Origin of the sequence: Pseudomonas sp. QC2, assembly GCF_002859085.1 — a bacterium.
GTDB lineage: Bacteria > Pseudomonadota > Gammaproteobacteria > Pseudomonadales > Pseudomonadaceae > Aquipseudomonas > Aquipseudomonas petroselini.
On record NZ_PKKS01000021.1, the window covers coordinates 1 to 57,671 of the forward strand.

Sequence of the window (57,671 nt, forward strand, 5' to 3'; positions counted from 1 at the left end):
CTATGTCTCGCGCTACAACATCAGCAGGCCTCACAGCTATAACGACTACAGGTCGCCGGTCGTGAAGGAAAGGTTGGCGGCGTGAACCGTAATCGGTGTCCAAGATTACTTGACCAGTTCAGCTTGCCCCCGATGGCGGTGTGTCAGTCGATTCATCTGGTGACTGATTCAGCGCCATCGGGGCATCGGTATCTACACCACTCTGGGTACGGCGCTGGACCTGTGGCGAGGGCGCTTGCTCCCGCTGGCGGCCTGACAGCCGACCACCATCTAACGGTTAGGCCGCGATCCAAATGTGGGAGGGGGCTTGCCCCCGATAGCGGTGTGTCAGTCGATTCATCAGGTGACTGATTCAGCGCCATCGGGGCCTCGGTATCTACACAATTCTGGGTATGGCGCTGGATCTGTGGCGAGGGAGCTTGCTCCCGCCGGCGGCCTTGCAGACGACCAGGATGTTGGATCAGACCGGGTACATATCCGTTATTTAGGTAACGGCTGCTATGGGTTCCGCCCTTACGGCGGCTCACTTTTGAAGAGCGCAAAAGTAAGCAAAACGCGCTTGCCCCAACACTCGGCACCTCGCTCACGCTCGGTGTACCCGTAATCCGACAGGGATTTTGGGGGCCGCCGCCACGCGCCATCCATGGCGCGGGGCGGCTAAACCGGCATCCCTGCCGGTTTACCCCCAAATCCCTGTCGAATTCCGGCCAGCGTGTTTGACGGGGCGCCTGAGATCAAGATCAAGATCAAGAGCGGCTCGCTTCGCATCGTGGTTACTGTGGTTGCTAAAACGTTGTGTCGATGCTTGTGTTGGCATGGCTGCAACGGTCGTCATCTCATTTGCATTCGCCGCCACCGTCGATTTTGGAAAAAGCAGTTAGCCGTACGGGCCGGTGCCGGTCCGGTCGACCAGGCGGATGCTGTTACGGCCAGCCCGCTTGGATTCATACAGCGTGGTATCGCCTTGTTCAATCAGCGCCGTCAGGCTCGGCGGTGGTTGATCAAACAGGTTGGCGCCGATGCTCAGGGTGACCGGCGCCGGCGTGGCGAAGGTCTGCGCGGCCAGTTGGTGAAACTGGTCGCGCAGGCTGCTGCCCAGCGTGACAATCTGCTCGGTGGAGGCCGGGTTCAACAGGATCACGAACTCATCGCCGCCGAGGCGTGCGGCCAGCGCACCTCGGGGCACCACGCCGCGGATCATTTCACTCAACGCGATCAGCAAGCGGTCGCCGGCGATATGGCCGTGGAGGTCGTTGACCGATTTGAAGTTGTCGATATCGATCAGCAGCAACGCACCCGGTTGCGCCGGCGACACCTGGGCCAGCAGGCGTGGGGCGCGCAGGTCGAGGGCGCGGCGGTTGTACAGGGCGGTGAGGGGGTCGCGGGCAGCGAGGCGGGCGATCTGTTGTTCGCGTCGGTAGCGTTCGGAGCCGGTCATCGACAGGGCAATCAGCATGATCGCCATGGCGCCTTCCACCAGGGAGACCTGGATGATTTCGCCCTTGAACGCGGCAAGGTCGATCAGGGTGCCGGGGATCAGTACCGACAGGGCCTTGGCCACATAGAAGGTGCCATGGATCAGCAGCACATAACGCAATTGCACCGCGCCGATGCTCAACGATTTGCCATGGGGGCGCAGCAAAAAGCTGGCGCGCAAGGTCGGCAGCGCCACCAGCAGCGACTGCACCCCCAGCATGGCTTTGGACCACGGCAGGTCGGCCGGCAGCATCAGCATGCCGAACCAGACCGCCAGCATCAGCAGCCATAGGCGTGACAGGCGCACCTGGGTGAACCGCGCCACGCCGAGCAAAAACAGAAAGTGCGCGCTCACCAGTAGGCCGTTGGCGAACCAGATGCCGATCATCACAAAGCCATTGATGCGCAGCAGCGCAAGCGTGGACCCGATGCTGATGGTCGCGAAACCGGCGCTCCAGTACAGCAGCGAAGGTTCACGCACACTGCGCCATTCAACGGCCAGGTACAGGGCGGCAGCGGCTGCCAGGGCAACGGTGAGTGCCAAAATCGTAGGAGGGTCGAGCGTCATGTGCTGCCGGGTCTGCCAGGGTTGCGTTGAAAACCGCGATTGTAAGCCTTCGCGAGCGGTTTTCGGAGCCTTACTGGCGAACGGCTATCAGCCCGCGGAGGTCGGCGCACGTAGGTCAGTTCACGCAGGTCAGTACAGAGGCACCGTTGCGCGGAACACCGTACCAGACGCCAGGCTCGACTCGACTTCAATCAACCCTTGGTGGGACGCCACAATTTCAGAAGCGATGAACAAGCCCAACCCGAGGCCTTCCGTGGGGCCGTGTTCAATCACCGCGCGTTGGGAAAAGCGCCCCATGGGGTTGAAGATAAATGGCAAAACGTCCACCGGGATGGGGTTGCCGCGATTGTGCACCGCGAACACCAACGTCTCTGCCGACGCCGACAATTGCACCTTGATCGGTGAACGCGCATCACCGTGTTGCACTGCATTGCTGATGATGTTGGAAAACACTTGCTCCATGCGCGGGCCATCGAAGGCGCCAGTGGCCTGGGTTGTCGCTTCGAACAGGATGTGTGAGTCAGGGTGAAACGCGCGGATTTCGTCGACGATCCGTTCACAGATCGGTGCCAGGTCGACGGCCGTGCGTTTGACCGGAATGCCGGGGCCCATCTGGCAGCGCGTCAAATCCAGCAGGTCGCCAACGATCTGGCTGGCGCGTTGGACACTGGTGTAAATCTGCGTAGCCACGCGGGTATTGCGCTCGCCCAAGGCCGGCGAACGCCTGAGCATGTCGGCGCCCAGCAGAATCGCGCCCAGCGGCGTGCGCAGGTCGTGACCGAGAATGCCCAGGAAGACATTGCGCGACGCTTCTACCGCGCGCGAGTAGCTGGCGATGGATTCCGCCAGCGCCTGGTCGATGGCCTCATGAAAGCGGTTCATGTCGTCGACTTGCAGCGCCGTGCCGTGTTTGATCTGGTCAAGCCACTGGCTGAGTACGCTGGTGCGCAACGCACGGTACTCAGACACCATCTGGTCGATGGAGAACCCCGCCATCAAGCGGGTTACCGCATGCGTTTCAGCGGGGCTCTCGGTGTCATTCTGCGGTGCCAGCCCCTGAGCCTTTTCGGTTTGTTCCTGCACCGTCTGGCTGGTGCGCAGGTCGAGTACGATGGCGTGCAGCATCTGTTCGGCGTGATCACGCAGGCCTGCACGGTCGAGGTCGGCGCCTGGGGTCTGGATGGTGCGTGCAAAGTCTTCCCAGGCCTGAAGAATCGGTTCGAGGTTTGCAAGAATGAAGTCTGGCAGGCGCATGCGGGGGTTCCTTGGAGGGGCGGCGAGCAGAAATGCGCGGGAAGCTGCCAAACAAGGATTTAAGCACGGATTGGCTTGCGGCATGCTGCGCAGGCGTCCCTGCCTGCGTCAGTCATGCGGATAAGTGCGGTCAAATGCCTTTGGTAGACGGCAGCAAGACGGTCAGGATGCCCACCAGTGGCAGGAACGAGCACAGTTTGTAGACGTACTCGATACCGTGTGTGTCAGCGAGCAAACCGAGCAGCGCCGCGCCAATCCCGCTGAAACCGAACATCAGGCCGAAAAAGATCCCGGCGATCATGCCCACATTGCCCGGCACCAGTTCCTGGGCAAAGACCACGATGGCCGAGAAGGCCGAGGCGATGATAAAACCGATCACGACGCTCAATACCGCCGTCCAGAACAGGTCGACGTAGGGCAGCGCCAGGGTGAACGGCGCTGCACCAAGGATGGAGAACCAGATGACTTTCTTACGGCCGATCTTGTCGCCGATGGGGCCGCCCGCGAAGGTGCCGACCGCCACTGCGCCCAGGAACAGGAACAGGTACATCTGGGAGCTGGAGACCGACAGCTGGAATTTTTCGATCAGGTAGAACGTGAAGTAGCTGGTCAGGCTGGTCATGTACCAGTACTTGGAAAACACCAGCACGGCCAGTACGACCAGGGCGAAGGTCACGCGGCCTTTGGACAAACCATGGGTGGCTTTGCCGCCTTGCTTGAGCTTGAACAGGTTGAGGTGGTTGCGGTACCAGCGGCTCAAGCCGTACAGCACCAGGATCGCGAACACGGCAAACAGCCCGAACCAGGCGATATGGCCTTGGCCGTAGGGAATGATGATCGCCGCCGCCAGCAACGGGCCCAGCGCGCTGCCGGTGTTGCCGCCGACCTGGAAGGTCGATTGGGCCAGGCCGTAGCGACCGCCGGAGGCCAGGCGCGCGACACGCGAAGTTTCCGGGTGGAAGGTCGACGAGCCGACGCCGACCAGGCCGGCCGCCAGCAGGATCGCCGGGAAGTTGCCGACAAACGCCAGCATCAGGATGCCGATCAAGGTGCACACCATGCCCGCCGGCAGTAGCCACGGTTTGGGGTGGCGGTCGGTGTGGTAGCCGATCCAGGGTTGCAGCAGCGAGGCGGTGAGCTGGAAGGTCAGGGTGATCAGGCCCACTTGGGTGAACGACAGCCCGTAGTTGGCCTTGAGCATCGGGTAGATCGACGGCAGCACGGCCTGGATCAGGTCATTGATCAAATGCGCCAAGGCGCAGGCGCCGAGGATACGCATGACCAAGGGGCTGGCTTGGGGTGCAGTGGTTGCAGCGGCGGGTGACGCGGTGAGGGTCGACATGCAGGCATTCCATACAAGGCAGCTAATCAGAGGCGGCGACTTCTTAAGGTCGCCATCCATTACAAAATGATTCGGCGTTTATGCTAGATTCGTCATGAATGCCTGTCTCGCGTAATTCGGGCGGCAACCATCGCAAAAAGGGCGAAATGATCAAACCGCTGAATGAATTTCTCCAGGAAATCAACGAAGGCGCCTGGGCGGTCATCAGTTCCGCCACGGATTACCCGGAAAATTGGGTGATCCCCGACCACAGCCACGAAAAACATCAACTGCTCTACGCCATCGAAGGGGTGATGGTGGTGTACTCGGCGTTGAACCAGTGGACGGTACCGCCCAATCGCGGGATCTGGATGCCCAGCGGGCAGGTGCATTCGTTGCGCTGTGTCGGCACCCTGAAAATGCGCAGCGTGTTTGTGCGCCCGGACCGGTTCCCGAACATGCCCGGCGAGCCGAAGACGGTCAGCATCTCGCCGCTGCTGAGCGAGCTGATCAAGGCGTCGGTGAGTTTGAAACCGCCGTACGCCGAGGACTCGCGGGAGGCGCGGATCATGCACCTGATCCTCGACGAACTCGCCATCCTGCCGGCGCTGCCACTGGCGTTGCCCCAGCCCGCCGACCCGCGTATCAAGCAGATCTGCCTTGCGTTACAGGACGATCCGGGGGACGCCTCCACCGTGGCGGATTGGAGCGCGCGCCTGAACCTGGACCAGACCACCATCCAGCGCCTGTTCCGCAAGGCAACCGGCATGACCTTCGGCCAGTGGCGTCAGCAGGCGCGGCTGCTGCTGGCGCTGGAGCGCATTGCGGTGGGCGAGAAGGTGATCGATATCGCCCTGGAACTGGGCTATGAAAGCCCGAGCGCGTTTACCAGCATGTTCAAGAAACAGTTTGGCAAGACGCCGAGCCAGTTTTTCCGGTAATCACTGCACGGTGCCGGCGTGCACGTCGAGCAAGCTGTTGAGCGCCTCGATATCCAATGGCCGACTGAGGAAATAGCCTTGGCCCTCTTCACAGGCCACGGCCTTGAGCAGCGCCAGATGCTCGGCGGTTTCAATGCCTTCGGCCGTGACTGTCAGTGCCAGGGCGCGGCCCAGCCCGACAATCGCCTGGATAATTGCCTTGTCATCGTCACTTTCCTCCAGTCGGGTGAGGAAGCTGCGGTCTATTTTCAAACCATCGAACGGGAAGTCGCGCAGATAGCTCAGGGACGAGTAGCCGGTGCCGAAGTCATCCATGGCAATGCGTACGCCCAATTGCTTGAGCGTGCGCATCACCTCAAGCGCCCCGGTGGCATCTTCAAGCATGACGCTTTCGGTGATTTCCAGTTCTACGCGCGCGGGATCAATGCCTGAGCTCTTCAGCGCTTGCTGCGTACGCTCCACCAGGTTGCCACGCTTGAACTCCGTGGGTGACAGGTTGACGGACACAAAAAGCGGCTCCGGCCACTGCGCGGCACACACGCAAGCGGTCTCCAGTACCCAATCGCTCAGCGCCAGGATCAACCCGGACTCTTCGGCAATCGGAATGAAGGTGTCCGGCGCGATCAGGCCGCGTACCGGGTGCTGCCAGCGCACCAGCGCTTCGGCGCCGACCATTTGCCCGTCGGCGATGCGATAGCGGGGTTGGAAGTGCAGGCGCAGTTCGGCATGTTTGATCGCATACCGAAGGTCGCTTTCCAGACGCCGACGTTCGATGATCCGCGCGTTCATGTCGCCGGAATAGAACCGCCAGGTATTGCGCCCGGCGGCTTTCGCCTCGTACAGCGCAATGTCGGCGTAGCGCAGCAGTTCCGCGGCTTCGCGGGCATCGTTGGGCGCGATGGCAATCCCGATACTGGCGCTGATGAACACCTCTTGCTCGTCAATTCTGATCGTGCGTTCGATGGATTCGATCAACCGCTTACACAGGGTTTCGACTTCGTCCTGAGTGCCTGCATCGGTCAGGATCAGCACAAATTCATCGCCGCCGACACGGGCGACCAGATCACCATGGCGCACGCAGTCCGCCAGGCGCGCAGACACTTCGTTGAGCACCCGGTCACCGGCCGCGTGCCCCAGCAGGTCATTGACCGGCTTGAACCGATCCAGGTCCAGGCTGAGCATCACCAGGGGCTGTTCGGTGGAGGGCAGGGCTTTGAGTTTGCCGTCGAGGAACGCTTGCAGGCGGGTGCGGTTGGGCAGCCCGGTCAGGGCGTCATGCTGGGACAAGAACTCGATGCGCCGACGGGCTTCGACTTCTTCCGTCACGTCGGTGGCCGTCCCGCGAAACCCGCCGCACGGCATCTCTCGCGCCGACAGCCGAGTGGTGCGTTCCTGTCCTGCTGCATCGACGTAGCGACACTGCACGCTGATATCCGGGCGTCGTCCGGGTGCGCTGAGCCACTGGGAAAGCAGGCCCGACTCGGTCTCCAGCAAGTCGTTCATCGTCGCCCCGATCCACGCATAGCGGGTCAACCCGGTGACGCCTTCGAAGCGTTCCGACAGGTAAGTGAAGCGCCAACCGGCGTCGATTTCCCACACCCAGTCGGAGCTGGCCTCCACCACATCGCGAAAGCGTGCTTCGCTGGTGGCCAGGGCATTCTGGCTGTTCTGCAGCGACGAATGGCTCGCATCCAGGGCGAGCGCGGCGGCGGTGGTGCGGCGCGAAATGGCCCAGGTCATCAGGCACACCAGCAACGCGGCCAGGCCCAGCAGCGGCAGACCGACCCCCATAAGCCGCAAACCGGGCCGGGCCGGCTCCCAGTGCAGGCTGCCGGCGGTACCGTTGTCGCCGAGGGGAAAGAGCAACGTTTTGCCGATTTCATCGGGGCTGGCAATGTGCAGTTTGTTCACGCCGAACTCATCGCCGATCACGGCCAGTTTGGCGCTGTTGAGGATGTCGATGAAGATCAGCACCGAGGCCGGCCGGCCATCGGCCCGCACCGTGGGGTCGGTGCCGGGAGTGATGGCGGCGGCCGCCACCAGCGCGGGGCTGCCGTGCACGTTGATAAAGGTGGTGATCGGTGTTTCGCTGTCGGCACCCGCACGGGCCTGGTCGAGAATCCCGGCAATGGGCTGGCCCAGCCATTGCGTGAGGTCGATATCCAGCAGCTTGCCGTCGACGACCGCGTACACCGTGCGATCGGCGTCGTTGACCACAAACAGGCCTTGAAAACCGAAATCATCAAACAACGTGGCGCCGAGATTGCCCCGCATGTAAGCCCAGTCATTGTCGACTTTAACGTGCAAGTGCTTGTAGGCATCGCTCCAAAAGGCGTAGTCCTTGACGGTCACCCGTAAGGTTTTCTCCAGCGATTGCACGGCTTTACGGGTATAGAAGGCGCTTTCAACCTGCTCGGAACGGTCCAGTTCGTGGGCGAGGTAAACCAGCGAGTAGGCTGCGGCAGCAAATACCACGGCCAACAAGCCCATGAACCGGAACAGCGAGGTGCGCGCCAGTGAAAGGCTGGTGCGGTCGGAAAGCGAGCGGACGATAGGAGCGAGAGAGTTCGGCATTGTTTCCCGCAGAGCGTCGCTGCAAGTCAGGGGTATGACGTGTTATCGGCGGCCGGGGCAAAACGTTGAGAGCGTTGCAGCGGATCAGGGCTCACGCTGGAGCGCGGTGCGTCCCCTGGCTTTGGGCTTCACCGGCAGGCTATGCACCTACAACATCGCCAAGGAAGCCGTACGCGCACTCACACGCTCGGCGGCGCGAGAATGGGGAGTGGACAACATCACGGTCAACAACCTGTTGCCGGTGGCCGACACCTGGGGCGATGCGTATGACGCCCCGGCGCCGACCAATGTGCTGGGGCGTTACGGCTCGCCTGAAGATGACATTGCGCCGGTGGTGCTGTTCCTGGCCAGCCAGGACGCGCAATTCATTACCGGCTACAGCCTCACACCGGATGGCGGGCAAATCATCGACAGTGCGCGGTAACCGCTGGCGCGAGCCGCGAGCCACGCCAACACGGCTGCCGCACCCAGCACCGCCGCACTCAACTGGAAGGTAGCCTGGTAACCGCTCCAGTCAAACACGAGGCCGCCAACGATAGCGCCCGATGCTATCGCCAGCTGGATGATCGCGACCATCAAGCCACCCCCTGCCTCGGCATCGTCGGGCAGGGTTGTCGACAGCCAGGTCCACCAGCCCACCGGCGCGGCGGTGGCGACCAGGCCCCAGAGCCCCAGCAACAACGTGGTCATCACCATGGAGCTGCCGACCTTGACCAGCGCCAGAGCAATCCCCGCCATCACCAACGGGATGATGATCAGCGTCAGGAACACGCTCTTTTTCAGCAAACGCTCGATCACGAGCGTCCCCACCAGTCCGGCCAGGCCCAGCACCAACAATATGAGCGACAACCGGGAAACACTGACCTGGGTGACAGCCTCCAGAAACGGTCGCAGGTAAGTGAACAGCATGAACTGGCCCATGAAAAACACGCTGACCGCCAGCATGCCCAAGGCCACCGGCTTGCGCTTCATCAAGCCCAACAGGCGGCCGTTTTTTGCCGCCCCCTGCGCTTTGATCGACGGCAGACTGAGCATCAGCCAGGCCGCCGCCAGCACTGCAACGGGGACGACGCAAAAGAACGCCCCGCGCCAGCCGATCAAGCCGCCGACGAAGCTGCCCAACGGTGCCGCGATCACCGTTGCCAGTGCGTTGCCGCCATTGACGATAGCCAATGCCCGCGGCACCTGGGCTGCGGGCACCAGGCGCATGGCGGTGGCGGCCGACAGTGACCAGAAGCCGCCGATGGCCACGCCGATCAACGCGCGGCCCAGCATGAACACGGAGTAATTGGGTGCGAATGCCACCACCGTGCCAGAAATGATCATCAGCAGGGTCAAGGACAGCAGCAAGCGCTTGCGTTCAACCCGCGCCGCCACGGCCGCAATCACCAGGCTGGTGAGCAGGGCAAACAGCCCTGATACCGAAATGCCCTGTCCGGCCTGGCCCTCGGTGATATGCAGGTCGGTCGCCAGCGGCGTCAACAGGCTCACGGGCAGGAACTCGGAGGCCACCAGGGCAAATGCCGCCAGTGACATTGCGAGTACGGCGCCCCAGTTTTTTGGCTCGGCGGTCGTCACTTCAGGTACTTCCTGAAAAAGCCGGCGAGCGTGTCGAACGGGATCAGGTCGACCCGGTCGTACAAGTCCACATGCCCGGCGTCGGGGATGATCACCAGTTCCTTAGGCTCGGCAGCACGCTGGTAGGCGTCCTCGCTGAATTCGCGGGAGTGCGCATTGGCGCCGGCAATCAGCAAGAGCGGACGCGGAGAAAGGGTCTCGATGTCATTGAACGGGTAGAAGTTCATGAACTTCACGTTGCTGCTCAGCGTCGGCCGGGTGGTGGTGTGTGGCGAGGCGCCGGTGGGGGTGAACTCACCGCGCGATGTGCGATAGAAATCGTAGAACTCATCGCCAACCGCATCGCCGGTCAGGGCGTTCGGTGTGCCGCCGGTGTAGACGGTGTCGCCCCCCTGGAATTCCACATAGCGCTGGTTGGCCGCTTGCAGCAGTACCTGTCGGCGTTGCGCCAAGGTCACGCCATGTTTGAGGCCATTGCGAGTGGCGGCGCCCATGTCATACATGCTCACCGTGGCGATGGCCTTGAGGCGTGGGTCGATCTTCGCGGCAGCGATGGCGAAGCTGCCACTGCCGCAGATACCGATCACGCCAATGCGCTCGCGGTCGACGATTGGCTGGGTGCCAAGGTAATCCACGGCGGCGCTGAAGGCTTCGCTGTAGAGCTCGGGCAACACCGCATTGCGTGGTGTGCCGGCACTTTCTCCCCAGAATGGGAGATCCAGGGACAACGTTACAAAACCCCGTTCTGCCATTTTGGTCGCATAGAGGTTCGCGCTCTGTTCTTTGACGGCACCCATCGGGTGGCCAACGATAATCGCAGCATTTCTGGAGGTGGGGGCAAGGTCCTTGGGCACAAACAGGTTGCCCGCGACCGCCATGCCGTATTGATTGTTGAAGGTGACCTTTTCGACACTGACCTTGTCGCTTGTGTAGAAGTTGTTGGCACCGTTGGACATATCGGCTCCCAGTGAAGTGGTACAGGTCACCAGCAAACCCAGGGTGAGCAGGAGGTTTTTCATCGGATGATCCTTGAGGGGGTGGGTGCGCACATTTTCCCGGGGGCGGTCAGGGTTCTGTAGTGCGTTTGACTGGATTACTTGCCTGATCCTCTGAGTTCTGCGGTTTGCCGGGACGCCACGGACCGCTCGGGGTAAAGTCCGATGACGAGAGAAAAAGAGCCTGTCATGACTATCAATGAAACGCCCCTGGACGCGCTGATCCAGGCTATTGGATCGCGGGTGCAGGCTCCGGGCGACTACCCCATGCCGATTCCTGGTCTTGGCTTCTACCGGCGTGAACAGCCCGCAAGCCCCGTGGTGTGCATGGTCGAGCCGTGCATCGTGCTGGTTGCCCAAGGTGCAAAACAGCTGTGGGCGGGGGGGGAGGGTTATCCATACGATACTTCGCGCTTCCTGGTGACCTCACTGGACATTCCCGCCAATTCCGAAGTGCTGGTGGCCAGCCCCGAAAGACCTTGCCTTGGGCTCACCTTCAAGTTGGATTTGCGCATATTGGCCGAGCTGATCGCTCAGAGTGAGCTGCCGCCGGCGCGGGAGCGGCCGGTGCTGAAGGGGGTGGGCATCGGTACGGTGACCCAGGGCATGCTGGCGTCTTTCGCGCGTCTGGTGGCGCTGCTGGATGAACCCGAAGCAATTGCGGTGCTGGCACCGTTGATCCAGCGCGAGATTCACTATCGTCTACTGAAAAGCGACCAGGCGAGCCGATTGCGTCAGATCTGTTCCGTCGACGGACAGGGCTATCGGATTGCCAAAGCGATTGATTGGCTGAAGCTCAATTACGACGCGGCATTGCGCGTCGATGAGTTGGCGGCGCGCGTGCAAATGAGTGCGGCAACCTTTCATCATCACTTTCGCCAGCTGACGGCGATGAGCCCGTTGCAGTATCAGAAGTGGCTGCGCCTGAATGAGGCGCGGCGCTTGATGTTGAACGAGCACCAGGACGTGTCCAGTGCCGCGTTCAAAGTGGGCTATGAAAGCCCGTCACAGTTCAGCCGCGAGTACAGCCGCTTGTTCGGCATGCCGCCTAAGCGCGATGTGGCGGCACTGCGTGGCAAAGCGACTGTCAGTGATCAGCCGCCTTCAGGTTAGCGTAGAAAATACAACCGATCAGCCGCGCGAACAGGCTGAGGGTTTCCGGCAGGTTGGGGTCTTCAAACAGCATCGCCCTGGAATCCAGCGCGCACAGCGCACCGAACAGGCGGCCGTCAGGCAGGAAGATCGGCGCACCGGCGTAGCTTTCAATGGCGAATTGCTTGACCACCGGGCGAGTGGCAAAGCGGCCGTTCTGGCTGATCTGCGGGATGAACAGCGTCTGAGGGTTGATAAAGAACTCACTGCACAGCGTGGTTTCGAGGTCGAGCACGTCGTCGACCTGGATGCCCATTTCGGCGGTGTCGTGTACGGAGCAGACCACCCATTCCTGGTCGGTGAATTTGGCGAGGCCGGCAAAGCGCATGCCGGTCAGGCGGGTGACCAGTTGCAGGATGCTGGTGCTGGCTTCTATTTCGGCGATGGCAGCGCGCTCATCGGCGCTGAGCAGGGACTGTGCTGAGGTGACGCTAGGAATCATAGGTGAACACTCCAATTGCGTGGTGGTCCTGGCCCACCACGCACGTTGAGGGCTTAGTTAATCCGTGGATGCTGCTGCACAAGGTTGTTGCGCTTGGCTTCCAATTCGGCGATCTCGGCATCGATGTCTTCGATCTTCTGCTCGATATTGTCGTGATGTTCCTGCAGCAGCTCCTTGGCTTCTTCCATGTCCGAAGCGGCCGGCGCTGCGCCGCGCAACGGTTTGTTGGCGGTTTCCTTCATGGTCAGGCCAGTGACCAGTCCAACGACCGCAAACACCATCAGGTAGTAGGCGGGCATGTACAGGTCGTTGGTGCTTTCCACCAGCCAGGCCACGGCAGTCGGGGTTACGCCTGCGATCAACACCGACACGTTGAACGCACTGGCCAATGCACTGTAGCGCAGGTGCGTGGGGAACATCGCCGGGAGTGTCGAGGCCATCACCCCAATAAAGAAGTTGAGGATCACCGCCAGGATCAGCAAACCGGCGAAGATCAGCCCGATCTTGCCGCTGGTGATCAGCATAAATGCAGGGATCGACAGGAACAGCAGGCCGATGCTGCCGGCGATGATGAACGGCTTGCGACCGATCTTATCGCTGACAAAACCGATGAACGGCTGCACGAACAGCATCCCGACCATGATCGCGATGATGATCAGCACGCCGCTGTTTTCTTTGTAATGCAGGTTATGCGACAGGTAGCTCGGCATGTAGGTGAGCAGCATGTAGTACGTCACGTTGGTGGCCGCGACGATGCCGATGCAGGTCAGCAGGCTGCGCCAGTGCTGGGTCGCGACTTCCTTGAACGACACTTTGGGACCGTGTGTCAGGCCTTCGCGGTCGCCTTGCTCGAGTTTGTCCATGTGCTGTTGGAACGCCGGGGTTTCTTCCAGCGCGTGACGCAGGTACAGGCCGATGATGCCCAGGGGCAGGGCGAGGAAGAACGGCAGGCGCCAGCCCCACGCTTCGAACTCGGCTTCACCCAACACGGTGGAAATCAGTACAACCACACCGGCGCCGAGCACGAAACCGGCGATGGAGCCGAAGTCCAGCCAGCTGCCCAGGAAACCGCGCTTGCGGTCCGGGGCGTATTCGGCGACGAAGATCGACGCGCCGGTGTATTCACCGCCGACCGAGAAGCCCTGGGCCATTTTGCACAGCAATAGCAGGATCGGCGCCCAGATGCCGATGGAGGCATAGCCGGGAATCAAGCCGATGGCAAAGGTGCTCAGGGACATGATCACAATGGTGGCGGCGAGTACTTTTTGCCGCCCGTATTTATCGCCCAGTGCGCCGAAGAACAGACCGCCCAGCGGGCGAATCAGGAAGGGCACCGAAAAGGTACCCAATGCAGCGATCATTTGTACGCTGGGCGAGGCGTCCGGGAAGAACACCTTGCCGAGCACATAGGCGACAAACCCGTAGACGCCGAAGTCGAACCATTCCATGGCGTTACCCAAGGCGGCAGCGGTGATTGCCTTGCGCACCTTGGCGTCGTCAACGATGGTGATGTCTTTCAAACCGATGGGTTTGACGCTTTTCTTACGTAATTTCATGCGGGGGCACTCTAAAGCAGAACAGGGGAGGTGCCATCGCAGCGATGGCACCGCTCTGTCAGTTCAGATACAAGCGGACATGAAATAATTCACCCGTATTTGCGTTTTTTTGCAGATGCATTGAACTTTGTGAATTTTACAGAGAGTTATCCGAATGCTCGCCAGCCCCGCGCGTCTCACCTACCGTCAGCCACTCCCCAGCGACCTGCAGCCATTGTTCGCGATCTTCGGCGACCCTCGGACCCACCTGTTCAACCCCGCCGGCCCCCTGACGTGCCTGGCCGATGCGCAACGCCTGCTCGACGGCTGGCTCGAGCAGTGGGCCAGCGAGGGCTATGGCTGGTGGGCGATTGCGCGCCACGCAGCGCCGGAGGACATCATCGGCTTTGGCGGTATCGCGCCTCTCAATTACCTGACGCAAAGGCGCATCAACCTGGGTTACCGCTTTGCCGAGCAAGCCTGGGGCCAGGGCTATGCCACCGAAGTGGGGCGCGATGCCCTCAAGTTGGCATTTGAAACCCTGGCGTTACCCGAGGTATTTGGCCTGGTCCGGCCCGACCATGCGGCGTCCATCCGGGTGCTGGAGAAGCTTGGCATGCAGCCTTTCGGCCTGCTTGATGATGTACCCGGCAAGCCGCCCAGCCGGGTATTCAGGATTTGTCATCCTACAACTGCTCAAAGCTGACACTTTTCACAGCCGCGCAAGACCTCATATAACCCTAATCTTTCAGATTGACAGGGGATAGGGACCTCGATATAAAAGCCACAGTTGTACGACGACATATGACGTTACATATGTCCTACCTAACAAAAATAAAAAGTGATGCCATGAACTTGATCGAGCCCATCCACGCTCATCGCGTTGGCCAAGCAGTAGGTAACTACCGCTGGACCATCTGCGCGATGCTGTTTTTCGCGACCACCGTCAACTACCTCGACCGCCAGGTGCTCAGCTTGCTGGCGCCGCAACTGTCGACGCAATTTGGCTGGAGCAACACCGATTACGCCAACATTGCCGCAGTGTTCCAGTTTGTCTACGCGATCTCCATGCTGTTCGCCGGGCGTTTTGTCGACAAGATCGGCACTAAGGCGGCCTACGTGGTGGCGATTGGCATCTGGTCCACGGGCGCCATCATGCATGCGTTCTCGGTACCGATGGGCGAGGGCATCGCGGCGATCAGCGGTGCAATCGGCCTGGCGGTGATTCCGGTGTCGATTGCCGGCTTTATGCTCTCCCGCGCCGTGCTGGCGATTGGTGAAGCGGGCAACTTCCCGATTGCGATCAAGGCCACTGCCGAATATTTCCCCAAGAAAGAACGCTCCCTGGCCACGGGTATCTTCAACTCCGGTGCCAACGTCGGGGCGATCCTGGCGCCGATCTGCGTGCCGTTGATTGCCGGGTTATGGGGCTGGGAAGCGGCCTTCATCGTGATCGGCGGCCTGGGCTTTGTGTGGGTGGCGGTGTGGGTCGCGCTGTACAAGAAGCCGGATGAGCAAAAACGCCTGTCGGCCGCCGAGCTGGCGTATATCCGCAGCGACCAGACCGTGCAGCCGTTCACCCCGGCAGCTGCGGGCGATGCAACGGAAAAAGTCTCGTGGTTCAAGCTGCTCACCTACCGCCAGACCTGGGCCTTCGCCTTCGGCAAGTTCATGACCGACGGCGTGTGGTGGTTCTTCCTGTTCTGGCTGCCCACCTACTTGTCGGCGCAATACGGCATGAAAGGTCCCGACATCGTGCTGCCCCTGGCGGTGCTGTACAGCATGACCATGGTCGGTAGCATCGGCGGCGGCTGGTTCCCGAGCTACTTCATGGCCCGTGGCGATGCGCCGTATGACGGCCGCATGAAAGCCATGCTGGTGATCGCCCTGTTTCCGTTGGTGGTGCTGTTGGCGCAACCCCTGGGCTACATCAGCTTCTGGGTGCCGGTATTGTTGATCGGCGTGGGCGCGTCGGCGCACCAGGCGTGGTCGTGCAACATCTTTACCACCGTCTCCGATATGTTCCCGCAGAAGACCGTGGCCTCGGTGGTCGGCATCGGCGGCATGGCCGGCGGTTTGGGCGGGGTGGTGATGACCAAGATTGGTGGCTGGGTGTTCGACTACTACAAGTCAGTCAACGATATCCACACCGGCTACATGATTATGTTCGCGATCTGTGCGCTGGCCTACCTGGTGGCCTGGAGCGTGATGAAGACGCTGGTGCCGCGCCACAAGGAAATCACCGACCTGTAAGGCTTGACGTCCCGCGCGGCAATCGCGCGGGACCGTTTCACAGCGCGCGGGCCCAGGTCTGGCTGACCAGGGATTTACCGAAGCTGACCATCGGTTCCTCCTCCACCAACTCAAACCCGGCTTTCTGATAGAGCTTGCGCGCATCGGTCAGGATGTCCACGGTCCACAGCAGCATGCGGGTGTAGCCCACCTGGCGGGCAAAGCGCACGCACTCGTCCACCAAACGCTGGCCGATGCCCATGCCCCGCGCGCTGGCATCCACGTAGAGCATGCGCAACTTGGCTGTGGTGTCGTCATGGCGGATCACAAACACCGACCCCACCACGTCACCGTCCTTTTCCGCGATCCAGCAACGCTCGGAGGTCGGATCAAATTCGCGCAGGTACTTGGCGACAATCTCCGCCACCAGCGCTTCGAATTCCCAATTCCAACCATATTCACGCGCGTATATCGCGGTTTGTTGTTGCACCACCAACCCCATGTCGCCGGGTTGTGGATCGCGTAGCAGATAGCTGGGCGCCGTGCCTTGCAGCAGGGCCTGGATGCGTTTCATGGCTTCGGTGAGCTGATGCTGTTGCTGCTCCGGCAGGCTGTCGAGCAGGGCGATGACTTCGTTCTGGGTGCGTTGCTCCAGGGGCGCCAACACGGCGCGACCGAGATCGCTGAGGTGCAATTGCACCGCGCGAGCATCGGTAACGGAGCGGACTTTCTGGATCAGGCCGCGCTTTTCCAGGCCGCCTACCAGCCGGCTCAGGTAACCCGCGTCCAGGCTGAGCATGTGGCACAGGTCAGCGCTGGTGAGATCGCCTCGGGAAGACAACTCGTACATCACGCGGATTTCGGTGAGCGAGTAGTCGCTTTGCAGCAGGTGTTCCTGCAGCACGCCGATCTGCTGCGTATAGAAGCGGTTGAAGCCGCGCACGACGCCGGCGCGCTCGATCAGCAGAGGGGTAGACATGCGCGAATACTCGAATGGTTGCCTGGGGCAATTATATTGTTGCTTTAGGCAAGCATGTCAATCCATTTGATCAGGTGCGCACAACCATTGCCCGTGCTGGCCTGTTGCGGTCATTGCCGTATTTCCTTCAAGGCGTGACGCGTGGTGGCGGGCTGCCTGGCCGTCAGAATAATGCGAACAGCCAGGACCACACCGATCAATACCGCGGCTATCCCGGCCGTTTCCATGAGCGTGGGCCAGCGCGTGCTGAACCACAGGCCGAGCAGGCTGGCGAACAGGGATTCAAGGGCTATCAACTGGCTGCTCAGCACCATCGGCAGACGCTGGGTCGCAGCGTTCCAGGCCCAGGCGCCGATCAGGGTCGACATCAGCGCGATAAACAAACACCAGGCATACAATGGCCCCGCTTGGGCAAAGCCGAAACCGAGGGTTGGCAGCTTGAACAAGCCCAGCATCTGCGCCAGCGGTACCAGGCACAGCGTGGCAATACCACTGCCCGTCAGCATGAGCGCGGTCCAGACGCCGGTTGCGGAGGGCGCGAGGGCCTGCAAGTGCTTCTGGTTGATCACGCTGAAGCCCACCCACACCACCACGGCACCTACTGAAAAGCACAGACCGGCCAGCCAGTCGCCACTGTTCGCAGGGGCGTGTTGGAGGCTGCTGAGATTCGACAGCAGCAATCCTGCCGTCAAGAACCCCAGCGGGATGGCCAGCCGGCACCAGCGCACGGTCTTGTTCCTGGCATTGCCGAGCAGGGCCAGCAACACGGGGACCAGGCTGACAAACGTCGGGGTCAACACCGGGCCGCCGAAGACGACGCCAGCGGTAATGCAGGCGCCGTAGCCCAGGCAGCCCGTTACACCGAGTCCGGCAGCGATCCACAACTGGTGCGGGCCAAGACAGCGCAATTGGGCGCGGTACAGGATCAACCCCGCGCAGCCGAGTATGCCGGCGATCAGGTACCGCACCGCCATGAAGTCAAAGAGGCTGTATTCACCGGTGACGTATGGCGCGATGAAATTCAGCGCCCAGCCCAGGGTCGCGATAACGGCAAGGCTTACGCCGAGGAAAGCGGAGGTCTGCATGGAGAGTGTCCCTGAAGTCATGCATTCATGGTGCCCAGCCACGCGGGTATGCTACAAACGAGTTCTCAGCCCTGGATACATAACCTCAGATTATGAATGCACTCGGCAAAACCTTACCCCCTCTCGCGAGCTTGTTGCCCTTTGAAGCGGCGGCGCGCCTCGAGAGTTTCTCCAGGGCGGCCGATGAGCTTCACATCACCCAGGCCGCTATCAGCCGGCAGATTCGGGGCCTGGAAGACAACTTGGGCGTCAAGCTGTTTTCCCGGCGCAATCGCGCAGTGTTCCTCACCCAGGAAGGGCGTGAGCTCGGGCGGGTGGTGAGCCTCGCGCTGCAAAGCATCAGCGAGGGGGCCGCCAGCCTGCGCGCGTCGCACCACCGCAACCGGGTGGTGCTGCTGTGCCAATTGTGCGAAGCGTTTTATTGGCTGATGCCGCGCCTCTCCACGTTTCACCAGCAGTACCCGCACATCGAGATCCAGGTGGTGACCTCCACCCGGCCACTCACGGAATTCAATGGCCCTTTCGACGTGGCGCTGCAAAGCACCTGGCGCGCCAGTGGCTCGCATCCGTTGATGTTCACCGCCTCCGACGAGGTGTTTCCGGTGTGCAGTCCCGCCTACCTGAGCGCGGAACAACCGCTGCCGATCACCGAATTGCAGGCCTATACATTTTTGCACCACAGCGCTGACGCGCCCCACTTGATGGAGTGGGATGAGTGGCTACGGGTATTCGGGCAGTTGATGGCCGGGAATGCACGCAGTGCCAGCTTCGACAGTTACCCGCTGATGCTGCAAGCGGCCGTGGAAGGGCACGGTATCGCCATGGGCTGGCGGCGTACGGCAAGTCGGTTGATTGAAAGCGGCGCGCTCGTAAGGCCGTGTGCGCAGAGTGTGCATTTGCCTGAGGCTATTTCGGTGTACAGGCACCAAGGGGAGAGGGACCGGGCGGAGGTTGCGGCCTTGCTGGCTTGGCTGGAAGCGCAGTTGCAGGATGATGAGGGGGAAGGCGTCGGCGAGCGCGTCACTCGCGGCTAACCCGGCGTCCTGCCGGGTTAGCCTCCGATTCAAGCCTGGGTTCGGGCACCGTGTTAGACGGGGCGCCCGAGGTTAAAAGCAGATCACGCGCAGCCAGCTACTGATTACGTGTCACCCGCCACACGGTATTGGCCAAGTCATCGGCAATGATCAGCGCACCTTTCGGGTCCACCGTCACACCCACCGGACGCCCACGGGTCTTGCCGTCGTCACCGCGAAAGCCAGTGGCAAAGTCGATCGGCTCACCGGACGGCTTGCCGTTGCTGAAGGGCACAAAGATCACCTTGTAGCCCACTGGGTTGTCGCGGTTCCAACTGCCGTGCTCGCCGACGAACACGCCGTCGGCAAATTTCTCGCCCATTTGCGGGATCGAAAAGTCCACGCCGAGCGCCGCCACGTGGGAACCCAGGCTGTAATCCGGCTTGATCGCGGCGGCGACCTTGGCCGGGTTCTGCGGTTGGGCGCGCGGGTCGACGTTCTGGCCCCAATAGCTGTAGGGCCAGCCGTAAAACGCGCCTTCGCGCACGGAGGTCAGGTAGTCCGGCACCAGGTCCGGGCCGAGTTCGTCGCGTTCGTTGACCACCGTCCACAATTGCCCGGTGTCCGGCTGGATCGTCAGTGCCGTTGGGTTACGCAAGCCGGTGGCGTAGGGCTTGTGCGCGCCGGTGGTGGCGTCGATCTGCCAGACCATCGCACGGTCGATCTCCACTTCCATGCCGCGTTCGGTGACGTTGCTGTTGGAGCCGATACCGACGTAGAGCTGGCTGCCGTCGGCGCTCACGGCCAGGGATTTGGTCCAGTGATGGTTGATCTGCGCCGGCAGGTCGGTGACGGTGCTGGGCGGGCCGCTGGCCTTGGTCTGGCCGTCGGCGTAGTCGAAGCTCACCAGCGCGTCCTGGTTGGCCACGTAGAGTTTGCCGTTGGCAAACGCCAGGCCGTACGGTGCGTTGAGGTTGTCGGCGAACACCGTCTTGAGTTCGTAGGTGCCGTCACCATCGGCGTCGCGCAGCAACGTCAGGCGGTTGCCGCTCTTGACCTTGGTGTTGCCTTCGGCCTTGATCAGGCTGGCGATCACATCCTTGGGCTTGAGCTTGGCCGCGCTGCCGCCACGGCCTTCGGCCACGAGGATGTCACCGTTGGGCAACACCAGGGTCTGGCGCGGGATGGCGAGGTCCGTGGCGATCGCCGTGACGCTGAAGCCTTCCGGAACCTTGGGTTTCTGCTCGCCCCAGGGCGCAGGCTCGGCGATCTTCATGCTCGGCAACAGGCTGCTTTGTTGTTCCGGCAGCTTGGGGTCGGGGCCACGGGCCTGGGTCTTGTCGCCTTCGCCACCGCAGGCGGCGAGCAATAATGTGGCGCTCAACAGGGTCAGGGTGCTGGACGTTTTCATTTGACACCTCCCGCGCGCAGGCCGGTCCAGGTGGCCGCCAGTGTCAGCAGCAAGACGATGGCCGACAGGACCAGGCCGGTCGGCATCGAGGCATAGGCATCCTTGGCATGCTGGAAGGCATTGACCAGGCCCACTACCCAGGTGGCCAACAGCAGCAGGACATAGCGTGTGGGTTGCCCGGCCTTGCGTTCGGCACGGAGCAGGTTGACCAGCGCGAACAGAAACGCGAAGCCAGCAAACACCAGCGCGCCGGCAATCAACCAGGACGCGAAGTTGGCCCATTGAATCTGGTAGGTCTGGGTGTAGGCAATGTCGCTGAGCAAGGCACCGAGAAACAGCGGCACGGTGCCGGCCAGTAAGGTCGCATGCAGCGGCCCGGGTGTGTATCGGTAAGCGGGAAGGGTAGTCATCGTGGTAGCGGCTCCTTGTTGTACAACGCCCCTTAGCAGGGCAGCGCATAGGAAATGAACGCACCGCGTGTCAGAAAGTTCAGCGTGAATCGTGTCGAAATATTGTGAACCCACTGGGCCGGTTTCGGCCTAACGCCGTATCATTTCCGTACTTTATTCCGTCAGGCGCTTCCATGACCCATCCTCGCATCGGCTTCGCATGCCAGTACAAGCATCCCGAACGCCTGCTGTCGGCCAGCGCCTTGAAGCTGATCGAAGGCCCCTTCAACCCGCGCACGACCACATTGCGTTGGATGGAGAGTGTCTCGCCGCAGGTGGCTCGCGACAAATTGGTGGAAGTGGTCACCCACAACCTGGCCGCCCAATTACGCCTGTTGAGCTATGTCGCCGGACTGCCACCGACCCTGCGCATGCTGCGCCTGAGCAGTGATCTGCTGCCGTTCTATAGCCATCCGAACGTTGCCGCCGTCTATAAAGACCCGGCCATCGAGCGTCAATTGGTGGAAGGTTTCGCCGCCATCGGCGAGCTGGCCCGCGCTGCGGATATCCGCCTGTCGTTCCACCCCGGCCAGTACTGTGTGCTCGGTTCGGAGAACCCCGGCGTGGTGGAAAACAGCCTGGCTGAATTCGAATACCACGCCGACATGATCCGCATGATGGGTTACGGCCGGCGCTTCCAGGACCTCAAGTGCAATGTGCATATTGCCGGCCGCCTCGGGGTGGAAGGCACCCGTGCGGTGTGGTCGCGCCTGTCGGAAGTGGCGCGCAACTGCATCACCTTTGAGAACGACGAAAAGACCTACGGACTCGATCATTGCCTGCAAGTGGCCGACCTGGCGCCGGTGGTGCTGGACATTCACCACTGTTGGGTCAACGAAAACCACTACATCGACCCCCACTCGGAGCGGGTCGCCCGCGTGATCGAAAGCTGGCGCGGCGTACGGCCAACCCTGCACTATTCCCAACCCCAGGAGAGCCTGCAGGAACTGGGATTCGACGCCGAGCATAAGCTGGAAATGGACGCGCTGTTGCAGGTGGTGTCCAAGCGCGACCTGTACGCCCACAGCGCGCAGATGTGGAACCGTTGGACCAACGACTACGCGCTGCAATTTCTCGATCGCTTCGACATCATGCTTGAAGCCAAGGACAAGAACGTCGCCTCGCTGGCGTTCTATGAGCACTGGAAGCGGCGCAGCCCACCTTGAAGAGGGGCCATCGCAATAGCTCAAGGCGTGCAGGACGTTGTGCGATCAATCCTCAGCCTGCATGCTGACAGGCCTGACACAAGGAACCGCCCTATGCCAACCCTGCATCTGCTCTGCGGCAAGATCGCCTCGGGCAAGTCCACACTCGCCACGCGCCTTGCCGCCGAGCACGCCGCCATTGTGCTCAGTGAAGATCACTGGCTCGCCACGCTTTACCCCGGTGAAATCCGCACCATTGCCGATTACCTCAGCTGCGCCCAGCGTATTCGCGGCGTGCTGGGGCCGCTGGTCATCAATATGCTGCAATCGGGCGTCAACGTGGTGCTGGATTTTCCTGCCAATACCTTGGCCAGCCGCGAATGGCTGTTGGGCCTGGCGCACGTCGCCCAGGTCCCGCACTGCCTGCATTACCTTGAACGGGATGACGCCACCTGCCGCGCCCGACTGCACGCGCGCAACGCCCAAGGTGACCATGACTTTGCCGCCACGGATGCCGAGTTTGACCTGATTACCCGCCACTTCTGCGTGCCGAGCGAGGAGGAGGGGCTGGTGATCGAGAGGCATCGGCCATGAGCGCATCGCGATCCACTGGCGTGGACGCCGACGGTTTTATCCTCACGGTTTCCGACGTCCCCGTGCAGCGTGAGTTTCAGCCATTGCTTGAGGATGTCTGCAACCAACTCTCACCTCCAGAGTTTGGGGTGGACGGCATTTACCTCTATGGCAGTGTGGCGCGCGGCGATGCCGTCCCGGGTGTTTCCGATCTTGATCTCACGTTGGTGCTGCGCGAGTCGCCGACGTCAACGCAGTTGGCGCGCTTGGACGTCGTGCGGTGCGACCTGGAGCGGCGGCACCCGCACGTCACCAAGGTGGATTTCGATATTGGCAGCCGCGCACAAGCACTTGCGGCTGAAAACCGGAACCGCTGGGGCTACTGGCTCAAGCACCATTGCCGATGCGTATGGGGCAACGACCTGGCACTGCACTTCGAGCGGTTTCGGCCGTCACTGGACATTGCCTTGGCCGTGAATGGTGACTATGCCGCGGTGCTGACAGCCTATGTCACCCGCATCGCACGTGCCGACACCGAGCAAGAACGCCTTCGCTTGCAGCGCGAAGCGTCGCGCAAACTGATCAGAGCCACCCAGGTATTGAGTGGAGAAGACGGATCGACGTGGCCGCAGACACTTGAAGAGCATGTTGCGCTGTTCCTACGGGGTTATCCGACGCAGGTTGCCCAGGTAGCCTTCTTCCTGTTTGAAGCCCGAAACCCCAGTGCCGACAGCGAAAAATTCTTAGATCGGCTTCAAGCATTTCTGGGCTGGATGGTTTCACAGCAAAGGTAGATAGCAGCTCCCATACCGATCTTCGTCGTGACTCAAATTGCGCTCGCCGCTACGACCGAAATCCCACTTACACAGCCGATCCCTTGTGGGAGCTGTCGAGCTTTAGCGAGGCTGCGATAGCGGTGTGTCAGGCGCTGAAGATGCTGGCAGTGTCGCCGCCTTCGCAGCCTCGCTGGGGGTCGACAGCGCCCTCACTCAATGCTGGTCGCGCACTTACAGGCTCATACGATTGGCGTATGACCCCCGCATGTCGCTTGTTCACGCCTTTATCCCGTTGACGGTAGGCGGCACCTCAATGAGCATCGCCGCCTTCCTCAGGACTTGAATCGGCCCACCAGCCCATTCAACTCATCCGACAGGTCCGACAGCCGCCCGGAGTCGTCCTGCGCCGAGTTGGCCAGGCTTTCCACCAGCCGCGCTTCGTCGTAGATCTGTTGGATGTGCCGGTTGATCTCTTCGGCCACGCTGTGCTGCTCCTCGGCGGCAGCGGAGATCTGCAGGTTCTGGTCGCGGATTTCGTTTACCGACGTCTGGATGCCTTCAAAGCTGTCCCGCGCGCTTTCGATGGACGAGACGCTGGCGCGCGACAGGTCCAGGCAACTGCCCATTTTTTGCGTGACTTCCTGGGTCTTGTTTTCCAGAGTGCCGAGCAGTTGCTCGATCTCGCCGGTGGAGTCGGAAGTGCGCTTGGCCAGCGCGCGCACTTCGTCAGCAACCACGGCGAAGCCACGGCCCTGGTCACCGGCACGGGCAGCCTCGATGGCGGCGTTGAGCGCCAGCAGGTTGGTCTGTTCGGCGATCGCGCGAATGGTGCCGAGGATTTGGTTGATGCTGCGGCTGCCGGCTTCCAGCTCGACCATGGCCTGGGACGATTCGGTGAGGCGGCGACCCAGACGGTTGACGTTATCGGTGGTGGCTTCGATCTGCTGTTTGCCCTCGGCCACGCGGCGGTGCCCGTTTTCGGCGGATTCCGCGGCACCGCTGCATGAGCGCGCGACTTCGTTGGCGGTAGCCACCATCTCGTTGAACGCCGTCGACACCAATTCGACCGCCTCGCGTTGCCGGCCAGCGGCCTCGTTCATGTTGTGCGCCACCTCGCTGTTGACCTTGGAGGCGTTCTGCAGGTTGGCCGAGGCCGCGCCGATATGCTGGATCAGTTGGCGGATCGCCGCGAGAAACTTGTTGAACCAGCCGGCCAGTTCGGCGGTTTCATCTTTGCCCTGTACCTGCAGTTCGTGGCGCAAGTCGCCTTCACCTTGGGCGATGGACTGCAGGCCGGTGCTGACCTGGCCGATGGGTTTGACGATGACCTTGGAGAACGCCGCCGCGATCAGCCCGAAGATCAGCACGAGCACGCCGACGATGGTCGCGGTGAGGTAGGTCATGCGGGTGGCTTCGGCCATGACTTCACGGTGTTCGATCAGCCCGATATAGCGCCAGCCGAGGCCGGGCGAGGTCCACACGTTGGCCATGTAGCGCACGCCGTCGATCACCACTTCCGTGGAGCCCTGCGGGGTGTCGGCCAAATGCGCATAAGGCGCGCCCAGGTCCTTGAGCGGCTTGAAGCTGTGGGCGGCGTCACGCGGGTCTACCAGCACCACGCCGTCTTCGATCAGCATCACATAGCCGCTTTCTCCCAGCTTGATGCTTTTGACCAGTTCGGTGAGGTTCTTCAGCGACACGCTGACCACGAATACGCCCTTGGGCTTGCCGTTGTCCAACAGCGCCCGCGCGGTGCCCACCAGTGCCACGTCGTCTTTGTCGTAGTAGTAAGCGGGGGTGCGCACGGTCTTGCCGGGGCTGGCCATCGCGGCCTTGTACCAAGGGCGGGTGCGTGGGTCGTACTTGGCCAGTTGCGGGTCATCCGGCCATTTGGCGTAGGTGCCGTCTTCCAGGCCGATGGAGAGGATCGCCGCCGCCGGGTGCGTGGCACCAAAGCGCGCGAAACGGTCGATCACAGCTTGCGCTTCGGCTGGCATCGGCTGGCTGGCCGCGTCGGTGGGCTGGTAGTTTTTCAGCGTGTTCACCGACGTGTATACAGGGTCGGTGGCCATCTGATCGACGTTTTGCAGTGTGCCGTCGAAGAACTGCCGGATGTTGCCATCGATCTGGCGGATTTCACGGGTGCTGCCATCGATGAACTGATCCACGGCCTGGGTGCGCGTGTTCATGACCGAGATCACCGCCACCAGGCTTACCGGGATAAAAGCGACAGAGACGAATGCCAGTACCAGTTTATTTTTTATTTTCATCGAGACGACCATCAGCGGAGAGGGCGGCCAAATCGCCGATTTCAATCAATAAAATACGGCGATTCGCTGTTTCTGCTGTTTCGGCCCGATACCGGTAAATCTTTAGGGTTTTTTGTACACAATACAAAGTGCTTATTGTTCTGTATCCAATCAGTACACATCACGCAGATAACGCTTCTGCTCGCTCAAGTGCCGCCAGTACTCCACGGCGCCTTCCACGCCAAGCCCGCCGTGGGTTTGCGCCACTTGGCGCAGGGCCTGGTCGACGTCTTTGGCCATATGGCTGGCGTCGCCGCAGATGTACAGCTTTGCGCCGTCCTGCAACCAGCGCCACAGCTCGGCGCCCTGTTCGCGGATGCGGTCCTGCACGTAGACCTTCTGCGCCTGATCGCGGGAGAACGCCAGGCTCAAGTGGGTGAGCAGGCCGTCGCGCTGCATGCCTTGCAGTTCGTCCTGATAGTAGAAGTCGCTGGCCGCGTGCTGTTCACCGAAGAACAGCCAGTTGCGCCCCTGATGGCCCAGCGCTCGGCGTTCCTGCAAGAAGGCGCGGAACGGTGCGACGCCGGTGCCGGGGCCGATCATGATCATCGGCACCTCGCCGTCGCTGGGGGGGCGGAAGTGCTTGGACGGCTGCACGAACAACGGCACTTCTCCGTCGCCGACACGGTCGGCCAGGAAGGTCGAGGACACGCCTTTGCGTTTGCCATAGCGCACGGCGGCCACGGTGAGGTGCACTTGCTGCGGGTACGCCTTGGCACTCGAGGCGATCGAATACAAACGCGGTTGCAGGCGCTTAAGCGTGCCCAGCAGTTCGTCCGCCGAGCACTCGATCGGGTATTCCTGTAGCACGTCCGCCAGTTGCCGGCCCCACAACCAGTCATTCAATTGGGCCTTGTGCTCGGGGTTGAGCAGGTGCTTGAGGCCAGGGTTGGCGCTGCGCTCGGCGATGAAGGTCAAGGTATCGCTGCTGGGCCGGGCGATTTCGAAATGCTGGGTGAGCGCCTGTTGCAGGGGCACATCGCCGAAGGTGTCGATGTTCACGCTGGCACTGGGGCTCAGGCGGGTCAGGTCGAGCAGTTCGCTGACCAGTTCAGGGCAGTTGCGCGGCCGCACGCCCAACGCGTCACCGGCCTCATAAGTCAGCCCGGAGTCGGCCAGGTCCAGGGCGAACTGGCGGGTCTCCTTGTGCGGGCTTTGCGGGTTCAGGTGCCGGTTGAGCAGCAGGCGTGAGCCGTACAGCTTGGTCTTGCCGGCAGGCGTGGCCGGTGCGGCGAGTGCTACGGGCTTTGTCGGGTGAAGGGTCTGTTGGAAGCGCACCAGCCAGGCATCGGCCAGGGCTTCGAATTCGGTGTCGCAATCGACGCGTTCCAACAGGCGGGTTGCGCCCAGTTCCAACAGGCGCTGATCGAGCTGTTTGCCATGGTTGCAGAACTGGTCGTAGTTCGGATCGCCCAAGGCCAGCACCGCAAAGCGCAGCGACTCCAGGCGCGTCTCGGCGGTGCTGAGGCTGTGCCAGAAGCCTTCGCCATTGTCCGGCGGGTCGCCGTCGCCAAAGGTGCTGCTGATCAATGCCAGGGTGTGGGTGCTCGCCAGTTTGCTTGCGGGGAAGTCTGACATCGCGCTCAGCTCCACCGTGATGCCCGCCTCGCGCAGGCGCTTGGCGAATCGTTCGGCCAGGGCTTCGGCGTTACCGGTTTGCGACGCCCACAGCAGGGTGACGGCCGGGGAGGGCGCTGCGAGGGTTTCCGTATGGCTGAACAACCCGCCGAGCAAGCCGTTCAGCCACAGCCGGGATGCGTCGGCCAGGGGGGCATTCGCGGGCATTGTCGGTACGCCGACAGCCTGGCGCGCGGCGTTGGATTGCAGGCCGCTGAGGAAGCCGGCGAGGTAGGTGCGCTCACTGTCGCTCAGGGGCGGTGGCGATACGTGACGGATGCCGGCGAGGTCGGCGAAGGCGTCGAGGCGCGAGATGGTGCAATCCTCTGCTACGGGGGAAGGGAGGTCCAGGAACTGGTGGTCGATCAGTTCGACCCGGGCCAGGGCGACGGCGCAGAACTTGAACTCGGGCTGCAAGGAAATCGGGTCCACCGCATCGTTGGTCACCGCATTGATCGCCAGGTGTTCGCCGAACACATCGTTCCAATGAAACGGCGCAAAACAGTTGCCTGGCCGCACACGGTCGGTGACCACGGCGGGCAGCACGGCGTGGCCGCGCTGGGAGCGTACTTCAACCCGGTCTTTGTCCTGGATGCCCAGGCGGGCGGCGTCTTCCGGGTGCAGCTCGACGAAGGGGCCGGGGTTGAGTTTGTTCAACGTGGCGACTTTGCCGGTCTTGGTCAGGGTGTGCCATTGGTGCTGCACGCGGCCGGTGTTGAGCACGAAGGGGAAGGTGTCATCGGGCATCTCGGCGGGCGGCATATGGGGGCGGGCGAGGAACTGCGCCTTGCCGTTATCGGTGGCGAACGCGAGGGTGCCGTTGGTGCGGTAGCGGATCGGGTTGCGGTGCGCGGCCTCAGTGGATGCGCAGGGCCATTGCAGCGGCTGTTCACGCAGGCGCGGGTAACTCGCGCCACGGATGTCGTAGCCGGTCTTGGGGTTCCAGGTGCGTTTGATTTCTTCAAATACGTCGGCGGCGGAGGCATAGGTGAACGCCTCGGCAAAGCCCATCTCACACGCAACCCTGGCGATGATCTGCCAGTCGGGCAGGGTCTCGCCGGGGGCGTCGACGGCTTTCTGCATCAGGGTCAGGTTGCGCTCGGAGTTGATCATCACGCCCTCGGCCTCGGCCCACAGCGCGCCGGGCAGCAGGATGTCGGCGTAGCGGTTGGTCTCGGTGTCGAGGAACGCGTCCTGGGTGATCACCAGCTCGGCGGCCTGCAGGCCATTGATCACGGTTTGGCGGTTGGGCACGCTGGCAACGGGGTTGGTGCAGATGATCCAGCAGGCCTTGATCTGCCCGGCGGCCATCTGTTCGAACATCGCCACGGTGCCGCTACCGGCCTGTCGCGGCAGGCTGTCGTGGGGGATCTGCCACAGGTCCTCGATAAACACGCGGTCGGCCTCGACCAGTACCGAGCGTTGCCCCGGCAGGCCGGGGCCCATGTAGCCCATTTCGCGCCCGCCCATGGCGTTGGGTTGACCGGTGAGGGAAAACGGCCCGCTGCCCGGCCGGCAAAGGGCGCCGGTGGCCAGGTGCAGGTTGCACAGGGCGTTGGTATTCCAGGTGCCGTGGGTGCTCTGGTTGAGGCCCATGGTCCAGCAGCTCATCCACTCGGCGGCCTGGCCGATCCAGTCGGCGGCTTGGCGGATATCGGCTTCGGCAAGGCCGGTGATCGCAGCCACCCGTTCTGGCGAGTAGTCCTCCAGGAACGCGGGCATGGCCTCCCAGCCCTCGGTAAACGCGGCAATAAAGGCCGGGTCGGTATGGCCGTTTTTGACCAGCAGGTGCAACAGGCCGTTGAGCAGGGCCAGGTCGGTGCCGGGTTTGATGGGCAGGAACAGGTTGGCCTTGTCCGCCGTAGCGCTGCGCCGAGGGTCGACCACGATCAACTTCGCCCCGGCCTTGACCCGGTCCATCATGCGCAGGAACAGGATCGGGTGACAGTCGGCCATGTTCGCGCCGATCACGAAGAACAGGTCGGCGCGGTCGAAGTCTTCATAGGAGCCTGGCGGGCCGTCGGAGCCGAGGGACAGTTTGTAGCCGCTGCCGGCGCTGGCCATGCACAAGCGTGAGTTGGACTCGATGTTGGCGGTGCGCACGAAGCCCTTGGCCAATTTGTTGATCAGGTATTGGGACTCCAGCGACATCTGGCCCGACACGTAGAACGCCAACGCATCCGGCCCGTGGGTGTCGAGGATCTGGCGCAGGCGGCCTGCGGTTTCACGGATGGCCTTGTCCATGGCGATGCGCACCGGGTCATGCTCGCGCGCCTGGCGCACATAGGCGTTCTCCATGCGCCCGGACTCGGCGATGGCTTGCCCGCAGGTGGTGCCCTTGGTGCACAGGCGGCCGAAGTTGGTGGGGTGGGCCTTATCGCCGATCACCTTGACCACTTTATTCTGCTCGACCTGCATGACGATGCCGCAGCCCACGCCACAATAAGGACACACACTGCGCACGTTTTGGTTTGCCATCCGTAACCCCGTAAACAAAAAAGGCGCCTTGTAACCCTCCGTTGAAAAAACGGGGATTACACGGCGCCTTTGTCGTGAGAGGGCAATCAGCGTTGATTGCCTGGTTGAAGTGTTCCTAGCAAGTCACGCGCCAGGTTTTTTATCGGCCTGAAACACCCATTCTGAGGAGGACCGAGATCATTGTGGCGAGGGGGCTTGCTCCCGCTGGAGTGCGCAGCGCTCCCAGGATGTTGGGGCCGCTACGCAGCCCAGCGGGAGCAAGCTCCCTCGCCACAGGAAGCGGGCGGGTGCACTTTTATGACGCGGGGCGCACCAGTTGGAGGCGCTGAAAGCGCGCGTAAAAAACCGCTGATTACGTTGTGATGCCGTGAACGCAGGCCTTGTCTTCGGTTGGCACAGACCCTGCAAGCTCCCTCTCAACCCACCTCGGTCAACGACGATCGACACCATGGGCAATAGCGGTGTATCCGGCGCAGTCGCCCGATCCGAACCCGCATAAGAACAGGCAAAGACGCCTGGAACCGCAAGGTTTCAGGCGTTTTTTTTTGCTTTTTTAAACCGTGATGAGCTTTGTCGGGTGATTTATATGAACAGTCTCAAAACCCTGATCGTCGTCGGCAATGGCATGGTCGGCCACCACTGTGTGGCGCAACTGATCGAACGCGGCGTGCTGGATCACTACCGCTTGCATGTGTTCAGCGAGGAGCCGATGCGCGCCTATGACCGGGTGCATCTGTCCGAGTATTTCACCGGCCGCGATGCTGAGTCGCTGGCACTCTCAGACGCTTCGCTGTACCAGACGCCGGGGGTGACGTTGCACCTGGGCGTGCCGGTATTGGAGATCGACCGCGCCCGCTGCGAGGTGATCACCGCCGACGGTTGCGTGGCTTATGACAAGTTGGTGCTGGCGACCGGCTCCTATCCGTTCGTGCCGCCCATCGAGGGCGCCGAAGGCGATTCGCGCCTGGTGTACCGCACCCTTGAAGACCTGGATGCCATCCGTAAGGCCGCCGCCAATGCGCGGCGCGGTGTGGTGGTGGGCGGTGGCCTGCTGGGCCTGGAAGCCGCCAACGCGCTGAAGAGCCTGGGCCTTGAAGCGCACGTGGTGGAGTTCGCGCCGCGCTTGATGCCGGTGCAACTGGACGATTTTGGCGGCCTGGCGCTCAAGGCGCAGATCGAGCGGTTGGGCGTGGGAGTGCATTTGTCGCGTGCGACTCAGTCGATCAGCCCCGGCGAGCAGTACCGCTATCGCATGAATTTTGCCAATGACGAGTTCCTCGAAACCGACCTGATCGTGTTTTCCGCCGGCATCCGCGCCCAGGACGCACTGGCTCGCCAGGCCGGCCTGGAGATCGGCCCGCGTGGCGGCGTGGTGATCAACGACGAGTGCCTGAGCTGCGACCCGAACATCTACGCGATTGGCGAATGCGCCTCCTGGAACGGCAGCCTGTTCGGCCTGGTCGCGCCGGGCTACCAGATGGCCCGTGGGGTTGCCGCGCTGCTCTGCGAGCAAACCGCCGAGCCGTTTTTGGGCGCGGACATGTCGACCAAACTCAAGTTGCTCGGCGTGGACGTGGGCTCCATCGGCGACGCCCACGCCCACACGCCCGGCGCGCGCAGTTATCAATTTATCGACGAGGCCAGCGCCAGCTACCGCCGGCTGGTGGTGGATGCCTCGGGCAAGCACGTGATCGGTGCTGTTTTGGTGGGCGATAACAGCTACTACGATACCTTGCTGCAATACATGCAGAACAGCATCGCGCTGCCGTCCGAGCCGGCCAGCCTGATCCTGCCATCCTCCAGCGGTGCGCCGACCCTCGGCCCCGGTGCGTTGCCGGAGTCGGCCACGGTGTGCTCCTGCCACAACGTGACCAAAGGCTCGATCTGCTCGGCCATCGACAGCGGCTGCAGCGACCTCGGCCTGCTCAAATCCCAGACCAAGGCCTGCACCGGTTGCGGCGGCTGCGCGGGGTTGCTCAAGCAAGTGTTCGAGCATGAGCTGATCGCCCGGGGTGTCAGCGTCGACAAGAGCCTGTGCGAACACTTCGCCCACACCCGGCAGGAGCTGTATGCCCTGGTGCGCGTAGAAGGCATCATCACCTTCGAAGAACTGCTGGCCAAACACGGCCGTGGTCACACCGGTTGCGACGTGTGCAAGCCGGCGGTGGGTTCGATCCTGGCGTCGTGCTGGAACCAACCGATCATGGACGCCTCCCTGGTGCCGTTGCAGGACACCAACGATACGTTCATGGCCAACATGCAGAAGAACGGCACCTACTCGGTGGTGCCTCGCATTCCGGGCGGCGAGATCACCGCGGACAAACTTATCGTGATCGGCGAGGTGGCGAAGAAATACGACCTCTATACCAAGATCACCGGCGGCCAGCGCATCGACCTGTTTGGCGCGCAACTGCACGAGCTGCCGGATATCTGGGCCGAATTGATCGCGGCCGGTTTCGAGACCGGGCATGCGTATGGCAAATCCACGCGCACGGTGAAGTCCTGCGTGGGCAGTACCTGGTGCCGCTACGGCGTGCAAGACAGCGTGAAAATGGCGCTGTTGATCGAGGACCGCTACAAGGGCCTGCGCTCGCCGCACAAGCTCAAGTTCGCGGTGTCCGGCTGCACCCGCGAGTGCGCCGAAGCCCAGAGCAAAGACGTGGGCGTGATTGCCACCGAGAAGGGCTGGAACCTCTACATCGCCGGCAACGGCGGCATGCGCCCACGTCATGCGGAGCTGTTCGCCACCGACCTGGATGACGCCACGCTGATCCGCTACATCGACCGTTTCCTGATGTTCTACATTCGCACCGCCGACAAGTTGCAGCGCACCTCGGTATGGCGCGAAAGCCTGGAAGGCGGCCTGGATTTCCTCAAGGATGTGATCCTGGACGACAGCCTGGGCCTGGGTGCCGAGCTGGAAGCGCAGATGCAACAGGTGGTCGACCGCTATGAATGCGAGTGGGCCAACGCCCTCAAGGACCCGGAAAAACTCAAGCGCTTCCGCACCTTCGTCAACGACAAACGCCCCGACCCGGACATCCACTTCGTCCAGGAACGCGGCCAGCGCCGGCCGATCATGGCCGCTGAACTCAACCTGATTCCCGTCATCGAGGAGATTGCCTGATGAGCCAGCCCAATACTCAACGCAACCTGGCCACTTGGAAAGGTGTGTGCAGCGAGGCCGACCTGGTGAGCAATTCCGGGGTGGTGGTGTGGTTGGACGGCGCCCAAGTCGCGCTGTTCTACCTGCCCGGTGCGCAGGACCAGACGCTGTACGCGATCGACAACCACGACCCGCAATCCGGCGCGAATGTGATCGGTCGTGGCTTGGTCGGCAGCATCAAGGGCGACCTTGTGGTGGCCGCGCCGATCTACAAGCAGCATTACCGTTTGCACGACGGCCAATGCCTGGAGGCACCGGACCAGCGCCTGCGGGTGTGGCCGGTGCGGTTAAACGCTGGCGTGGTGGAAGTCAGCGTGGGCTGACACACCGAGGTCAAAATGTGGGAGAGGGCTGCCCCCGATGGCGGAGTGCCGGTCAACAGATTCATTGGCTGATCCACCGCCATCGGGAGCAAGCCCCCTCCCACATTTGAACTGCGTGGCATCTGATAGAGCTTACTGCTCCTGGCTGCGATCACGCGGTCGGCCTGCACCCAGTCGCTGATCAGCGGGCCAGCGCCGTCGCGTCATGAGTCAGCGTGGGCTGACACACCCAGGTCAAAATGTGGGAGGGGGCCCCCTCCCACATTTGATCTGTGTTGCATCCGATAGAGCTTACTGCTCCTGGCTGCAATCACGCGGTCGGCCTGCACCCAGTTGCTGATCAGGGGGCCAGCGCCGTCGCGTCGTGAGTCAGCGTGGGCTGACACACCCTGGTCAAAATGTGGGAGGGGGCTTGCTCCCGATAGCGGAGTGCCGGTCAACAGATTCATTGGCTGATCCACCGCCATCGGGGGCAAGCCCCCTCCCACATTTGACCTGTGTTGCATTCGATAGAGCTTACTGCTCCTGGCTGCAATCACGCGGTCGGCCTGCACCCAGTCGCTGATCAGGGGCCAGCGCCGTCGCGTCATGAGTCAGCGTGGGCTGACACACCCTGGTCAAAATGTGGGAGGGGGCTTGCCCCCGATAGCGGAGTGCTGGTCAACAGATTCATTGGCTGATCCCTCGCCATCGAGAGCACGCCCCCTCCCACATTTGAACTGTGTTGCATCCGATAGATGCTTACTGCTCTTTGCTGCAATCACGCGGGGTGATGCCTTTTTCCTTGGCGTACTGCGCGGCAGAGGCTTCGATGATCGGCCGCAGCAGTGCGCGGTCGGCCTGTACCCAGTCGCTGATCAGGTTCCAGCGCTGGCCATCCCATTGCTGGAAGCGCACGGCGCCGCCGCCTTCGTGGTCGGCGCAGGAGAGTTTCAGCGGTTGCACCAGGCCTTTGGCGCCGAGTGCCTGCAGCCGCGCATCGTCGAGGTTCAGGTGTTCGAACCCCCAGCGCACCTGTTCGCCGGTGAGCGGTTGGTGGCCGTATTTTTCCTGGGCCAGGCGTAGCGCTTCGACGTTGAGAATGCCGTTGACCACGCCCAGGTTGTAATACACGGTGCCAAAGCGCTTGGGGTCGGCCAGGTTGCCTTTACCGGCGTCCACCACGCTTTGCTTGATGCCTTGCAAGACCGGAAAGTCGGTGCCGGAAGGGTGCGTGGTGATCGAGATAAAGCCCTTGGCGGCGGCACCGGCGGGCACCACGTCTTCCTCCGAGTTGCTCCAGATATTGCCGATGATGTGATCGGCCGGGTAGCCGACTTTTTGCGCGGATTTCAGCGCCACCGGGTTCATCACGCCCCAGCCACGCAGGATCACCCAGTCGGGTTTGAGGCGGCGGATATTCAGCCACTGCGATTGCTGTTCGTTACCGGGGTGCGGCACTTCGAGCAGGGTCAATTCGAAGCCGGCATTTTTTGCCAGGGTTTCCAGTACGCCATTGGTTTCCTTGCCGTACGGCGAGCCGTGGTACAGCACCGCAATTTTCTTGCCCTTGAGCTTGTCCGCACCCCCCTCGCGTTGGCCGATGTAGTTGATGATCGCCGAAACTTCCGAGTACGGATTGAGCTGCAGCGGAAATACATAGGGGAACACGCTGCCGTCGGTGGAGTCGGTACGGCCGTGGTTGATGGTGATCAGCGGCAATTTGTCGGCGGTGGAACGTTCCAGGGTGGCGTAGGCGATGCCCACAGACAGTGGGTTGGTCGCGGCGGCCGGGGCGCCGTTGAGTCCGCCCTTGAGGCGTTCGTAGCATTCGACGCCTTTCTCCACCACGTACTCGGTCTCGCATTCACTCCAGGTCAGCTTGACGCCGTTCACCCCGCCCTTGGCGTTGATGTATTGCAGGTAGTCGATAAACCCGCCGAAGAAACCGGTGCCGCCGGCGGCATACGGGCCGACCCGGTAGCTCTGCAACGGAAAGTATTGTTCGTTGGCAGCCTGGGCGCCGGCCGAGAGCGTGCCGGTGATCAGGGCCAGGCCCAAGGCCAGGCGGCGCAGCGATAAGCGGTGTGTCATGGAGGTCATTCCTGGGAGGTTATTGAGTTCAGTAACGCAGCGGCCACACCCTGGCCCGTTGACGAAAGCGCTGCCACAGGCGGGCCAGCCCCTCCGGTTCCTTGATCAAAAAAGCGATGATCAGCGCGCCGAAGAGCATCTTCTGGATGTTCTCCAATTGGCCCGCGTCCATCAGCCCGGCGGGCAGCAGGGCGAAGAGGTTGCCCAGCAGGATAGGGAACAACACGATGAACGCCGCCCCCAGGAAGTTGCCGAGCACGCTGCCCAGGCCGCCGATAATGATGATGAACAAGACCTGGAAGGAGCGGCTCAGGTCGAAGCCGTGAGGCTCGACGGTGCCCAGGTAAGCGAAGGCCCACAGTGAGCCCGCGACGCCCAAGTAAAAGCCGCTGATCGCAAACGCCAGCAGCTTGGTTTTCAACAGGCGAATACCGATGACGGCGGCGGCGGTGTCCATGTCGCGTACCGCCATCCAGTTGCGGCCAAGCTCGCTGCGGACCAGGTTTTTGCCCAGCCAGAACAGCGCCGCCACTATGGTCAACGTCAGTACATAGCGGCCTCGGGGGGAGCTGAAATCCAGCCCGGCAACCAGCAGCGGTGGCGAGGTGATCACCCCGGAAGCGTTATCGTTGGTGAACCAGCTGAAGCGGGTGAGCACCCACTCCACCACGAACTGCGCGGCCAGGGTCGCCACCAGCAAGTAAAACCCCTTGATACGCAGGCTCGGCAGCCCGAAAAGCACCGCCACCAGCGCCGCGATCACACCACCCAGGGCAAAGCTGACCAGCAGCGGCAAACCGGGCACGCGCAGGTGCAGGTTGTAGGCGGCGAACGCGCCCACGGCCATGAACGCTGCCGAGCCCAATGAGAGTTGCCCGGCGTAGCCCGTCAGCAGGTTGAGCCCAAGCCCCGCCAGCGACAGCACCAGCAGCGGCACCAGAATGGCGCTGAACCAGTAGTCATTGCCCAGCCACGGCAGCGCAAAAAACGCAAAACCCAGCAGCAGCCACAGCCCGATGCGGTCCTGGCGCAAGCGGAAGGTACGGCGCTCGGCCGCGTAGGAGGTGCTGATTTGACCGACTTCTTGATACAGCATGCAGGCATTTCCTCAAGGACAATCAGACCCGTTCGATGGCGCGCTCGCCGAATAAGCCGGCAGGCCGCACCAGCAGGAACAGCAAGGCAAGGACGTACGGCACCCAGTTTTCAATGCCGCTGCCGATGATCGGGCCGAGGTAGATCTCGGCGATTTTCTCGCTTGCGCCGATGATCAAACCGCCGACAATCGCGCCGCCGATGGAAGAGAAACCGCCGATGATCAACACCGGCAACGCCTTGAGCACCACCAGCGACAGCGAGAACTGCACCCCCAGGCGCGCGCCCCAGAGCAACCCGGCCACCAGGCCGACAAACCCCGCCACTGCCCACACCAGCGCCCAGATACGCGGCAGCCGGATACCCACCGCCATGGATGCCAGCGGGTCATCCGCCACCGCACGCAACGACAGACCCACCCGCGTCTTGTTGAACAGCAGCGACAGGGCGATCACCAGCACGGCGGCGGTGCCGGCGGCAAACAGGTCGAATTGCGAGAGCAGCATGCCGCGGATTTCCAGCGGTTCGTCGGCGATGCCCAGGTCCAGCCCATGCACCTGTGCGCCCCAGAGGAACTGGGCGAACCCTTCGATCAGGTAAGACAGCCCAAGGGTGGCCATAAACAGGATGATCGGCGGGCGATTGACCAAGGGGCGCAGCACCACTTTTTCGATCAGCAGCGCCAGCACCACCATGCTTGCCAGGGTGAGCAGGAACGCCCAGGCGAAGGGGAAGCCGCGTTCCAGCAGGCTGACAAATGTCAGCGCGGCGAACAGCACCATGGCGCCCTGGGCAAAGTTGAACACGCCCGAGGCTTTGTAGATCAGCACAAAACCAATCGCCACCAGGGAATACATCACGCCCGCCAGCAGCCCGCCGATCAGCACTTCGAAGAAAAATTCCATGCTCAAGTCCCCAGGTAAGCGGCGATGACATCGGGGTTGGCGCGCACCTGCTCCGGGGCGCCGTCGCCAATCTTGCGACCGTAGTCGAGGACCACCACGTGGTCGCACAGGCCCATGACCACGCCGATATCGTGTTCGATCAACACCACGGTGGTGCCGAACTCGCGGTTGATGTCGCGGATGAACTGACTCATCTGCGCTTTCTCCTGCGCGTTCATGCCCGCCATGGGTTCATCCAGCAGTAGCAGGGTGGGCTCGGACGCCAGGGCGCGGGCCAGTTCGACACGCTTTTGCAGGCCATAGGGCAGGGTGCCTACCAGCACATGGCGCCAGGGATGGATCTGCAGAAAGGCAATCACCTTTTCCGCGTGCAGGCGGTGCGTGTCGTCCTCGCTGGGCGCGCGGCCCAGGCGCAGCATCTGTTCGATCCAACTGCTGCGGCGCTTGAGGTTGCGCCCGGTGAGGACGTTGTCGAGCACACTCATGCCCTTGAACAGCGCGATGTTCTGGAAGGTCCGCGCAATCCCGCCTTCGGCCGCCTGGTGTGCGCGCATACGCCGTCGCGTCTGGCCCGCGTAGTGGACAGTGCCGCTCTGGGGGTGGTAGACCCCGTTGATCACATTGAGCAGTGAGCTTTTACCCGCGCCGTTGGGGCCGATCAGCCCGCAGATGTCGCCGGCTTTGACGTCGAAACTGATGGAGGTGATCGCCTTGATACCCTTGAACGACAGGGAGATGTCATCGAGCCGCAGTAATACCGATTGAGTGGGTGAGTGCATGGCGGGCTCGTCAGACAGGCTGAGACAGCAAGTGGTCGGTGGGTTCGTGGCGGGGGGAGGGCTCTTGCCAGTGGCCGGGTCGAATCCCCAAGGCGGAGAAGAACGCCGCCGTTTCCGGGCTCAGCGGCGGCCCGACCAGCAGCGGCACACGCAGGCGGCTCATGCCCAGCACATCCCGCAAGGGACGCCGCACCAACCAGTGGCCCAGCCAGTGGCGAGCGGGAGATGAGCTCGGCTGCATGGCCCAGCGGTACACGTGGTGGCTGAGGGTGCCCGGCATGGGCAGGCGCTCTTGCACCCACTGTTCCAGGCGGGCGTAGGATTCGCGGGTGCCGAGCACTAACGTGGGGCCGAGCTCTCGGCGGTCGGTGTCACGCGTGGCCAGAGCCTCGGGAAAGTTGAGGCAAAACCCGGTGTGCAGCCAGGGGGCGAGCAGGTAACGCGCTTGCCCGCTGGCGGCGAATACCCGTGCGGCCAATGCCTCCTCTTCGGCGCTCAGTTGTTCCCGCTGGACCAGCGTGCGAGCGCCCGCCAGCAACTGCGTGTGAGTCAAGCGCAGCGGGGTGTCGGCATGAAAGACGAACGCAGTATCGCCGGGTTGCGTGGCGCAGACGGGGGCGGGCGTTTCCGCGCTTAAGTCGGTATAGGCGATCAACTCGGCGCTTTGCTGCTGACTCAGCCCACGTCCGTCGAGGTACATCACCACTGCGTCTTCACGCAGGTGTTGCAGCGCTTGCAGGTCTTGCGCCAGCACGAAGCGCGGCCGCAGCCCGGCGAGCAGCGCACGGTTGTCGCGGTCCGGGTCCAGCAACGTGACGCTGCCCCCCAGCCATTGCGCTGCCAGCGCCAACAGCAGCGCTTCGGGACGCGCTTGGCTGATGATCAACAGATCATCGTGCTGACGGAAATTGCGCGCCTGCAGGGCCGCGGCGAGCCGGTTGACCTCGTGCGCCAGTTCGCTCCAGCTGCGTGTGTGCCAGATGCCCAGATGCTTGTAGCGCAAGGCAATCGCCGAGCCTCGGGTGTGGGCTTGAAGCAACAGCGCCTGGGGCAGTGTGTGGGGCATGGGGGCATCCTTCGGATTGATGCGAAGGCTTTTGCACGCGTCATGCCATAGCGTTAAATGCTTTTATTTCAATGGGATACGAGTGTTTCGTGAAGAGTTTGGTTGTGTTGATTCCGCACAAGCTGTCCAAGCACTGTTGTTGCGCCAACAGCGGTGTCAGTGGATGTCTTCGGTGGCGGGCTCCCGCCCGTCACGTCGGAATGAGCCCCGCGTCCCGATAGCTCTGCACCAGTTCGTCGTACAAACGCAGATCGGCGCGCGTGCGGGCAATCAACTGTGCACCGGCAATGGCGGTGTAGATGGCGCGGGCGCGGCGCTCGCAGCTTTCGGCATCGCCGGGTTGGATCTCAGTGAGCAGGGCCGCCAGCCAAGCCACGTTGATATCGGCAAACGCCAGGATCTCTTTCTTGACGGCCTCGGGCAGGTCCTGGTATTCGGCCGCCATAAAGCTGGACAGGCATAGCCGATTACCGTCCTCGAGGGATTGGCGAAAGATGCTGGGGTAGATTTGCATGCACTCCAACGGATCCGGGTTTTCCAGGCGTATGGCCTCGAGGGCACTGGCGGTGTTTTCCCAATACCGCTTGGCGACGGCCGCGCCGAGCTCGGCTTTGCTCGGGAAGTGGTAATAGATACTGGCGTTCTTGATCCCTACCGTTTCGCCGATGCTGCGAAAGTTGATGCCGCTGTAGCCGTAATGCTGAGCCGCGGCTTTGGCGGCTTCCAGGATGGCTTCACGCGCGTTTTCACTCACGTAGGGATTCCTCGGTCGTGGGGTGGGATGGGCGGATTCTACGCCCATAAGGTTTTACCTGCCAACTGGTAGGTAATGCTTGACAGCTGAAAAACAAGCGCTCAATGTTTACCTACCACTTGACAGGTAGGCGACCCCATCATGACGTTCCAACCGACACTCTCCGACGCATCCTCCCACCCGCTGATGAAGATCTATGACTGGTACAGCGGCCCGTATCCGGCACGCGTGCGGATCGCCTTGGCCGAGAAAGGCCTGCTGCCGAGCATCGAGTTCGTCTCGGTCAACCTCTGGAAAGGCGAGCACAAACAGCCTGCATTTGTCGCCTTGAATTACTCCGGCACCCTGCCGGTGCTGGAGCTTGCCGATGGCACGTTGATCGCTGAATGCACGGCGATCACTCAGTACCTGGACGTCCTTGAAGGAACCCCGACCCTCACCGGTAAAACTCCCGTTGAGCAAGGCCTGATCCATATGCTGACCAAACGTGCGGAAATTGAGCTGATGGACGCGGTCAGCGTGTATTTCCATCACGCCACGCCTGGGCTTGGACCAGAGGTCGAGCTTTACCAGAACGCCGAATGGGGCATGCGTATGCGCGACAAGGCGGTGAGGGGCATGCGCTACTTCGATGGCCTCCTCAAAACACGGGCGTACGTAGCGGGCGATGCGTTTTCCATGGCGGACATTGCCGTACTGGGCGGCCTGATCTTCGCCGCACTGGTGGAACTGCCGATACCGCAGGAATGTGAGGCACTGCATGCGTGGCAAGCCAAGGTGAATGAGCGCGCCAGCGTCCAGGCGTGGCGAGCGATGGTGGCGCAGCCTCGCTAGGTTGGAAAAGGCGGGCCATTTGCATGGATTTCTTTCCGCTCCCACATTGGGTTTGTGCCGTTCTGAAAATGGCATGCACTGGCTAAACCCCGTGCTGGTCATGCTGGCGCGTTTCACGGTTAATATCTCGCCTGAATTTCATCCTCATCAAGGACACGGCATGGCGCTTATCACGGAACGCGTAGCACTGGCCCGCAACGGCGGCAACGATAAGGTCATCTGTCGCATGCCCTCAGGCTGGGCGGTGATGGGCGATGTGCAATTCCTGCCCGGCTACTGCCTGTTGCTGCCCGACCCGGTGGTTGCCAGCCTCAACGACCTCGACACCGAGGCCCGGACCGCCTACCTGCTCGACATGGCGCGCCTCGGCGATGCTGTGTTGCAGGCCACCGGCGCAGTGCGCATGAACTACGAGATCCTGGGCAATTCAGAGCCGGAGTTGCACTGCCATCTTTTCCCGCGCTACGCCTCGGAACCGGACGACAAACGCAGGATGCCCGTCTGGTTTTATGATTGGAAAAACGCGCTGCCTTACGCGGAAGACCTACATGGAGCGCTGCGCAAGGCCATTGCACACCTATTGAACGTTTGACGCTTTCAGCTGGCGACTGCGTTCAGTTCGGCAAACACTTCGTCCGTCAATGTCAGTTCATCCACGGCAAGGTTTTCGTGCAAGTGGGCGTCGGCCTGGTACGCACCGTGCTGGAAGGTAATGCGTCGCCGGCTTTTGAAGCTGCGCTGGAGCAACAGACCACGTTGTTGTTGACGGCGTATCTGCAAGCGCACGCGTCAGCCGCACCCTACCGGTGACAGGTGCGCTCAATCATGAGCCAGGATCTCGTCGGCCGTGACAACCTCGGCATAATCCATTGCCAGGTTACTCAATGACAACGCATGCACATCCTCGGCCGGCCACAGGCGCCCGGACAAATCCGTTTGATCGAAGGTGTAGCAGGCGTCGGAAACCACCGTCACCTCAAAACCCAGGTTGCCGCCTGAGCGCGCTGTGGACTCGACCGAGTTGTTAGTGATCACGCCGACGATCACCAGTTGCCGGATCGAACGCACCTGCAGCCAGCGCTCCAACCCCGTGGCGGCGAAGGCATCCGGCACGTTCTTTTCCACCACATGCTCATGCGCAAGCGGTTCCAGCGCCGGCTGGAACTCGCAACCCGGTTGGCCCGGCCAGAACACCGAGCCGGGCGAGCGGGAAATGTGCCGGATGTGTACGACCGGGCGGCCGGATTGCCGCCACGCATCCAACAGGCGCTGTATCTGCACTTCGGCGCCTGGGTTGTTACGCCGTCCCAGCGTTGGCTGGGTCATGCCTTGCTGCATGTCGATGATCAGCAGTGCGGCGTGGGTGGCTATCGGCGGCATGGCACTTTCCTTTGTGGGTGTGGCTGGAAACATATCTGCCAACGTGAGGGCCAGACAGCGATTTGTTCGACGTATTCGCTGGGGCCAAACTTCAGCGTCAATGATAGGGCGGTCATGGCGTTTGCCCTGTGCGATGGCGCCGGTATCGGCCTGTTGGCTGGGTGCTCGGCCATTGATGACTTGCGGTCAGGCAAGCTCGTGCGGGTCTTGCCCGATAACCCTACTCATGGGCGCAATGTGTATGCCGTCTACACCTTGCGCCAATTTCTGAACGTTAAGAACGCACGGACTTTTTGGGAAACTGTTCCGTCCCGGTGACTGCTTTATTGAGCCGGCGAAACGCTCTGACGAACATAATAATTGTCGAACTCACTGCTTTCGACGAACTTGAAACCATGGCGGGTATAGAAGCGATTCGAGGCACTGTCTTTGAGTGCCCCCACTTTAATAGGGCGCTCAGCTGCATCGGCTTCGTTGAAGATCTGCGTGAGAACAGCAGCGCCGATGCCTGATCCTTGCATGCTCGGTCTAACGTACAAATGATCGAGTAACAGTTCATTGTGGTACTGCTTGACGACTACGAAACCTACCCGCTCTCCAGAAACCTCGATGTAGCGTGTGTTGTGGGCTTCAAACCCATTCAGAAACCGCTCCCTCGCGCGCACTGGATCAAAGCGCCCAACACGCTCCAGGCTTTCGCGCATAGCCTCGATTCGAATGGTTACAAGGTCGTCCACATCGCTTTGTTGAGCCTGGACCAAAACGACTGAAGCCGTTTGAGGGGGTGTGAAGGGCATGTTTGCACATCCTTTTGCTGGCGTGACGCGAAACATATCAGCCCATGCGTAGACCCAAACAGGGATTTATGCGAAGCAGCCGCCGTTTGCCATTACACTGTCGCCCCGAATTTCAGCAAGGATGCTCTGAATGCGTTCGTTAGTGCGCGGTGTGTTCCTTTCGATAACCTTTGCCGCACCGGCCATGGCCGAGCCGCGCTCGTTCTCGGTCAACGATCCCAGTGGCAAATTCCTGGTCGAAGCAGTGTTCCCGGACGTGCCGCAAGACGTGCAGCAACTGGCTCGCGCCCTGATCACCGTGCGTGACAGAACCACCCTCGAAACCCTGCAACAGTTGCAGACCCCGGCCGGTAACGTGCCGCAGGATCGCAATGGCGCGACACGCGCTGACCATCTGGTGGGCGAGTACGGCTTGTTGTACTTCGCCGATATCAACGGGGATGGGCGCCAGGACCTGGCGATTCGTAATGGTGAAGACGCCAATGAGAGCTTGCAGTACCACTACGATGTGTATCTTCAAGACCCGGTTAAAACCCAATGGGTACTGAACCGTCCATTGACCGACCTTGCGAACGAAACCTTCGGCGGGATGTTTTCAGTCGCGAAGGACGGCATCATCCATTCGCAAACCAACCGTGGCTGCTGCTGGACACGTTCCAGCCGTTTGCACATGCGCGACGGTGAGTTGGAGCGGCTGGATTCCTACACCCAACAAGAAGTCCCGCCTACCGAGGATGGAGAAAACTCGAGCATGCCCCGCGGCTACATGCTGCGCACCACTGGCGAGTGGAAAGACGGTAAATGGCAGGAGACACCGCGCCTCGAAGGCCCCGTCAATGAAGACCCTCAGTACCTGGTCGGCACCCTCAACGGCAAGATCCCGGTGCAACTCTGGTACCAACAGCAAGGTGCGGTGCTGATCGGTGAGGTGCGTTACACCAAAAGTGGCAGTGGCAAGCCGATCAAGCTGGTGGGCGAGCAGGGCGAGTATGACGGCAAGGCGTTCGACTACCTCTTCGAATACACCGATGACGGCCACCAGACCGGGATCTGGCGCATAACCCAGGAAACCGTCGAGCCTTATCGCTACAGCGGTAGCTGGGTCGCTGCCGGCAAGGGCAACACGCCTGAACTGGAGATCCAATTGCAGCGTGAGGACCGCGAACCGGAGTACGACAAACTCAGCGAAGTCGCGCGCGACCAACGCAGTGGCCATTACCAGATGCGTGATGACTTCCTCGACCGCGATGGCGACCTGGACCTGACTATCTTGCCCGAACGCGATGCCGAGGGCCGGGAACTCGCGCAATTCACCCTCACACTCAAAGCCACCGGCACCTCCAAAGCCATCGTGACCGCGCATCACACCGTGCCGATGGAAACCGAAAACCTGATTATCGTGCGTGACCCCCTGGCGTCCAAACGGGCAGGCCCGTACCACATCCAACTGGTAAAGAACTTCGCGGTCATTGAACACAACTCGGCGCCCGACAGCCTGGATTACTTGACGGGGAAGTACCGTAAGCAGCCATGACTTGAAACCGGCTGATGGGCGTCTCCTTTGGCGTAAAGCGTTGCACCGTCGAGCGTCGCTTCTCAACGGTGCTCACCGTCAGCGATTGAACCGCTCGACCAATGCATATTGGGTGGCCGCGGTATTCGTCAGCTCCTTGCTCAAGTCCGTGGATTGATGGGCTTGCATCGAGGTCTGGTCGGCCAGTTCGGCGATGGTGGTGATATTGCGGCTGATCTCCTCGGCGACCGCGCTTTGCTCTTCGGTGGCGGCGGCGATCTGGGTGGTCATTTCGGTGATATGGGACACGGCCTCGCTGATGCCTACCAGCGCCTGGTCGGCCTCCAGCACCCAGGCCACGCCTTCCTGGGCTTGGCGTTGGCCGTGCTCCATGCTTTGCACCGCGTTGTTTGAAGACGCCTGCAGCTGGGTAATCAGCGCGTGGATCTGGGTGGTGGACTGGGACGTACGCTGTGCCAGTTGACGCACTTCGTCGGCGACCACGGCAAAACCACGTCCTTGCTCGCCGGCCCGTGCGGCTTCGATGGCGGCGTTCAGGGCCAGCAAGTTGGTCTGGTCGGCAATGCCCTTGATCACATCCACTACGCTGCCGATTTCGTCACTGTCCTTGGCCAATCGCGCCACGGTGGCTCCGGTTTCACCGACCACTGCGGACAGGCGTTCAATGGCTTCGCGGGTATCACGCGCCACTTCACGGCCGCGCCCAGTCAGTACGTTGGCTTGCTGAGTGGCGTCGGCGGTACGTTGAACGTGGCTGGCGACTTCCTGGGTGGTAGCGGCCATCTGGTTGACGGCGGCCGAGACCTGTTCGGTTTCGACGCGCTGGCGGTCCAGGCCCTTGGAGCTGGCGGTGGCCAGCTGATCGGATTGCCCGGCCAAGGCGCTCAACTGTTCGGCACTGTCCTGCAGGCGGGTGAGGCAGGTTTTCAGGCGCGCGTCCTGGCTGAGGAACGCGGTTTCCAGACGGGCCTGTGGGCCGCGTGCATCGCTGTACATCTGCGCGATCAAGGCATCCGACGTCGAAGGCTCCACACCTTGCAACAGGCGCAACGTGCTGCCTTGGCGCCAGCGCGAGCAGAGCACACCCACCGGCACTGCGACCGCAACAGCCACCGCGATGGCGATGGGTGCACTGAGGAATAACCCCGCGAGGCTGCCGGCCAATCCGGTCGCCACGTACGGCACGCAACTGATCGCGGCCGGCAGCCAGGCATCCAGGCGCGGTACGCCCGGCTTGCCTTGGCTGATGCGTTGGTACAGGGCCTGGGCACGGCGGATTTCATCGGCAGTGGGCGTGACCCGCACCGACTCGTAACCCACCACCTTGCTGCCCTCGAAGATCGGCGTGACATAGGCGTTGACCCAATAGTGGTCGCCATTTTTCGAGCGGTTCTTGACGATGCCCATCCAGGGCAGGCCTTGTTTGAGCGCACCCCACATGTGCGCAAACACCGCGGGCGGCACATCCGGGTGACGTACGATATTCTGCGGGGCGCCGATCAGGTCGGCGCGTTCAAAGCCACTGATCTCGACAAAGGCGTCGTTGCAGTAAGTGATGACACCTCGGACATCTGTGGCGGAGATGAGTTTTTGCGAAGGCGCGAGGGAAATCTCACGCTGTGTTACGGGCTGGTTATTGCGCATTCCGACTACTCCCTGATTGCCCTCAGTTCATCGGCGCCAACTGCAAAAAAGTTAATCCACATGGGTCAATTGGCCCGCCACTGGTCAAAAGCCTGAAACTTCCCGATGAAAAACCTCATAATGGCGGCCATTTTTGTTTAGTCCGTTATTCTGGTGTGCCCCCATGGAAATCAAGGTCAACTTTCTCGACAACCTCCGACTTGAAGCCAAGTTCGATGACTTCACGGTGATTGCCGACCAGCCGATTCGCTATAAAGGCGATGGCTCGGCACCGGGGCCGTTCGATTACTTCCTGGCGTCGTCGGCCTTGTGCGCGGCGTACTTCGTGAAGTTGTATTGCCAGACGCGCAATATTCCCACCGACAATATTCGCCTGTCGCAGAACAACATCGTCGACCCGGAAAACCGCTATAACCAGATCTTCAAGATTCAGGTCGAGTTGCCGGCGGACATCTCCGACAAGGACCGCCAGGGCATCCTGCGTTCCATCGACCGTTGCACGGTCAAAAAAGTGGTGCAGGCCGGACCGGAGTTCGTCATCGAGGAAGTCGAGAACCTGGACGCCGATGCCCAGGCCTTGTTGATGCCCGGTTCGACCTCCGACGGCGGCACCTACATCGCCGGCAAAGACCTGCCACTGGAGCAGACCATCGCCAACATGTCCGGCATTCTGGCCGGACTGGGCATGAAGATCGAGATCGCTTCGTGGCGCAATATCGTGCCTAACGTGTGGTCGCTGCATATCCGAGATGCGCACTCGCCGATGTGCTTCACCAACGGCAAGGGCGCGACCAAAGAGGGCGCCTTGGCGTCGGCACTGGGCGAGTTCATCGAGCGGCTTAACTGCAACTTCTTCTACAACGACCAGTTCTGGGGCGAAGAGCTGGCGAATGCGCCGTTCGTGCATTACCCGGATGAGCGCTGGTTCCAGCCAGGCCCCAACGACGAACTGCCGAATGAAATCCTCGACGCCTACTGCCTGAAGGTCTACAACCGCGAAGGCGAGCTGCGCGGTTCGCACCTGTTCGACACCAATTCCGGCAATGAGGAACGCGGCATCGTTTCGCTGCCGTTCGTGCGCCAGTCGGACGGTGAGGTGGTGTACTTCCCGTCCAACCTGATCGAAAACCTCTACCTCAGCAACGGCATGAGCGCGGGAAACACCCTGGCCGAAGCCCAGGTGCAGTGCCTGTCGGAGATCTTCGAGCGCGCCGTGAAGCGTGAAATCATCGAAGGCGAATTCGCCTTGCCGGACGTACCGGCCGAGGTGCTGGCCAAGTACCCAGGCATCCTCGCCGGTATCCAGGGCCTGGAAGCCCAGGGTTTCCCTGTCTTGGTGAAAGACGCGTCCCTGGGCGGTGAATTCCCGGTGATGTGCGTGACCCTGATGAACCCGCGTACCGGCGGCGTATTCGCCTCCTTCGGCGCGCACCCAAGCCTGGAAGTGGCGCTGGAACGCAGCCTCACCGAACTGCTGCAAGGCCGCAGTTTCGAAGGCCTGAACGACTTGCCGCAGCCGACCTTCGAAGGCCAGGCGTTGACCGAACCGAACAACTTCGTCGAGCACTTCATCGACTCCAGCGGCGTGGTGTCGTGGCGCTTCTTCAGCGCCCAGTCGGACTACGAATTCGTCGAGTGGGACTTCACGGGCGCAGGCGAAGACTCGAATGCCCAGGAGGCCGCGACCCTGTTCGGTATTCTTGAAGGCATGGATAAAGAATCCTACATGGCGGTGTACGAACACCTCGGCGCTACCGCGTGCCGCATCCTGGTGCCGGACTACTCGGAAATCTACCCGGTGGATGACCTGATCTGGGACAACACCAACAAGGCGCTGTTCTTCCGCGAGGACATCCTCAACCTGCACAGCCTCAACGAGGAAGCGTTGCAGGCGTTGGTCGAGCGCCTGATAGAGAGCGAGCTGGACGACTACACCGATATCACCACCCTGATCGGCATCGAGTTCGACGACAACACCGCCTGGGGCCAACTGACCATCCTGGAATTGAAGCTGCTGATTTTCCTGGCCTTGCAGCAATATGAAGAGGCCAAGGAGTGTGTGGAGATGTTCCTGCAGTACAACGACAACACCGCCGAGCGTGGCCTGTTTTACCAGGCGATGAATGCGGTGCTGGAGATGGAACTGGACGACGACCTGGACCTGGCGGATTACGAGGCCAACTTCCGCCGCATGTTCGGCGATGAGCGGATGGATGCAGTGATTGGTTCGGTGAACGGCGATGTGCGCTTCCATGGCCTGACGCCGACCAGCATGAAGCTGGAGGGGTTGGACCGGCATCAACGTTTGATCGAGAGCTACAAGAAGCTGCATGCGGCACGTGCCACCATCACCACCGGCTGATACTTGGCCCTGCAGGAGCTGGCTTGTTGTGGTGAGCGTGATTGTTGTGGTGATCGGGCTCTTGTGGTGAGCGGGCTTGCCCCGCGCTGGGCTGCGTAGCAGCCCCATGGGGAGTATCAGATTTTTTGTGTTCGGGCTGGTTTGGGCCTGCTTCGCAGGCCAGCGCGGGGCAAGCCCGCTCACTACAAGAGCGGGCTCACCACACAAACCAATCCAACCTGCCTAGATGCGTGCCAACGCCTGCGCCAGGTCGGCGCGCAGGTCTTCCACATCCTCAACCCCCACCGACAACCGCACCAACCCATCGCCAATCCCCAACTGCGCCCGCGTGGCCGCCGGGATGCTTGCATGGGTCATGATCGCTGGGTGCTCGATCAGGCTTTCCACGCCGCCGAGGCTTTCGGCCAGGGCGAAGATCTTGACGTTTTCCAGGAAGCGCGTGGCGCCGGCCAGGTCGCTGTTCAGGTCAATCGAGATCATCCCGCCAAAGCCGCGCATCTGTTGGCGCGCCAGTGCATGCTGCGGGTGGGACGTGAGGCCGGGGTAGTAAACCCGCGCCACTTGCGGTTGCTGCTCCAGCCAGGTGGCCAGGTCGAGGGCGTTGCTGCAATGGCGCTCCATGCGCAGCGCCAGGGTTTTCACGCCGCGCAGGGTGAGGAAGGCATCGAAGGGGCCGGCGATGGCGCCGACCGAGTTCTGCAGGAAACCCAGACGTTCGGCCAGTTCGGGGTTATCGCCGACAATGGCAATACCGCCGATCACATCGGAGTGGCCGTTGAGGTACTTGGTCGTAGAGTGCACCACCACGTCAAAACCCAGCTCCAGCGGGCGCTGGATCCACGGGCTGGCGAATGTGTTGTCGGCCACGCAGATGATGCCTCGATCGCGGCAGATGCGGGCAATGGCGCTGAGGTCGGTGAGACTCAGCAGCGGGTTACTGGGGGTCTCGACCCAGACCATGCGGGTGTCGTCCTGCAAGCTCGCTTCAAATGCCGACACATCACTCAGGTCGACAAAGCTGAAGCGGTGCCCGGCGCTGCGTTGGCGCACCTTGTCGAACAGGCGGAAGGTGCCGCCGTACAGGTCATTGCCGGAGACGATGTGGGCGCCGGCATCCAACAGCTCCAGCACCGTCGAGATCGCCGCCAGCCCGGATGCGAAAGCAAACGCCTGGCTGCCGCCTTCGAGGTCGGCCACGCAGCGCTCCAGGGCAAACCGCGTGGGGTTGTGGGAACGGCCGTAATCGAAGCCCTTGTGCACACCGGGGCTGTCTTGCAGGTAGGTCGAGTTCGCGTAGATCGGTGGCATCAGCGCGCCAGTGGTCGGGTCGGGAAATTGCCCGGCGTGGATCACGCGGGTGGCAAACGCGCTTTTATCGGACTGACTCATGCAAGGGATCTCCGTAGGTGGTTGAGCAGGTCGACGCGGGTGATCAGGCCGTGAAAGCCCGAAGCATCGGCAATAATGGCGACCAGGCCGCGATCCAGCTCTGCCTGAAGCTCCGCCAGGCTGGCGTTGGGGGCGAGGGTTTGCAGGGTATTGGTCATGGCGCTGGCGACCCTCATGTTGAAATGCGCGGCGTCCTGGTGCAGGCCCAGCAGGATGTCGGATTCATCGATCACCCCCACCAACTCACGGCCGTCCACCAACACCGGCAGTTGCGAGACATCCGCCAGGCGCATGCGCTGGAATGCGGTGAGCAGGCTGTCGTCAGGGCTCACGCTGATGACTCGGCCGTCTTCGAAGCGCCGCGCGATCAGGTCGCGCAGGTCGCCGTAGTGCTTGTAGTGCAGCAGGCCTGCGTCGTTCATCCATTGGTCGTTGTAGACCTTCGACAGGTAGCGTGTACCCGTGTCGCACACAAACGTGACCACGCGCTTGGGCGTGGTCTGTTCGCGGCAGTAACGCAGCGCGGCGGCGAGCAGGGTGCCGGTGGACGACCCGCCGAGAATACCCTCGGCCTTGAGTAACTGGCGGGCGTGATCGAAGCTTTCTTCATCGCTGATGGAATAGGCGTGGCGCACGCTGGACAGGTCGGCAATCGAGGGGATGAAGTCCTCGCCAATGCCTTCCACCGCCCACGAGCCTGGCGTCTCCAACTGGCCGCTGCGGCTGTACTCGGCCATCACCGAACCCACGGGATCGGCAAGCACCATGGCCAGTTCGGGTTGCACACGCTTGAAGAACCGCGTCAGGCCGGTGAGTGTGCCGGCCGAGCCGACGCCCACCACGATCGCGTCCAGATCATGTTGGGTTTGTGCCCAGATCTCCGGCGCGGTGCTGGTCTCGTGGGCCAGGGGGTTGGCCGGGTTGTTGAACTGGTCGGCGAAGAAGGACTCCGGGATGTCCTTGGCCAGGCGTGCGGCCACGTCCTGGTAATACTCGGGGTGGCCTTTGCCCACATCGGAGCGGGTGATGTGCACCTCGGCGCCCATGGCCTTGAGGTGCAACACTTTTTCCGTGGACATCTTGTCGGGCACCACCAGCACCACCCGGTAGCCTTTGGCCCGGCCGACCAGTGCCAGGCCCAGGCCGGTGTTGCCGGCGGTGGCTTCGATGATGGTGCCGCCGGGGCGCAGGCGGCCGTCGCGCTCGGCAGCGTCGATCATGGCCAGGCCGATGCGGTCCTTGATGGAGCCGCCGGGGTTTTGGGATTCCAGTTTGAGAAACAGCGTGCACAGACCGGTGTCGAAACGGCTGACGCGCACCAGTGGTGTGTTGCCGATCAGTTCGAGTACGGCGGGGCGGGAAGGGCTGGGCATGTCGTCACCTGAATACGGATGGGATGGACAGCAAAAGCGCAAAGCGTGGGTTCGACGATAGGCCGGGATCGGTCCGGTCGCAACCGGACGGTCCGTTGGCTGACTGTTTTTGGCGCATTAGCCGGGCGGGTTCAGCACCTGCTGTAAGCGCGTGACAACGGCGGTAGTGGCGGCCTGCATCGGCGCGCGCAGTTCGCCGCCGATCAAGCCTTGCAGGGCCAGCGCGGCCTTGACCGGCGCCGGGTTGGGCTCCATGAACAGTGTGTTGATCAGCGGCAGCAACTGAAAGAATGTCGCTCGCGCTTCGGCCAACTGGTTGTCGCGTACCTGCTGGCACAGCGCCACAAACGCTTGCGTCTGAATATGTGCCGAGGCCGCAATGGCTCCGGTCGCGCCGAGGCACAACGCATTGAACATCTGTACGTCTTCGCCGCACAGCACGTCCACCTCACCGCTGGCCAGCAGCGCGAGGGTATTGCCCAGGTTGCCACCGCAATCCTTGATCGCCACGATGCGCTCATGGGCAACGATGTTGAGCAGGGTCGCCTGGTCGAAGGTCACGCCGGTACGGTAGGGAATGTCGTAGAGAATGATCGGCACGCTGGACGCATCGGCCACGGTACGGAAGAACGCTTCCAGGCCCGCCTGGGATGGGCGGATGTAACTCGGCGCCGGCACCAGTAACCCGGCCACCGGGCGTTGCAGCACTTCACGTTGGAACTGCAGCAACTCGACCTGGTTATTGCCTGCCAGGCCCATCACCACACGGTGCGCGGGCACCCACTGCAACACCGCATCCAGCACGGCCAGTTGCTCCTGACGGCTCAGCGACGCCGCTTCCCCGGTGGTGGTGCACACCATGATCCCGGACACGTGCTTTTCCAGCAGGTGACTGACCAGCCGGTGCAGGCCGTTAAAGTCGATAGCGCCGTGGTGGAACGGCGTGACCACGGGAACCCAGATACCTTGAAACGTTGACATGCACTTTCTCCTGATGATTGACCGCTGGAGTCACCGTCAGAAGGGCAGAGGCAAGTGTGCAAGGTGGGTAGACCGTCGCGCTCAATGTCCTGTCAGCTCATCTGACGGGACAGCGCGCCCCGGTCACATGAGCGACTGTTTCTTCGATTTGAGGGTGTGTGCAACGCAACCTTGCGCCTTGGCAATCAAGCCAATGGCGCACAGGTTAACGGAGGACATTGCAGACATTGGATGACACACCCTGAATAAGGCCTCCATCTTCATGGAATATTACAGAGTGTGTCAACGGGGCTTATTCGAATTTATCGATACGCGAGTCGGAGTAAAAAAACTCGTTCTTGTCGGTGCTCGACTCAAGGAAGTAGGCGTAGTCGGTCAGGAAGTACAGGTGGCTGACGCGCTTGTACTTGTCGTCGTCGACGCGGCAGGACAAGGCCTTGGCGGTGCCCGACAGTTTCGCGTTGAGTTCGCTGGCTTGCAGTTCACGCTCGACCTGGCAACGGGTGGTTTGTGAGTTTGTGCTGCTGCCGATCAGGCTGTTGAGGCTGGAACGTGTGCTTGCATAGGTCACTGTCTCACCCACGGGCAGGGCCTTCCAGTTGCCGGTGAAGCTCAGTTGGGTCAGCGTCGAGCTTTCGGCCATGCCTGAACCGCCGTAGGTGGCTTTCGACACCAGGTTGAACAGGTTGCGCCAGCTCACGGCCTGGCTCTCATAGCCGTCGCCACGGGTGGCCAGGGCCAGTTGACCGCTCGGCGCATCCTGGCTGATGAACTGGGTACTTTTGTTATCACTGGCCTTACCACGGTAGTTGCTGGTGCCGACAAACTGTACGTATTTGAACGAACGGGTGGGCTTGTCCAGGTTCAGTTGCGTGATGGCCGCCAGCACGGCAGGCTGCACGGACGTCAGGGCAATGGTGGTCGGTGCTTTCATGCGGGACTTGAACGTCGGCAGTGCGGCGATTTTTTCCGGGTTGACGCAGACTTTATTGAACAGCAACTCATAGTCGGCATTGCTGCCGGCGATGTTCTGCGGCGTGGGGAAACTGTCGACACGACCGTCGCTGACGCGGTTGTTGGCATCCATGTCGTAGCCGGCCAGTTGCAGGTAAGTACCGGCTTTGCACGCCACCGAAAAGTGTTCGCGTTTTTGCGCATACGGGGCGTTGTAGGGCAGGTCATTGAGCACCGTCGGGTTATCGAAGGCAGCCCAGAAGCGCGTCTCACCGTTGACGGTCTTGATGCTGTTGGCATCGATCAGGACCTGGTTGTCACGTTCGTTGGTCTGCACCAGGCGCCAGTCCGGCTGCGGTGTTTCGGCACAGGCGCGTACGAAGGTCTGGTTGGCGGCCAGGGTCGCGTACAGTTGCGGCGACAATGTCTGCGCTGTTGCATAGCGGCCAATGCTGCCTGGGTACATGCGTCGGACAGCATCCATGTACAACAGATGCACCTTCGGTGAAGAACACGCCGCTTCCATTTGCAGGGTACGACGCACGCCATTGGGGAGGGCGGGCATCAGCAGCTCAAAGCTCAGCGAGTCGCCTTCGCGCACGATGCTATTTTCCACCAAGGGCTGAGTGAGCGCCTGGGTGAAGATTTGATCTATCTGTTTTTGTTGGGTGGCGCAACCGGCCAAGGTGGCGAAGCCACCGATCAGCAAAAGGGGAGTGATAAAGCGCACGAGAGCCTCGTTGAGTCCATTCAGGGATGTAAGGGTGACGGCGGATAAAGTTGAATCTTTAACCGGATGTTGCGGGCCGCAAGCCTAACGAGGATGGCCGCCTCTGTACAGCCGTGGCGTGGCCGCCGCCGGATATGTAAAGGTCGCAATCGTTCTGCCGTGGTCGTAGTGAGGCGGTAGGCTGTGCAGATATTCCGGGAGAACCTCGATGATCCGACGTGCGTGTTTGGCCGCTCTGCTGACCTTGTCCGCCTCGACCGCCTTTGGCGTTTCGAACTACGATCATCTGTATGCCTTCGGCGACAGCTACTCAGACAATGGCGCGGGCGAAGCACTCACCACCCGGCTTGCCGCGCAGAAGGTCAAGGAGGCCCAGGCGCTGCCAGGCCCCCTGTACTGGAAGGGGCGCTGGAGCAATGGCCCCACCGCCGTCGAAGGCCTGGCACAGGCATTGAACATTCCCCTGACCGACTATGCGGTGGGCGGAGCCAAAAGTGGCCATGGCAACTACTACGCGTGGATGATGCCATCCCGCGACACCGGCCTACTGGGGCAGGTCGCTGAGCATTTGCAGGTCGCCAAGGGCTACAAGGCCGACCCCAAGGCGCTGTATTTCATCTTCATCTCGGCCAACGATTTTTTTGAATGGGCCGACTTCGCCCATCCTGAAACGGTCGAGGCCTTGAGCGAAGCCAGCCTGGCGAATATCCGCAGCGCCACCGAGCAGTTGGTTACAGCGGGAGCCAGGCACATCATGGTCGTGGGCACCACCGACCTGAGCCATGTGCCTGCCGTGGTGCAGGGCAATCAGGTCGACAATGCGAAAAAGTACCAGCAGTTGCTCGCGCAGAAACTTCCTGAAGTGCTGGCGCAGATCGGGACGGCGAAGGTCAGCTACTTCGATCATCTGGCCTTCAGTGACACACTGCGCGCCAACCCGGCGGACAAGGGGTTAACCGACCTCGACACACCGTGCCAAGCCACCTACCCGGAGGTGAAGCCGGTGTGTGCCGACCCCGATACCCATTACTACTGGGACGAATGGCACCCCACCCGCAAGGTTCATGCACTGGCGGCCAAGGCGATGCTTGAGGCGTTGCCTTAACCTGCAGCGACCGCCGCCTCAATGGCGGCGATATCGATCTTTTTCATGGTCATCATCGCCTCGAAGGCACGCTTGGCGGTCGCTGGGTCGGGGTGAGTCACTGCGTCAGTCAGTACGCGTGGGCTGATCTGCCACGACACCCCCCATTTGTCCTTGCACCAGCCGCAGACGCTTTCCTGGCCGCCGTTGCCGACGATGGCGTCCCAATAGCGGTCGGTTTCGGCCTGGTCATCGGTGGCCACCTGAAACGAAAACGCCTCGGTATGGGAGAAGATTGGCCCGCCGTTAAGGCCGATGCAAGGGAGGCCCAGGACGGTGAAATCCACGGTCAATACGTCGCCCTGTTTGCCGGCCGGAAAATCGCCGGGGGCCAGGTGGACAGCGTTCACCTGGCTGTCCGGAAAAGTCTTGGCATAGAAGGTCGCAGCCTCCAGGGCGGTGCCGTTGTACCAGAGGCAGAGGGTGTTTTTGCGGGTCATGATGGGTCTCCACATGAGAATGGGCGTGTGGAGTTTAGACGGCCAGTTGCTGCACGATAGCAAAGCCACGCGTGAAGGCTCGAATTGCATTGGAGGCGCTTATCCCAAAATGCCCCCAAGCAGGGTTCTATCCAGCCAAGATCGGGGATGTGACACTTCATTCATCACCCGGCGACAGGAACCAGGCGGGCTTATGGCACGTTGCTCGCGACAGCCATTCTGATTGGCCGGCCCGCTCTCTACTTCACTTGGACGATCAGCTGGCTTTACTGCTAGGCCGGGGATCGTCGTTCGGCGCGCTCACTACGTCAGACCGAAATGCCTTCCGTTTTTGGATGCTATGACTCTTAGCGCGCCTTGGTCCTTGCCTGCAAACATATTGACGGCCGGCATCTCTTTGAAAACGATGATGACGTGGCGGCGCTTGAGGCTGCTGAACTGAACGATGCCTCCGATGCGGAAAGGAACTGCTTAGTTGAGGCGGCTAAAAAGCTTGGAGTCGATAGTTGGGCTGAAGAGATAGGCATTATCTGATACGACGGATTGGACCTGTATGAACGACAGCAATGGGTCGATTTCTGCCGGTCACCACATGCAGTAAACGGTCAAAAACTGCCGATTAGTGCAGAAGGAAAAGGCGCAAAATTAGCCGTGAGGCTTTCTCACCATCCGCTTCGTAGAGTGTGTGCAATGAATCTTGATCGTTGAGCCTGTGTAGTTTGAAGTGATTATAAAAGGCTTGGCCCAACCGCTGTTGCTTGAAGCGTCCTTGGCTCCACAGCCGGATGAACTCGTCATAAGCTGCCCGCTCGATCTGCAGCGACATATTGTTTTCCATCTAAAGGCAGCCGTCATTAAAGGGATTCAGCTTACGAGCCGGTCACGAATCTCTCAACTCCGTTCGCTGCGAACCGGAGACGCTTTAGGCCTGTAGCGCTCGGTCGACTGATTAGATTGGGAAGGTTACGCTGGGGTCTTTGCATGCATGGAAGAGCGTATGACAGAGGTGTATCAAGGAAGCTGTTTATGTGCGGCCGTCAGTTATGAGCTGTCCACCACACCCAAAGCGGTGAGTCATTGTCATTGCAGCCAGTGTCGCAAAGGTCATGGAGCCGCATTTGCTTCGTACGGCAGCGTTCCGCGTAGCGCGCTGCAAATACTTAGCGGCGCGATGCATATCAAAACCTATGCTTCTTCAGAGACGGTATCACGCGAGTTCTGCGCGCAGTGCGGTTCGGCCTTGTTCTGGTCACGATCTCAAGGTGAGTTTGCCAACTGGGTTTCAATAGCGCTGGGCACGCTCGATACGCCCTTTTTACCTCGAAAGCAGAAACATGTTCATCTCGACGCCGCAGCGCACTGGCACAGTTCATCCAACCCATGCCCTCCAAACGACTGAAGTCTTCCGGGCGAAAGCTGCCTCGCTTTTGTTGACGGAGATAGGCATTGGCGTAAAATCGCCACCCCAAAAAATCAGCGTGCATAGCCAGAAGGAGCTCAGATGCAACGGGTGATGATTGTTGGTCAACCTGGGTCTGGCAAAAGCACTTTGGCGCGTAAGCTTGGCCAGCGTACGGGGTTGCCGGTCGTTCATATCGACACTATCCACTGGCAACCAGGGTGGATCGAGCGAAGCCGGGATGAGAAGACGCGGCTTTGTCTCGACGTCGAGGCCCGTGATTGTTGGATATTCGAAGGTGGCCATTCAGTCACTTGGGACAACCGGATGGCCCGTGCAGATCTTCTAATATGGATTGATCGTTCGGCGACGCTTCGATTCTTGCGCGTACTGCGCAGAACACTGCTCCAACGTGGTAAGTCTCGGCCTGACTTGCCGGAGAACTGCCCGGAACGGCTGGCGAACCTGCCGGAGTTTTTTAGATTCATGTGGCGGACGAAAAAATCAGCGCGAGCGAAGATGCAACAACTCTTGGCAACAGCGCCATCAGCTTGCAGCGTGGTTCATCTGCGTTCTAATCGAGATACCAGGATTTTTCTCGCAAACATTGGAAAAACGACTGGCCAAGCTCCGCAAGATTGATCGA

General features: G+C 61.5%; 48 protein-coding genes and 1 pseudogene. 18 read left to right on the top strand and 31 right to left on the bottom strand.

Annotated features, from left to right (window positions below):
* Nucleotides 1–877 precede the first annotated feature (877 nt).
* The 3 genes from QCBJ_RS19130 to QCBJ_RS19140 form a co-directional block, all read right to left on the bottom strand.
* Nucleotides 878–2,044 carry a GGDEF domain-containing protein gene (locus QCBJ_RS19130; RefSeq protein ID WP_102061338.1) on the bottom strand — a complete coding sequence of 389 codons (1,167 nt, stop codon included), beginning with the start codon at nt 2,042–2,044 and terminating at the stop codon, nt 878–880.
* A gap of 129 nt (nt 2,045–2,173) precedes the next feature.
* A complete protein-coding gene (locus tag QCBJ_RS19135) occupies nt 2,174–3,298 on the bottom strand; it encodes a sensor histidine kinase (RefSeq protein ID WP_012724603.1) in 1,125 nt (374 codons plus the stop codon).
* A gap of 130 nt (nt 3,299–3,428) precedes the next feature.
* A complete protein-coding gene (locus QCBJ_RS19140; protein ID WP_012724602.1) occupies nt 3,429–4,640 on the bottom strand; it encodes an MFS transporter in 1,212 nt (403 codons plus the stop codon).
* 98 nt (nt 4,641–4,738) lie between these two features.
* Between QCBJ_RS19140 and QCBJ_RS19145 the strand changes: the two genes are divergently transcribed.
* Nucleotides 4,739–5,560, top strand: coding sequence for a helix-turn-helix domain-containing protein (locus QCBJ_RS19145; protein WP_043205440.1), 822 nt, complete (start codon nt 4,739–4,741; stop codon nt 5,558–5,560).
* On the opposite strand, the gene QCBJ_RS19150 is transcribed toward QCBJ_RS19145, so the two are convergent.
* Entirely contained in the window at nt 5,561–8,134 is a 2,574-nt protein-coding gene (locus tag QCBJ_RS19150; RefSeq protein ID WP_102061339.1) for an EAL domain-containing protein, read from the bottom strand.
* Nucleotides 8,135–8,240: 106 nt separating this feature from the next.
* Between QCBJ_RS19150 and QCBJ_RS19155 the strand changes: the two genes are divergently transcribed.
* Entirely contained in the window at nt 8,241–8,558 is a 318-nt protein-coding gene (locus QCBJ_RS19155; RefSeq protein ID WP_244886037.1) for an SDR family oxidoreductase, read from the top strand.
* Here the strand turns inward: QCBJ_RS19155 and QCBJ_RS19160 are convergent.
* Together QCBJ_RS19160 and QCBJ_RS19165 are read right to left on the bottom strand one after the other, a co-directional pair.
* Complete coding sequence (locus tag QCBJ_RS19160; RefSeq protein WP_102061447.1) at nt 8,510–9,670, bottom strand: MFS transporter; 1,161 nt, start codon at nt 9,668–9,670, stop codon at nt 8,510–8,512. The genes QCBJ_RS19155 and QCBJ_RS19160 overlap by 49 nt on opposite strands.
* A 38-nt stretch (nt 9,671–9,708) precedes the next feature.
* Nucleotides 9,709–10,731, bottom strand: coding sequence for an alpha/beta hydrolase (locus tag QCBJ_RS19165; RefSeq protein ID WP_102061340.1), 1,023 nt, complete (start codon nt 10,729–10,731; stop codon nt 9,709–9,711).
* 165 nt (nt 10,732–10,896) lie between these two features.
* On the opposite strand from QCBJ_RS19165, the gene QCBJ_RS19170 reads away from it, so the two are divergent.
* A complete protein-coding gene (locus QCBJ_RS19170) occupies nt 10,897–11,820 on the top strand; it encodes an AraC family transcriptional regulator (protein ID WP_102061341.1) in 924 nt (307 codons plus the stop codon).
* Here the strand turns inward: QCBJ_RS19170 and QCBJ_RS19175 are convergent.
* On the bottom strand, nt 11,795–12,301 hold the full coding sequence (locus QCBJ_RS19175; RefSeq protein ID WP_102061342.1) for a GAF domain-containing protein: 507 nt from the start codon (nt 12,299–12,301) through the stop codon (nt 11,795–11,797). The genes QCBJ_RS19170 and QCBJ_RS19175 overlap by 26 nt on opposite strands.
* Nucleotides 12,302–12,354: 53 nt before the next feature.
* The gene (gene proP / locus QCBJ_RS19180) at nt 12,355–13,857 is read right to left on the bottom strand and encodes a glycine betaine/L-proline transporter ProP (RefSeq protein WP_012724594.1); all 1,503 of its coding nucleotides are present in this window, start codon (nt 13,855–13,857) and stop codon (nt 12,355–12,357) included.
* Nucleotides 13,858–14,011: 154 nt separating this feature from the next.
* Here proP and QCBJ_RS19185 point away from each other — a divergent pair, with 154 nt between their 5' ends.
* The gene (locus QCBJ_RS19185) at nt 14,012–14,542 is read left to right on the top strand and encodes a GNAT family N-acetyltransferase (RefSeq protein WP_102061343.1); all 531 of its coding nucleotides are present in this window, start codon (nt 14,012–14,014) and stop codon (nt 14,540–14,542) included.
* Between the two features lie 143 nt (nt 14,543–14,685).
* On the top strand, nt 14,686–16,089 hold the full coding sequence (locus QCBJ_RS19190; protein ID WP_102061344.1) for an MFS transporter: 1,404 nt from the start codon (nt 14,686–14,688) through the stop codon (nt 16,087–16,089).
* A 37-nt stretch (nt 16,090–16,126) separates the two neighbouring features.
* Here the strand turns inward: QCBJ_RS19190 and QCBJ_RS19195 are convergent, their stop codons facing one another.
* Together QCBJ_RS19195 and QCBJ_RS19200 are read right to left on the bottom strand one after the other, a co-directional pair.
* Nucleotides 16,127–17,047 carry a bifunctional helix-turn-helix transcriptional regulator/GNAT family N-acetyltransferase gene (locus tag QCBJ_RS19195; protein ID WP_012724591.1) on the bottom strand — a complete coding sequence of 307 codons (921 nt, stop codon included), beginning with the start codon at nt 17,045–17,047 and terminating at the stop codon, nt 16,127–16,129.
* A gap of 110 nt (nt 17,048–17,157) precedes the next feature.
* Nucleotides 17,158–18,132, bottom strand: coding sequence for a DMT family transporter (locus QCBJ_RS19200; RefSeq protein WP_102061345.1), 975 nt, complete (start codon nt 18,130–18,132; stop codon nt 17,158–17,160).
* Between the two features lie 92 nt (nt 18,133–18,224).
* On the opposite strand from QCBJ_RS19200, the gene QCBJ_RS19205 reads away from it, so the two are divergent.
* Nucleotides 18,225–19,166, top strand: coding sequence for a LysR substrate-binding domain-containing protein (locus tag QCBJ_RS19205; RefSeq protein WP_102061346.1), 942 nt, complete (start codon nt 18,225–18,227; stop codon nt 19,164–19,166).
* Between the two features lie 97 nt (nt 19,167–19,263).
* Here the strand turns inward: QCBJ_RS19205 and QCBJ_RS19210 are convergent, their stop codons facing one another.
* Together QCBJ_RS19210 and QCBJ_RS19215 are read right to left on the bottom strand one after the other, a co-directional pair.
* A complete protein-coding gene (locus QCBJ_RS19210) occupies nt 19,264–20,556 on the bottom strand; it encodes a sorbosone dehydrogenase family protein (protein ID WP_012724588.1) in 1,293 nt (430 codons plus the stop codon).
* On the bottom strand, nt 20,553–20,966 hold the full coding sequence (locus QCBJ_RS19215) for a DUF2231 domain-containing protein (protein WP_046036189.1): 414 nt from the start codon (nt 20,964–20,966) through the stop codon (nt 20,553–20,555). The genes QCBJ_RS19210 and QCBJ_RS19215 overlap by 4 nt, the downstream gene beginning before the upstream one ends.
* Before the next feature lie 173 nt (nt 20,967–21,139).
* On the opposite strand from QCBJ_RS19215, the gene QCBJ_RS19220 reads away from it, so the two are divergent.
* From QCBJ_RS19220 to QCBJ_RS19230, 3 genes are all read left to right on the top strand, one after another.
* Nucleotides 21,140–22,171, top strand: a complete 1,032-nt coding sequence (locus QCBJ_RS19220; protein ID WP_012724586.1) for a UV damage repair endonuclease — start codon at nt 21,140–21,142, stop codon at nt 22,169–22,171.
* A gap of 93 nt (nt 22,172–22,264) precedes the next feature.
* Nucleotides 22,265–22,744, top strand: coding sequence for an ATP-binding protein (locus QCBJ_RS19225; RefSeq protein ID WP_102061347.1), 480 nt, complete (start codon nt 22,265–22,267; stop codon nt 22,742–22,744).
* Nucleotides 22,741–23,517: a nucleotidyltransferase domain-containing protein gene (locus tag QCBJ_RS19230; protein ID WP_102061348.1), complete on the top strand. Its 777-nt coding sequence runs from the start codon at nt 22,741–22,743 to the stop codon at nt 23,515–23,517. The genes QCBJ_RS19225 and QCBJ_RS19230 overlap by 4 nt, the downstream gene beginning before the upstream one ends.
* Before the next feature lie 314 nt (nt 23,518–23,831).
* Here QCBJ_RS19230 and QCBJ_RS30775 read toward each other — a convergent pair whose 3' ends face one another.
* The 3 genes and pseudogenes from QCBJ_RS30775 to QCBJ_RS19240 all read right to left on the bottom strand — a co-directional run bounded on the left by QCBJ_RS30775 (nt 23,832) and on the right by QCBJ_RS19240 (nt 29,903).
* Nucleotides 23,832–24,599, bottom strand: coding sequence for a methyl-accepting chemotaxis protein (locus tag QCBJ_RS30775; protein WP_370636048.1), 768 nt, complete (start codon nt 24,597–24,599; stop codon nt 23,832–23,834).
* Nucleotides 24,600–24,686: 87 nt separating this feature from the next.
* Nucleotides 24,687–25,781 (bottom strand): annotated as a pseudogene (locus QCBJ_RS30780) (cache domain-containing protein); the annotation flags it as partial.
* Between the two features lie 138 nt (nt 25,782–25,919).
* Nucleotides 25,920–29,903, bottom strand: coding sequence for a bifunctional nitrate reductase/sulfite reductase flavoprotein subunit alpha (locus tag QCBJ_RS19240; protein ID WP_102061349.1), 3,984 nt, complete (start codon nt 29,901–29,903; stop codon nt 25,920–25,922).
* Between the two features lie 586 nt (nt 29,904–30,489).
* Here QCBJ_RS19240 and nirB point away from each other — a divergent pair.
* Complete coding sequence (nirB, locus tag QCBJ_RS19245) at nt 30,490–33,030, top strand: nitrite reductase large subunit NirB (RefSeq protein ID WP_102061350.1); 2,541 nt, start codon at nt 30,490–30,492, stop codon at nt 33,028–33,030.
* Nucleotides 33,030–33,392, top strand: a complete 363-nt coding sequence (gene nirD / locus QCBJ_RS19250; RefSeq protein ID WP_102061351.1) for a nitrite reductase small subunit NirD — start codon at nt 33,030–33,032, stop codon at nt 33,390–33,392. Before nirB ends, nirD begins: the two co-directional genes overlap by 1 nt.
* Nucleotides 33,393–34,133: 741 nt before the next feature.
* Here nirD and QCBJ_RS19255 read toward each other — a convergent pair.
* The 6 genes from QCBJ_RS19255 to QCBJ_RS19280 all read right to left on the bottom strand — a co-directional run bounded on the left by QCBJ_RS19255 (nt 34,134) and on the right by QCBJ_RS19280 (nt 40,064).
* A complete protein-coding gene (locus QCBJ_RS19255; RefSeq protein WP_093541889.1) occupies nt 34,134–35,465 on the bottom strand; it encodes an ABC transporter substrate-binding protein in 1,332 nt (443 codons plus the stop codon).
* Between the two features lie 28 nt (nt 35,466–35,493).
* On the bottom strand, nt 35,494–36,561 hold the full coding sequence (locus tag QCBJ_RS19260; RefSeq protein WP_046036183.1) for a branched-chain amino acid ABC transporter permease: 1,068 nt from the start codon (nt 36,559–36,561) through the stop codon (nt 35,494–35,496).
* A gap of 22 nt (nt 36,562–36,583) precedes the next feature.
* Nucleotides 36,584–37,465 (bottom strand): branched-chain amino acid ABC transporter permease, encoded by an 882-nt coding sequence (locus QCBJ_RS19265; RefSeq protein ID WP_012724577.1) that lies wholly within the window; start codon nt 37,463–37,465, stop codon nt 36,584–36,586.
* 2 nt (nt 37,466–37,467) lie between these two features.
* Complete coding sequence (locus tag QCBJ_RS19270) at nt 37,468–38,244, bottom strand: ABC transporter ATP-binding protein (RefSeq protein ID WP_102061352.1); 777 nt, start codon at nt 38,242–38,244, stop codon at nt 37,468–37,470.
* Nucleotides 38,245–38,254: 10 nt separating this feature from the next.
* Nucleotides 38,255–39,310: an AMP-binding protein gene (locus QCBJ_RS19275; RefSeq protein ID WP_102061353.1), complete on the bottom strand. Its 1,056-nt coding sequence runs from the start codon at nt 39,308–39,310 to the stop codon at nt 38,255–38,257.
* 190 nt (nt 39,311–39,500) lie between these two features.
* A complete protein-coding gene (locus QCBJ_RS19280) occupies nt 39,501–40,064 on the bottom strand; it encodes a TetR/AcrR family transcriptional regulator (RefSeq protein ID WP_012724574.1) in 564 nt (187 codons plus the stop codon).
* Between the two features lie 141 nt (nt 40,065–40,205).
* On the opposite strand from QCBJ_RS19280, the gene QCBJ_RS19285 reads away from it, so the two are divergent.
* Together QCBJ_RS19285 and QCBJ_RS19290 are read left to right on the top strand one after the other, a co-directional pair.
* A complete protein-coding gene (locus QCBJ_RS19285; protein ID WP_102061354.1) occupies nt 40,206–40,898 on the top strand; it encodes a glutathione S-transferase in 693 nt (230 codons plus the stop codon).
* Nucleotides 40,899–41,058: 160 nt separating this feature from the next.
* Nucleotides 41,059–41,490 carry an HIT family protein gene (locus QCBJ_RS19290; RefSeq protein ID WP_102061355.1) on the top strand — a complete coding sequence of 144 codons (432 nt, stop codon included), beginning with the start codon at nt 41,059–41,061 and terminating at the stop codon, nt 41,488–41,490.
* Between the two features lie 5 nt (nt 41,491–41,495).
* On the opposite strand, the gene QCBJ_RS19295 is transcribed toward QCBJ_RS19290, so the two are convergent.
* The 3 genes from QCBJ_RS19295 to QCBJ_RS19310 form a co-directional block, all read right to left on the bottom strand.
* Nucleotides 41,496–41,684, bottom strand: coding sequence for a hypothetical protein (locus QCBJ_RS19295; protein WP_102061356.1), 189 nt, complete (start codon nt 41,682–41,684; stop codon nt 41,496–41,498).
* Nucleotides 41,685–41,717: 33 nt separating this feature from the next.
* A complete protein-coding gene (locus tag QCBJ_RS19300) occupies nt 41,718–42,278 on the bottom strand; it encodes a cysteine hydrolase family protein (RefSeq protein ID WP_102061357.1) in 561 nt (186 codons plus the stop codon).
* A gap of 323 nt (nt 42,279–42,601) precedes the next feature.
* Entirely contained in the window at nt 42,602–43,075 is a 474-nt protein-coding gene (locus QCBJ_RS19310) for a GNAT family N-acetyltransferase (RefSeq protein ID WP_046036178.1), read from the bottom strand.
* A 130-nt stretch (nt 43,076–43,205) separates the two neighbouring features.
* Between QCBJ_RS19310 and QCBJ_RS19315 the strand changes: the two genes are divergently transcribed.
* On the top strand, nt 43,206–44,609 hold the full coding sequence (locus QCBJ_RS19315) for a hypothetical protein (protein ID WP_102061358.1): 1,404 nt from the start codon (nt 43,206–43,208) through the stop codon (nt 44,607–44,609).
* A gap of 78 nt (nt 44,610–44,687) precedes the next feature.
* Here QCBJ_RS19315 and QCBJ_RS19320 read toward each other — a convergent pair whose 3' ends face one another.
* Complete coding sequence (locus QCBJ_RS19320; protein ID WP_371916680.1) at nt 44,688–46,193, bottom strand: methyl-accepting chemotaxis protein; 1,506 nt, start codon at nt 46,191–46,193, stop codon at nt 44,688–44,690.
* A gap of 223 nt (nt 46,194–46,416) precedes the next feature.
* Between QCBJ_RS19320 and QCBJ_RS19325 the strand changes: the two genes are divergently transcribed.
* On the top strand, nt 46,417–48,615 hold the full coding sequence (locus tag QCBJ_RS19325) for an OsmC domain/YcaO domain-containing protein (RefSeq protein WP_102061360.1): 2,199 nt from the start codon (nt 46,417–46,419) through the stop codon (nt 48,613–48,615).
* 222 nt (nt 48,616–48,837) lie between these two features.
* Here the strand turns inward: QCBJ_RS19325 and QCBJ_RS19330 are convergent, their stop codons facing one another.
* The 4 genes from QCBJ_RS19330 to QCBJ_RS19345 form a co-directional block, all read right to left on the bottom strand.
* The gene (locus QCBJ_RS19330; RefSeq protein WP_012724563.1) at nt 48,838–50,004 is read right to left on the bottom strand and encodes a cystathionine gamma-synthase; all 1,167 of its coding nucleotides are present in this window, start codon (nt 50,002–50,004) and stop codon (nt 48,838–48,840) included.
* Nucleotides 50,001–51,377, bottom strand: a complete 1,377-nt coding sequence (locus tag QCBJ_RS19335) for a cystathionine beta-synthase (protein ID WP_046036175.1) — start codon at nt 51,375–51,377, stop codon at nt 50,001–50,003. The genes QCBJ_RS19330 and QCBJ_RS19335 overlap by 4 nt, the downstream gene beginning before the upstream one ends.
* 117 nt (nt 51,378–51,494) lie before the next feature.
* Nucleotides 51,495–52,358 carry a 4-hydroxy-tetrahydrodipicolinate synthase gene (dapA, locus tag QCBJ_RS19340; protein ID WP_046036174.1) on the bottom strand — a complete coding sequence of 288 codons (864 nt, stop codon included), beginning with the start codon at nt 52,356–52,358 and terminating at the stop codon, nt 51,495–51,497.
* A gap of 292 nt (nt 52,359–52,650) precedes the next feature.
* A complete protein-coding gene (locus tag QCBJ_RS19345) occupies nt 52,651–54,042 on the bottom strand; it encodes a hypothetical protein (RefSeq protein WP_102061361.1) in 1,392 nt (463 codons plus the stop codon).
* A gap of 208 nt (nt 54,043–54,250) precedes the next feature.
* Here QCBJ_RS19345 and QCBJ_RS19350 point away from each other — a divergent pair, with 208 nt between their 5' ends.
* Nucleotides 54,251–55,147, top strand: a complete 897-nt coding sequence (locus tag QCBJ_RS19350; RefSeq protein ID WP_102061362.1) for an SGNH/GDSL hydrolase family protein — start codon at nt 54,251–54,253, stop codon at nt 55,145–55,147.
* Here QCBJ_RS19350 and QCBJ_RS19355 read toward each other — a convergent pair.
* Together QCBJ_RS19355 and QCBJ_RS19360 are read right to left on the bottom strand one after the other, a co-directional pair.
* Complete coding sequence (locus QCBJ_RS19355; protein WP_102061363.1) at nt 55,144–55,626, bottom strand: VOC family protein; 483 nt, start codon at nt 55,624–55,626, stop codon at nt 55,144–55,146. The genes QCBJ_RS19350 and QCBJ_RS19355 overlap by 4 nt on opposite strands.
* 619 nt (nt 55,627–56,245) lie before the next feature.
* Complete coding sequence (locus tag QCBJ_RS19360; RefSeq protein ID WP_064053449.1) at nt 56,246–56,464, bottom strand: hypothetical protein; 219 nt, start codon at nt 56,462–56,464, stop codon at nt 56,246–56,248.
* Between the two features lie 159 nt (nt 56,465–56,623).
* Between QCBJ_RS19360 and QCBJ_RS19365 the strand changes: the two genes are divergently transcribed.
* Nucleotides 56,624–57,025 (top strand): GFA family protein, encoded by a 402-nt coding sequence (locus QCBJ_RS19365; RefSeq protein ID WP_082893930.1) that lies wholly within the window; start codon nt 56,624–56,626, stop codon nt 57,023–57,025.
* Nucleotides 57,026–57,127: 102 nt separating this feature from the next.
* Nucleotides 57,128–57,667, top strand: coding sequence for a hypothetical protein (locus tag QCBJ_RS19370; RefSeq protein WP_064053450.1), 540 nt, complete (start codon nt 57,128–57,130; stop codon nt 57,665–57,667).
* Nucleotides 57,668–57,671 lie beyond the last annotated feature (4 nt).

Coding starts and splice junctions, on each gene's coding strand:
- QCBJ_RS19130 (WP_102061338.1), bottom strand. CDS start 2,044: ATGACGCTCGACCCTCCTACGATTTTGGCACTCACCGTTGCCCTGGCA.
- QCBJ_RS19135 (WP_012724603.1), bottom strand. CDS start 3,298: ATGCGCCTGCCAGACTTCATTCTTGCAAACCTCGAACCGATTCTTCAG.
- QCBJ_RS19140 (WP_012724602.1), bottom strand. CDS start 4,640: ATGTCGACCCTCACCGCGTCACCCGCCGCTGCAACCACTGCACCCCAA.
- QCBJ_RS19145 (WP_043205440.1), top strand. CDS start 4,739: ATGCCTGTCTCGCGTAATTCGGGCGGCAACCATCGCAAAAAGGGCGAA.
- QCBJ_RS19150 (WP_102061339.1), bottom strand. CDS start 8,134: ATGCCGAACTCTCTCGCTCCTATCGTCCGCTCGCTTTCCGACCGCACC.
- QCBJ_RS19160 (WP_102061447.1), bottom strand. CDS start 9,670: ATGTCACTGGCGGCATTTGCCCTGGTGGCCTCCGAGTTCCTGCCCGTG.
- QCBJ_RS19165 (WP_102061340.1), bottom strand. CDS start 10,731: ATGAAAAACCTCCTGCTCACCCTGGGTTTGCTGGTGACCTGTACCACT.
- QCBJ_RS19170 (WP_102061341.1), top strand. CDS start 10,897: ATGACTATCAATGAAACGCCCCTGGACGCGCTGATCCAGGCTATTGGA.
- QCBJ_RS19175 (WP_102061342.1), bottom strand. CDS start 12,301: ATGATTCCTAGCGTCACCTCAGCACAGTCCCTGCTCAGCGCCGATGAG.
- proP (WP_012724594.1), bottom strand. CDS start 13,857: ATGAAATTACGTAAGAAAAGCGTCAAACCCATCGGTTTGAAAGACATC.
- QCBJ_RS19185 (WP_102061343.1), top strand. CDS start 14,012: ATGCTCGCCAGCCCCGCGCGTCTCACCTACCGTCAGCCACTCCCCAGC.
- QCBJ_RS19190 (WP_102061344.1), top strand. CDS start 14,686: ATGAACTTGATCGAGCCCATCCACGCTCATCGCGTTGGCCAAGCAGTA.
- QCBJ_RS19195 (WP_012724591.1), bottom strand. CDS start 17,047: ATGTCTACCCCTCTGCTGATCGAGCGCGCCGGCGTCGTGCGCGGCTTC.
- QCBJ_RS19200 (WP_102061345.1), bottom strand. CDS start 18,132: ATGCAGACCTCCGCTTTCCTCGGCGTAAGCCTTGCCGTTATCGCGACC.
- QCBJ_RS19205 (WP_102061346.1), top strand. CDS start 18,225: ATGAATGCACTCGGCAAAACCTTACCCCCTCTCGCGAGCTTGTTGCCC.
- QCBJ_RS19210 (WP_012724588.1), bottom strand. CDS start 20,556: ATGAAAACGTCCAGCACCCTGACCCTGTTGAGCGCCACATTATTGCTC.
- QCBJ_RS19215 (WP_046036189.1), bottom strand. CDS start 20,966: ATGACTACCCTTCCCGCTTACCGATACACACCCGGGCCGCTGCATGCG.
- QCBJ_RS19220 (WP_012724586.1), top strand. CDS start 21,140: ATGACCCATCCTCGCATCGGCTTCGCATGCCAGTACAAGCATCCCGAA.
- QCBJ_RS19225 (WP_102061347.1), top strand. CDS start 22,265: ATGCCAACCCTGCATCTGCTCTGCGGCAAGATCGCCTCGGGCAAGTCC.
- QCBJ_RS19230 (WP_102061348.1), top strand. CDS start 22,741: ATGAGCGCATCGCGATCCACTGGCGTGGACGCCGACGGTTTTATCCTC.
- QCBJ_RS30775 (WP_370636048.1), bottom strand. CDS start 24,599: ATGAACGAGGCCGCTGGCCGGCAACGCGAGGCGGTCGAATTGGTGTCG.
- QCBJ_RS19240 (WP_102061349.1), bottom strand. CDS start 29,903: ATGGCAAACCAAAACGTGCGCAGTGTGTGTCCTTATTGTGGCGTGGGC.
- nirB (WP_102061350.1), top strand. CDS start 30,490: ATGAACAGTCTCAAAACCCTGATCGTCGTCGGCAATGGCATGGTCGGC.
- nirD (WP_102061351.1), top strand. CDS start 33,030: ATGAGCCAGCCCAATACTCAACGCAACCTGGCCACTTGGAAAGGTGTG.
- QCBJ_RS19255 (WP_093541889.1), bottom strand. CDS start 35,465: ATGACACACCGCTTATCGCTGCGCCGCCTGGCCTTGGGCCTGGCCCTG.
- QCBJ_RS19260 (WP_046036183.1), bottom strand. CDS start 36,561: ATGCTGTATCAAGAAGTCGGTCAAATCAGCACCTCCTACGCGGCCGAG.
- QCBJ_RS19265 (WP_012724577.1), bottom strand. CDS start 37,465: ATGGAATTTTTCTTCGAAGTGCTGATCGGCGGGCTGCTGGCGGGCGTG.
- QCBJ_RS19270 (WP_102061352.1), bottom strand. CDS start 38,244: ATGCACTCACCCACTCAATCGGTATTACTGCGGCTCGATGACATCTCC.
- QCBJ_RS19275 (WP_102061353.1), bottom strand. CDS start 39,310: ATGCCCCACACACTGCCCCAGGCGCTGTTGCTTCAAGCCCACACCCGA.
- QCBJ_RS19285 (WP_102061354.1), top strand. CDS start 40,206: ATGACGTTCCAACCGACACTCTCCGACGCATCCTCCCACCCGCTGATG.
- QCBJ_RS19290 (WP_102061355.1), top strand. CDS start 41,059: ATGGCGCTTATCACGGAACGCGTAGCACTGGCCCGCAACGGCGGCAAC.
- QCBJ_RS19300 (WP_102061357.1), bottom strand. CDS start 42,278: ATGCCGCCGATAGCCACCCACGCCGCACTGCTGATCATCGACATGCAG.
- QCBJ_RS19310 (WP_046036178.1), bottom strand. CDS start 43,075: ATGCCCTTCACACCCCCTCAAACGGCTTCAGTCGTTTTGGTCCAGGCT.
- QCBJ_RS19315 (WP_102061358.1), top strand. CDS start 43,206: ATGCGTTCGTTAGTGCGCGGTGTGTTCCTTTCGATAACCTTTGCCGCA.
- QCBJ_RS19325 (WP_102061360.1), top strand. CDS start 46,417: ATGGAAATCAAGGTCAACTTTCTCGACAACCTCCGACTTGAAGCCAAG.
- QCBJ_RS19330 (WP_012724563.1), bottom strand. CDS start 50,004: ATGAGTCAGTCCGATAAAAGCGCGTTTGCCACCCGCGTGATCCACGCC.
- QCBJ_RS19335 (WP_046036175.1), bottom strand. CDS start 51,377: ATGCCCAGCCCTTCCCGCCCCGCCGTACTCGAACTGATCGGCAACACA.
- dapA (WP_046036174.1), bottom strand. CDS start 52,358: ATGTCAACGTTTCAAGGTATCTGGGTTCCCGTGGTCACGCCGTTCCAC.
- QCBJ_RS19350 (WP_102061362.1), top strand. CDS start 54,251: ATGATCCGACGTGCGTGTTTGGCCGCTCTGCTGACCTTGTCCGCCTCG.
- QCBJ_RS19355 (WP_102061363.1), bottom strand. CDS start 55,626: ATGACCCGCAAAAACACCCTCTGCCTCTGGTACAACGGCACCGCCCTG.
- QCBJ_RS19360 (WP_064053449.1), bottom strand. CDS start 56,464: ATGGAAAACAATATGTCGCTGCAGATCGAGCGGGCAGCTTATGACGAG.
- QCBJ_RS19365 (WP_082893930.1), top strand. CDS start 56,624: ATGACAGAGGTGTATCAAGGAAGCTGTTTATGTGCGGCCGTCAGTTAT.
- QCBJ_RS19370 (WP_064053450.1), top strand. CDS start 57,128: ATGCAACGGGTGATGATTGTTGGTCAACCTGGGTCTGGCAAAAGCACT.